The following is a 44,177-nucleotide window of genomic DNA, read 5'->3' as shown; positions in this document are numbered from 1 at the left end:
GAATGTATTTCCATGACTTCCGTTTTTCTTACTCGCCGCACAATGTTGAGCGGTGGTACGCTTCTGGGTTTCAGCGCTCTGCTTGCGGCCTGCGGTCAGAAGGCGGCTAATGAGGCGGGCGCCTCGGCATCATCGACCGCTACGCCAAGTGAAACCGCCTCAGCCACCGGCGGTGAGTCATCCTCCGCATCGGCTACCCCTTCTACTGTTCGAGGCTACTCTGGCGGCTCAAAGGCGCCTAACGGCGAGTACCGAAAGGCCGACAAATACGGCCCAGCCCAGAACGTACCGAAACCCAGCCTCCCCGAAGAAGGCTACAACGAAAAGTCTCTAGAAGGCCTACGTAAAACATTTGACGCATGGGTCCAGTGGGGAAACTACGGTATCCAGACTGGTGACTATGCAAAGGCACGAGAATTTATTTCGCCTAATTTCAGCTCCGAATTAGAAGCTTACGAAAGCGTCGAAAAACTATACAGGCGCGGCGGATGGGTTATCGACGGTATCGAAAAATTTACAGCTGATGGGTCGCCTTGGTCCGAAGACGGCGAAACATATTTCTGGAAAATGTATCGTAACTGGAATCAGGAAATCCACGTTGAACCAGACGGTAAATGGACTGCATGGGATAACGAAGATAAAACTAACGATACTCTCAAAGTCAAAATGAAACATGACGGCCAAAAGTGGTCAATTCTAGACTTCGAAGAATTCAACGTCTAAGCAGCATTCACCTTTTTACACACCACACCGATATGAGGAATACATTTCCACGACTTCCGTTTTTCTTACCCGCCGCGCAATGACATGCAGTATGTATGGCCCTCTATGCTGGATACCTACGAGAAGGATATTAAGTTCCTCAAGGATATCGAACGCCTTTATCAGCGCGGAGGCTGAGGTGGTGCGCTCCCCGGGCTGGGTCTGTATTCCTACTTTCTAATTTACTTTTCTGACAGAAAAGATTATAATAAGAAGTATTTATTTTCGGAGGTTTTTATGTCATTTCTATCAAAAAATTGGGCAGGGCTGTCAGTCTGTCTGATCATTTCTATCATCTCTTGGGTTTTAGGAGGATTTCTGCCTGTTGTGGGAGCACCTGTTTTCGCCATTTTTATCGGAATGATTCTCCATCCCTTTCTCACTTCCTATACACAACTGGATGCCGGTTTGACTTATAGCTCCAAAAAATTGCTTCAGTATGCTGTTATTTTGCTTGGGTTTGGACTCAGTATCTCACAAGTTTTCGCAGTTGGAAAATCTTCCCTTCCTGTCATCATTTCGACCATTTCTATCGCTTTAATTATTGCTTTCTTTTTCCAACGCTTTTTTAACCTTGATACAAAGCTAGCTACCTTGATTGGAGTTGGATCTTCTATCTGTGGCGGTTCTGCCATTGCAGCGACTGCTCCTGTTATTCACGCCAAGGAAAAAGAAGTAGCCCAAGCCATTTCTGTTATCTTTTTCTTCAATGTCTTGGCAGCTCTTATCTTTCCAACTCTAGGTTCTTGGCTCCATCTTTCCAACGAAGGTTTTGCTCTCTTTGCGGGTACTGCGGTCAACGATACTTCCTCTGTGACAGCTACTGCTAGTGCCTGGGATAGTCTTTACAATGCAAACACTCTTGAGCCTGCAACTATTGTCAAGCTGACACGCACTCTAGCTATTATCCCTATCGTTCTCTTCCTCTCCTATTGGCAAAGCCGTCAACAAGGCGACAACCAAGGAGTGAAGCTTAAAAAAATCTTCCCCGTTTTCATTCTCTACTTTATCCTAGCTTCTCTGCTAACTACTCTTCTCACATCTTTCGGTGTCAGCACTAGCTTCTTTTCACCTCTCAAACAACTCTCCATATTCTTCATCATCATGGCTATGAGTGCTATTGGTCTCAAAACCAACCTCATTGCTATGATTAAATCCAGTGGAAAATCCATTCTTCTTGGAGCCCTTTGCTGGATTGCTATCATCCTGACTAGTCTTGGCGTGCAATTACTCATCGGTATTTACTAAGAAAAAAGGGAGCCTAAAGGCTACCTCAGAACGTAGACAAATCAGATGGATTTTGGACTGTCGTTGGCTCGCTTTCTCAAGAGCAGCTGAAGGAAAAAGGGTTACTGAAATAACCCCATAACCATTGAGAAGCCACATGTGTATCAGCGCATGGTGACTTCCGTAAAATGGTGTCTATGGCTAAGAAAACTAAAGGTAAGAAGAGCGGCGCAGCAACCGCCGCCGTAGCACTGCTGACCGAGACGAACACCCCCTTCCAGATGCGTGAATACGAGCACGTTGAGGGCGTCACTTCCTTCGGTGAAGAGGCCGCGAAGAGCCTCGGCGCCTCCGAGGAGCAGGTGTTCAAGACCCTGCTGATTGTGCACGAGAAGGATTTCGCGGTCGCGATCGTTCCGGTGTCTGGCAAGCTGAACATTAAGGCTGCCGCGGCGGCCCTGGGATGGAAGAGCGCCTCCATGTGCGACCCGAAGGTCGCTGAGCGCCGCACAGGCTACGTGGTGGGCGGTATTTCTCCGCTGGGCCAGAAGACCCCCTCCCCCACCCTGCTCGATGAGTCTGCACAGCTTTTTGACACGATCATGGTCTCTGGTGGTAAGCGCGGCCTGGATGTTGAGCTCGCCCCGGACGACCTGCTGAAGCTCACCAACGGCAAGTACGCTGACATCCGCGCTTAGTCCGCGCTCAGCGGGAATAATCCGCCCGGCCGCGGCGTTACATATGCCGTAGGAGCCTGGGCATGAGAGCAAACTGAAGGAGTCATCATGGGCAATTCGCTACCCGGCGTGGGTGCTATCGCCAAGAACTGGCGTGAAGTGCTCAAGCCTGAAGAGTACGCTGTTCTGCGTGAGGGCGGCACCGAGCGCGCGTTCACGGGCGAGTACTGGAACACCCACACGGAGGGTGTGTATTCTTGCCGTGCTTGCGGTACGGAGCTGTTCCGTTCCGATCAGAAGTTCGATTCGCATTGTGGTTGGCCGTCGTTTTTCGCGCCGCTGGCTGAGGATCGTGTGCGTTACCTGGAGGATACGACGTTCGGTATGCGCCGTGTGGAGGTGCGTTGCGCCGCCTGCGATTCGCACCTGGGTCACGTGTTTGAGGGTGAGGGCTACCCGACTCCCACGGATTTGCGGTATTGCATTAATTCGGTGTGTCTGACGCTGGCCCCGGCTGGTGAAGCACAGCCTGGTGATACTCCGGTTGACGAGGCGCCAGCTGACGAGGCGGAATCCGCCGAATAAACCCCGGCAAGACCCCTCGCGGGCACGCCGGTGAACCCCTTATTGTGAGTCTCTCTAAATTCGAGGCTTTAAGCTCGGGCGGGTAGAATGGCGTAGTGCCTTCGCGGGCACGTCACCCCGCCCGGGCTCGTGTTTGCTCGGGCGTGCGCCTACCCGGGTATCTGGCGCATCGTATGGGCGCGTCGAATCAGACAGAGGAAAAGGATTGAGTGCATGAGTACCGCAGCTGAACAGAATGCCGCAGGCACCCCTCAGCTGACCCTTAACGGTATCGAAGTTCCGGATGTTGTTCCTCTGGAGGCCCCTTCCTCACCGATTCCGACTCTCATCACCACTGAGAGCGGTCTGCGTCGTGCCGCTGAGCAGTTGGCGGCGGCGTCCGGCCCGGTGGCTGTTGATACTGAGCGTGCTCAGGGCATCCGCTACGGTTCGCGTGCTTTTTTGGTGCAGCTTAAGCGTGAAGATCAGTTGTACCTGATTGACCCTGAGGCGTTTAAGGATTTGCGCATTATTAACGATGCTTTGGCGGATGCTGAGTGGGTTATTCACGCCGCAATTCAGGACTTCCCGAGCCTGGATATGCTCGGTATGCGCCCGAACCGTCTGTTTGATACGGAGCTTGGTGCGCGTCTTGCCGGTCTGGAGCGCGTGAACCTGGGTGCGACCGTTGAGGAGCTTCTCGGCTATAAGCTGGCGAAGAAGCACTCGAAGGAAGACTGGTCGCGCCGCCCCCTGCCGGAATCCTGGTTGAACTATGCTCTGCTGGACGTTGACGTGCTCATTGATTTGCGTGATGCGTTGGAGGATTTGCTCCGCCAGCAGGGTAAGCTGCAGTACGCTCTGGAGGAGTTTGAGTACCTGTGCAAGACCCCGGTGAAGGATCCGACGGATCAGCCGGAGCGTTGGCGTAAGACGAAGGGCCGCACGATGTTGCGTTCGGTCAAGCAGCTGACGGCGCTGCGTAACCTGTGGCTTGAGCGTGACTCGCTGGCACGTAAGAAGGACGTCGACGCGAAGCGTCTGCTACCTGATTCTGCGATTGTGGAGGCGGCACGCACCATGCCGCGTAACGTTCCCGCCATCATGGCGATCCCCGGTTTTCAGACGCGCAGTTTGCGTCGTGAGGGCCCGCGCTGGGTGCGTGCTATTGCCGCGGCGGCACGCGGTGAGAACGCCGTACCGTTCACTTTGCCGTCGACTGCCCCGCCGCCGTTGAAGGCCTGGGAGTCTAAGCGCCCCGAGAACTTGGCGCTGTTCACCGAGGTTCGTCAGGCAATTGATGAGCTCTCGGAGGAGCTGACCATTCCGGCGCAGAACCTGATCACGACCGATTATGTTCGCCGCCTCTGCTGGGAGCCGCCGGCTCGTTTTGACGAGCAGACCCTGCGGGATGCGCTCGCCGAGTACGGTGCGCGTTCGTGGCAGACGGGTCTGGTTGCCCCCGTGATTGCGCCGATTTTTGCCCGTCACCTGGGGTAGATTTCTCTAACGCTGAATAGATGTGTGTGCCGGTTGGGTGTGTTGCTGATGCGACCGCCCGACCGGCATTTTGTGTGCCTCGGGAGTTTGACACGGTAGTTTGTCCCGGTATTTTGCCTCAGCAGTTTGTCTCCGGTGCAAACGTGAACCAAGCTTAGCCTGCTCTCATTCGATTTTTGTCCCAAACCGGCATAGGGTGGAGAGAGTACACGAAAGGAACCACCATGCCCGCGCCCAACGGATGCTGCCGCTCTCAGAAGGCATGCGCCTCCCCCGCTGCATCTGCCGCAGTTGAATCTAATGCCGTCGACACCGCAGTCGATACCGCAGCAACTGAATCTTCTGCGCGCGTCTTTTCCCGCCGCGCAACCCTCATCACCGGTGCCGTCGCATCCGGTGCGTTGCTCGCCTCCTGCGCTGAAGGTGACTCCAACGTTACCGCACCCGAAGGCACCGTTGAGGTGGGTTCCGCCTCCGCAGTGGGCGTGGGCAAGGCTGCTAAGCTGACCCACGGCTCCACGACCGTAATCGTCTCCCAGCCGTCCGCGGGTGAGTACAAGGCGTTCAGCACCGTGTGCACCCACCAGGGCTGCCAGGTGCAGGTGCAGGATTCTAATCGCATCGTGTGCCCCTGCCACGGCTCCGAGTACGCTGTGGCTGACGGCTCGGTCGTGCACGGCCCCGCGGAGGAGGCGCTGACCAGCTACCCGGTGCAGGTGAAGGGCGGCAAGATTTTCGTTAGCGGCACCGGCAATTCCTAAAACAGGAGGCTCAGAACCTACGCACAGCAAAACCTCCATACGGCAAGACCTGCGCACAGCGAAGCCCCACCCATCAGTCGTGATGGGCGGGGCTTTGTGCTGTCTTATGGTGCCCGCGGCTACTGATGCTTGCTATTGCGGCGCGCTCAGGCGGCACATCTCAGGTACGACCGTTTAGCGGGTGTGGCGCGGCTTCTGGCCCTCTTCACGAGCGAACGGAACCTTATCGCCAGCCAGTTGCGCACGCAAATCCGCGATAATGGTTTCGGCGGTCAGGCCGACCTCTTCCAGAATCTGCTCGCGAGAAGCGTGCGGAATGAACTCCGCCGGAAGACCCAGCTCGCTCAGCGCGGTATCCACGCCAGCCGCACGCATTTCCTGGCGGATGCGCGAACCCACGCCGCCGGAACGCACGCCGTCCTCAATGGTCACCACAATGCGGTGATCACGAGCCAGCTCAACGACCGAAGACGGCACCGGCATCACCCAGCGCGGGTCAACCACGGTGGACTGGATGCCCTCGGCGGCAAGCACCTTGGAGGCTTCCAGAGCCACGCGAGCCATAGCGCCCACGGCAACGAACAGCACGTCACGCTGACCGGTCTCCGGGTGGGGTTCACCGGTGCGTGCCAGCACGTCCACGCCATCGCTGCGGCGCTCCAGGGCGGGAATGTCCTCGCCCACGGAGCCCTTCGGGTAGCGAATCACGGTCGGTGCGTCGTTAATAGCTACAGCCTCACGCAGCTCTTCGCGCAGGGTCGCGCCATCACGCGGAGCCGCCAGGTGCAGGCCCGGAATGAACTGCAGCATCGCCAAATCCCACATGCCGTGGTGGCTTGCACCGTCCGGGCCGGTAATGCCGGAGCGGTCCAGCACCACGGTCACGCCCGCCTTGTGCAGGGCAACGTCCATGAGCAGCTGGTCAAAGCCGCGGTTCAGGAAGGTTGCGTAGAGGGCAACCACCGGGTGCATGCCGCCGTACGCCAGGCCGGCGCTCATCGCCACGGCGTGCTGCTCAGCGATACCTACGTCAATAACGCGCTCGGGGTGGCGCTTCTGGAATTCGCGCAGACCCACGGGAATGAGCATCGCGCCGGTAATACCGACGACGTTCTCCTGCTCATCCGCAATATCTGCAATTTCGCGGCCAAAGACGCCGGTCCACGACTCAGAGGTGCTGGTCGAAACATCCTCACCGGTCAGCGGGTCAATCTGGCCCACCGCGTGGAACTGGTCGTCCTCATTAGCGCGGGCGGGTGCGTAGCCGTGGCCCTTCTCGGTAATGGCGTGCACAATCACCGGGCCGGCGTAGTTCTTTGCCGCGGTCAGTGCGTTCTCCACAGCCTGCTGGTCGTGGCCGTCAATGGGGCCCACGTATTTCATACCCAGGTCTTCAAAAATGCCCTTGGGTACGACGACGTCCTTAATGCCCGCCTTCATGCCGTGCAGGCCGCGGTACACCATCTGACCGACGGGGCCGCCACGCTGCAGACCGATGCGCACTGCATCCAGAGCGCTGTCGTAGCGGTGATCGAGGCGCACGCGATCCACCTGCTGCTGCACACCGTGCTTCAGCTCAGAGAGCTGGTTCGCGAAACCGCCAATGGTCGGCGCGTAGGAGCGGCCGTTATCGTTGACCACAATCACGACCTTGCGGGTGCGGTCGGCAGCAATATTGTTCACAGCCTCCCACGCCATGCCGCCGGTCAGCGCGCCGTCACCAATGAGGACCACGGTGTAGCGGTCATCTTCACCGTTGAGCTTGTGCGCGCGAGAAATACCGTCAGCCCACGAAATTGAGCTGGAGGCGTGCGAAGACGCAATAATGTCGTGCTCAGACTCGCCACGATCCGGGTAACCCGACAGGCCACCCTTCTGACGCAGAGTCTTAAACGCGTGACGACCAGTCACCAGCTTATGCACATAGGACTGGTGGCCGGTGTCGAAAAGAATGTTGTCCTTGGGAGATTCGAAGACACGGTGAATGCCGAGGGTCAGCTCCACAACGCCCAGGTTCGGACCCAGGTGACCGCCGGTCGCCGACACATTCGTCACGATGAACTGGCGAATTTCCTTAGAGAGCTCCTCCAGCTGCTCGTAGCTGAGGTTCTGCAGGTCCGCCGGGGACTGAATACCCGGGAGCAACTTGGCAGTGGCACCATTACCAATGCTGTAGTCGGCGGTGGGTGCGCCACCGGCGGCGCTATTCGGGGTCTCCTCCTGCGGCAATGCGTTTTCAGCGGACATACACCCACACTCCTCAAGGTCGGGGCACGGCTCATTCCGTGCATTGGTTCTTCAATGATTCTACCGTTTAAGGTGCCAAAAAGCAGATTTATGCGCCCGCAGAGCAAGACGCACCGGGTTGAGCGAAAACGGCCTGAAATAACCCCTAGTGGGCAGGCTGGTGAACAGCCCAACCCGCCCAACACTGCGATTATTTGCTTCTTTGTTACAGCTACTAGCTGCGCGCTACTTGGTGCGGCGGCGGCGCGGACGAGGCTTCGCCGGGGCACGCTCAAACAGCGCCACAGACTCCACGTGATGCGTATTCGGGTACATATCGAACGCCCGAAGCTGCACCATGTCCCAACCCAGCTCACGCAAAATACCGGTGTCACGGCCCAGGGATGCCGGGTCGCACGCCACATACAGAATACGCTTGGGGTCCAGCGCATCCAGGCGTTCCAGGGTGGTTCGGTTCGCGCCCTCACGGGACGGGTCAAGGACCACCGCATCAATGGCGGGGATTTCACCAAACTCAAGGGCGGTCTTCAGATCCACCAGGTGGCGTGCCACGTCGCCGCGAATCACCTCAATGCGGGTGTCCGCAGAGTTCTCGGTGCGGGAGCAACCATCCGGCGCGAAGTTCGAGCGCGCATCCTTATGGGTCACCGGGGAGCCCTCAATGCTGACGACGGTACCGGTTGCGCCCACGGCGTCCGCGAGCGCGGCGGTGAACAGACCCGCGCCGGCGTACAGGTCGAGGGTGCATTCGCCTTCCTGCGGGCGGAGCATGGTGAGCATGGTTCCGACCATGGTGGAGGGGGCGGCGCGGTGAATCTGCCAGAAGCCGCCGGCGGACACCTGGTAGCTGAAGCGGCGGGAGCCGAAGGTGACTTCTTCGGTGACGGAACGCAGGCCCGCGCCGAGCAGCTGGTCGCCTTCGGGTACGCGGCGGTAGGGGCTGTGGGAGGAGCCGGGGCGGCGGCGCTTGGGCTTGCCGTTGGAGGTGGACTGCGGGGTGAAGAACAGTGAAATCTTGCGCTTGGCGAGCAGTCCCCAGGCGTCGGATGCCTGCTGTTCGATGTCTTTGGCGACCTCTTCGATGGAGAAGCGGGGGTCGACGATGAACTGCAGCAGGACCCTGCCGCGGGAGGAGACGGTCGCCTCGACTTCGCGCACGCCGCGCAGGTTCAGCTGTTCAAGCTGCAGGTTGCGCAGTTCGGGGGCAGCGAGGGGAAAGTCGATGACAGGTACGGGTTGGGAGGCGCGGTACGGGTGCATGCCGACGCGCCAGGTGACGGCGGGGTTCTTCTTGCCGCTGTTCTGCTCGCCGTTCTTCTCTTCGCTATCGTGCGCGCGGACCTTGGTCACAGTGTAGCGCACGCGGGTACGCCAGGACAGGCCCTCGTTGTTATCGCGCAGGGGCAGCTCTTCAACCATGAGGTTGGTCAGCAGGGGCGATTCGAGGGGCAGACCGCCCAGTCGGTTGATTTGGGTGCGGACGATATCAGTCTTGTAGCGTCGCTGCTCATCCAGGTTGATGTGGCCGTACTCCATGCCGCCGAGCAGTTCGGGTACGCCGGTGGCGGCGGCGCGTTCCTCTTCGGTGGCGAGCGCATCCGCCTGGATCCAGGGGTGGGGGCGGCGTGCCAGGGAGGGTACAGGTACGGAGATTACGTCTGCGAAGTAGAAGCGGCGCTTGGGGCCGATTGCGGTGATGCGTACTTCTGCCTGTTCGCCGACGATGCCGTGACGCACGAAGATGACGCCCTGTTCGGTGCGCGCTACGAAGGCGCCGCCGTGTGCGGGTGCCTCACAGGTGACGGTGAGGGTCTGCCCGACGCTGTATCCGTCTACGTTGTTGGAGGCGGCAGGCGTGGTAGCAGGGTGAGTCACAGCATTGTCTCCTAAAGAATCACTTAATGTGAATTATTTTACACCGGTTTGTACCTTTACTCCGATTCCGACGCCCCGCAAGGGGTGCCGAATAGGACGTAAAGGGCAAAGTCCAGGCGCTATGTGGGGGTGCTCAAGCACATCACAGGCCAATGACCGGGCTGGGCAATTAATGTGGGCGCTGGGCAATCATGCTGAGCGCTGGGCGATTATTACGGCTGGCGTTTCTTCTCGCGCGCCACAGCGTCCGCCTCGTGCAGGCGACCGCGGTACACCGCGTGGCGGTTGCTCTGAATCAGCTCGCGGCCACCACCGGCTGAACGAGTAATCTTCGGGGCGACAGCTTCCGTTGGGCCTTCTGCTTCTACCGTTGATTCTTCGCTTTGTAAACGCTGATCAAAAATCTCATCATACACCTCATCCTCGTGCATCGCCCAGGGCACGGTCGCCGTCATGACGCCAGGCTCGTGCAAAAGCGCCTGCTTGAGGCGGCGCACCGTGCGGCGGTGCAGAATACGCTGCCACCAGTGCTTCACCACAAACTCCGGGAGGTACACCACCAAAATATCGCGCGGTGACTTCTTGCGGCGGCGGCGAACATACGAAACGACAGCCTCCACCGTGTCACGGTACGGCGAATCAATCACCGACAGCGGCACCGGAATGCCCAGGGCATACCAGCGCTTCTTCACGACTTCCAGAGCGGCGCGGTCATTGTTGACCGTTAGCGCCTCAATCGTGGAGGGGCGGCCGGCACGCGCATACGAGAGGGCACGAACCGCCGGGCGGCGCACACGCTCCACGTACACGATGGCGTGCACACGCGAAGGCAGGGCCGCCACATCCGCAACGGATTCAGCGTTCAGGGGGATGTCCAGGGCGGCATCCACAGCATCGTAGTGGCGGCGAGTCACAACCATACCTCCAACCATCAGGGCAATCATTCCAAGGGAGAGCCACGCACCGGCGGCGAACTTCGTCACCACGACGATGACCAGCACCGCGGCGGTCACCATCACGCCCACCGCAGAGACCGCAATATCGCGCAGCAGGGCGCGGCGCGGCATCTGCGCCAGGGTAATGCGCAGCAGACGCATGCGGTAGCGCACCACCGCCAGCTGAACCAGCACCATCGACAGGCACATGCCCACGATGTACAGCTGAATCAGTGAGTACACGTCCGAGTTGAAAACGGTGGTGAGGAAAATTGAGAATGCCGACAGCGCCAGCACACCGTTCGCGTACAGGCCGCGCGAATCCACGCTGCGGAAGAACACCGGCAGGTACTGGTAGTCGGCCAGCGACGAAGCAATCACCGGGAAGCCCGTAAACGCCGTCAGCGAGGCAATAATCAGCACGCCCACCGTGGCGAATACCAGCAGCTGCGCGAAGAACGGCACGCCCTGATAAATTGCCAACGCCACCTGGTACAGCGCAGGTTTCTGGTGGAAGTACTCCCCCGGCGTGTGCCCGTCAATGAACAAGAAACGGGTCGTATCGTGCACCATGTGCACGCGGGTTGCCGCCGCAAAACCGAGCAGGCTCACCAGCAGGACCGAGGTGATCAGGCCCATCAGCATCATGGTGACCGCCGCGTTATATTTCTTCGGGCGGCGGAAATACTTCACCGAATTAGAAATCGTAGAAACACCCGAGAACGCCACCAAGCCGGCAGAGAAAGAACGCGCCAGAAGCAGCATCAGCGCCAGACCCTCCAGCGAATGGGTCTCGAGCTCGGGGGCAATCACGTAGGTCGCAGACTCAGCCAGTGGCAGAGTACCCGTGGCGGCACGAATCCAACCCACAATGAGGGTCGCTCCCAACAGTGCCAAGAAAACATACAGCGGCCAGTACGCAATCTTGCCCAGCAACTGCACGCCACGTAGCGCAAACAACGTCAGCGCAACAATGAGTAGCACCGCAATGTGCGTGCGCCAATCCTGAATCTGCGGATACAACGCCACCAAAAACGAGGACGCCGAAGACATAGACACCGCCACCGTGAGCATATAGTCCATCAGCGAGGATGCACCCATCACAATCGACGGCAGCGCACCCAGTTTGCGGTGCACCAGCTGAATATCGCCTTCAGAAGCAATCTGGTTGATGTTGTAGCGGTACGTGCCAATCACCAGCAGACCCACCATCGCCACACCCAAACCAATCCAGGGTGAAAAAGCGAGCGCAGATGCACCCGCAGCGGCAAGGGTCAGGATCATCTGGTCGGCTGCGTAGGCGACCGAAGAGATGCCGTCGGCACCGAAAAGAGGCAGGGCGTAGCGCTTCGGCAGCGCGACTGCCGAAAGATTTCGCGTGCTGACCGGCTGACCGGTCAGGGCGATGCGCATCCTATCCCAACGATTCCTCACGCTGTTAAGGCTATCGGTCGCGGCTTCAAAGCTCAATTTTATTCAGCCGAATAGTGGGCATTGCGAGCGGAATATCACGGGGCATCGGCGTGGAGGCTCACCCGCCCATTACACTGGTAGAGGTAGGCGGTAACGCCTTATCACCGTAAAACATCAACACTCGGAGGGATGTATGCCTCACTTCGTCATTATGGGTGCCGGACGCGTGGGCGTCATGTTGGCGCGCACTCTGGAAGCTTCGGGGCATACGGTCGCCGTCATTGACCAGGACGAACGTGCTTTCCAGCCGCTGCGTAAGGGCTTTGAGGGCCGCCTGGTTACCGGTGTTGGTTTTGATGAGGACACCCTCAAGCGTGCCGGTATTACCGAGGCGTACGCTTTTGCCGCGGTCTCTTCGGGCGATAACTCGAATATTATTGCCGCCCGTGTGGCGCGTGAAATGTTCAAGGTGAAGAACGTTGTGGCGCGTGTGTACGACCCGAACCGCGCCGAGTTCTTCCAGCGCATGGGTATTCCTACGGTGGCGTCGGTGCGTTGGTCCACCGACCAGGTGCTGCGCCGTCTGCTGCCCGAGCAGGCGCTCAAGGGCGACTTCCGTGAACCCTCGGGCCGCCTCATGCTCACCGAAATTCCGCTCGACGACGGCTGGGCTGGCCACGCGTTGACCAGCATCGAACGTGCCGCCGGGGTGCGCATCGCCTACATCACCCGCTTTGGTGAGGGCATGCTCCCCCGCCCCGATTCCGCCTACCAGCAGGGCGATAGCGTGCACGTGATGATGCGCACCGACGACGTTGCGGACGTAACCCGTATTCTCTCCCGCCCGCCGCGCGTCGAAGACGAAGAAATGGAAGCGGACTACGCTCCCGCATCCGGCCACCGCAAGCATCCCCACGCTCCGAAGAAGCCCGCCGAATCCGGCGTGACGATCACCCCCAAGCAGGAGCACAACGAAACCCCCGTTGTCGAGCACGAATTCCATCTCGGTGACACTCCCCCGGATCTGCCTGATCCTCTCGAACTCATCGGCCGCCATCGTGACTCCTCGAAAGGTGAGAAGTAAGTGAAGGTCCTCATTGTTGGTGCCGGTTCCGTGGGTGCCTCCATCGCTAAAGAACTCATGATGAACGGCCACGACGTGACCATCATCGACTCCAAACCCGAAGCCAAAAAGCGCGCCGACCTGCCCGGCGTGCGCTGGCATATCGGTGACGCCTGCGAGCTGTCCGTACTGCGTCAGGTGCACCCGAACAAGGCGGACGTGGTCGTTGCCGCAACTGGTGACGACAAGGCAAACCTGATGGTGTCCCTACTGGTGCGTAGTGAGTTTGGCGTGCCGCGCACCGTGGCGCGCGTGAACAACCCGCGTAACGAATGGCTCTTCGACGACTCCTGGGGCGTGGACGTTGCCGTGTCCACCCCGCGCCTAATGACCGCCCTCGTTGAGGAAGCTGTGGAAGTCGGCGACGTGGTGCGCCTGCTGACCCTGCAGGCAGGCGGTGCGACCCTCGCCGAGTACACCGTGCCCGACGACCACCCCGTCATCGGTTACCGTGTGGACCACGTGCAGTGGCCCGTCGATACGGTGCTCACCGCTATCCTGCGTGATGGCGCCCCGATTCCGCCCAGCGCCGACGTGGCGATTGAGGGCGGCGACGAGCTGTTCTTCATCACGACCATTGCCGGTGAGGATCAGATTCGCGCGCTGTTCGCGTAAGCGTTTATACGTAAGTTTTTGGGTAGGCGAAAGCCCCGGTTACGGGTACCGGGGCTTTCGCGTACTTCTATGAAGTTCTTCTACGTATGAAGTTGTGGGGTTAGCGGCTTTCTGAACCGTCAGCTTCGGTAGCGACAGATACGTCAGATTCTTCAGCATCTTCAGATTCCTCGCTCACCAGCGCCTCCTCCGGTGCCGACACACGCCACGCCAGCCACACGCCCAAAGCGTACAGCGGCAGACCCATCACCAAACGGGTAGCGCCCAGCGCCTCCACATTATTCGCAAAATACAGGGGCACCTGCACGGCAAGGCGCAGCATCATCAGCACGGTAATAATCCAGGTGGCCAGCATGTACTGGCGCAGACGCACCGGGTTCTGACGCCAGCTCAACGCCTCGCCACGAATGACCGCGAAAATCAGACCCATCAGCGGCCATCGCACCAGCATCGACAGCAGATACGCCAGAATGTACACGCCGTTCGTCCAGAAACCGACCACAAAGTAGTCACTCGCGTTACCGGTACGGTACGCCGCAAACGCACAGATTGCCACGCCCACCAGACCGGTCAGCGCGCTCACCAGCTTAGAGCCCTGCACCAGACGAATCAGCGTGAACACGCCCGCCGCAGCCAGCGCCGCAATCAGGGACAGGTTCAGTTCCTTCGTCACGGTGAACAGCACCAGGAACGCCACCGCGGGCAGGGAGGATTCCACCAGGCCGCGCCAGCCGCCGATAGCGTGCAGAATATCCACATCGCCGTTGGCGGTGCGGCGCATATTCGCGCCCATGGAGGCGCTCAGGCTCTGCGCAAACTGGTTCCCCTCCCGCGCAGGGTCAGTTGCGGGGTTAGCGTTCGGGTCGGGCTGGGTCGAAGACTGCTCAGCGCTCATATTTTCCCTTCTCAGCAAAGAATTGCGGCACAATCTCATAGCGCGGGTTGTAAATCACCGGCTGATGCGCCCTCACCGACACCACGCCGGAACAGCGCAACAGCGCACCGGCAAGCACGCCGGGCACCATCCGCTGCCCCTGCCACTTCAGCAGAATCCGGTCCCCCGGGTTGAACGGCGCATAGGGCGGGAACGACACCTCGTGCTGATCCTGCACCGCCACGGTCGCCAAAGACGCCGTGTTCAGGTGGTGTTGCTTCTCGGAATCCTCGGACTCCTCGTCGAAATCCTCACCGGGCGGCTCCACAATCGGCATGCCAATCAGCGCCAACGGGCTCGACCACTGCAGAGGCTTCGACTTCGCCACCACCAGCTCGGCACGGTACATCGGCTTATCCTGCAGCGCAGGCAACCACACCTGCTCCACGCGTCCGGCAAGGCGTACGCGAAAGCGCTCGGGGTACCCGGGAGCAAGAATCTGCTCCTCCGGCACCGCGAGCGCACTCGGGTAGTTCGAGAACTCAGGCATTAGCCAATCTCGGTAATCTCAGGGCCGCGGCGAGGCATCGGGCGCAGCTTGCTGTGCTCGTTCTCGGTCTCTTCTTCCACGGCGGGCTCTTCCTCAGCCACAACCAGGTCGGCGGGCAGAGTCATGGGCAGCAGTTCGCGCGGCGGGCGCGGGTCGTCGCCACGGTCCACCACGACGGTGCGGAAAACTTCCTCCACGGATGCGGCAGCCTTGTCGTCACCGAGCACAGCCGCGCCGGAAATCACACCGCGCAGGAACCAACGGGGGCCGTCCACGCCCACGAAGCGGGCGATGCGCTCGCCGGGCTGACCGTCCGGGGTGAAGGCGGGCAGGCGGGTCAGCATCTCGGCACCGAACACGCCGGCGTAGATTTCGACGTTGCCGCCCTGGGAGGCGACGGACTCGGTCAGGTCGTGACGGATGTCGTCCCAGATGCCGGTGGTGCGCGGTGCGGCGAATGCCTGCACCTGCAGGGTTGCGCCGTCGCGGGTGATGGTTGCGGCGATGACGGCACCGGTTGCGTCGTCGGTTTCGAGGCGCAGGTTCATGCCGTCGAGCAACTTGATGCGCAACGCGCCCAGGTCGACGTAGTCTTCGAGGTCTTCGGCGGTGACTTCTTCAATGTCGTGGGGGCCGTTGACGCGGTCGTACTTAATGACCTCGGGAGAGTTCTCCTCTTCCTTCAGCTCCTCAACCTCGACGTTGGTCTCTTCGACCTCTTCGGCGACAGCCTTGTCGATGGCGGCCTTTTCAGCCTCCTCGGCGCGCTTCTTCTTACCAAATCCGAACATGGTATTCCTACTTTCACCGCACGCAGGGTGCGGGGGGGGTTCTTCTCTTCTCTCGTGCCGTTTCGCGGTGAGAGCAGACTAGTGGATTCCGCTGGAGCCGAAGCCGCTGGAGCCGCGTTCGGTCTGATCCAGTTCGTCCACCACGGTAAAGGTTGCGTGCTCGTACTTCTGAATAATCAGCTGGGCGATGCGGTCGCCGCGCTGCACGTGGAAGGACTTGGTCTTGTCAGTGTTGAGCAGGGTGACCATCAGCTCGCCGCGGTAGCCGGAATCAACGGTGCCGGGCGCGTTCACAATGGTGATACCGTTCTTGGTCGCCAGGCCGGAGCGCGGGTGCACCAGGCCAACGTAGCCTTCGGGCAGGGCGATTGCCACGCCGGTGGGTACCAGGGCGCGTTCGCCCGGCTCCAGTTCGAAGTCGATGCGGGAGCGCAGGTCAGCGCCAGCGTCGCCGGGCTTTGCGTAAGCGGGTGCGGGCAGCTCGGGGTCGAGCAGCTTAATGTGGACGTTTACGGGGGTCATCATGGTCAATACTCTAACCTTTCGCGGGTGTCTGTGCCATTACCTCGCGCTGTGTTGAGGCTCTACTGCGGGGTGTTTGGGGTGCGTGTTCGCGTTCAGCACGTGCCGCGGCGTGCCGTGCTGGGTACGACGCGGCGCTGTTTGTGTGTGTGCGCGCGGCTTTCACATACTCAACGGGGCGGGTGCACTCGGCACTCGCCCCGTCATGAGGTGTATGTCGGGTGGGTGTTATCCCTTCCCTAAAGTTTTAGCCCTCGCACTCGATGCAGTAGGACAGGCCGCCCTCTTCGCGCGCAATCTGCGAGCGGTGGCGCACCAGGAAGCAGGATGCGCAGGTGAACTCGTCGTCCTGAGCGGGCAGAACAACAACGTTCAGCTCCTCGTTGGAGAGGTCAGCACCGGGCAGCTCGAAGCTTTCTGCTGCGCTGTTTTCGTCTTCGTCCACCGCACCGGACTGCATCTCGGAACGGCGGGCGTTCAGCTCCTCGTAGGACTCTTCGTTCTGCTCTTCGTCCTGCTTGCGAGGTGCATCGTAATCAGTTGCCAAACTTTCACGCTCCGTTGGTTCTGTGGCTGTGTGTTGGACTAGGCCACGCTGGTTTAATGAGTGCTCTAGGTGCCGCTGGTGTGTATTTAACCCCGACGGCATGCCAGGTATTGTTCACCATTGGCACCCTATTTGTCTAATCCTGGGTAGGCTTTGGACTGTTTAGGCGTCACATTCTAGCTTTTTCGGTGCGAAAAGTACATCTTTTTTTGGTGAAAATCCCGCCTCCGCTACTGATTTACCGCGCTTTCACGGTACCCTGGTAGGTAGTTTGCGTTCCGTGCAACACATTCACGAACGCGTCCGGTTCACCTATGGAGGTTCTCATGCTTGAACTGCGTCTGATTGGCGTTCACGATGACGGCGAAAATCTGGTGCTTGAGTCTGCTGACGGCACCCGCTTCTTGCTGCCGATTGACGCGAACCTGCGCACGAGCATCACCAAGGCTCGCCGTATTCAGCCCGCCCGCGGTCTGGGTGCTAAGGGCACCTACGGTCCGCGCGATATTCAGACCCGTTTCCGTCAGGGTGCCTCCGTTGAGGAAATCGCTGAAGAGTCCGGTTGGGAGCCGGAGCGCGTGCGCCGCTACGAGTGGCCGATCGTTGCTGAGCGTGCCCACATTATTCGTGCCGCTCAGAGCGTGAAGATTGGTCGCCGCAGCTCCGCTTCGGGTACCGCACAGATTCCCGTGACCCTGAGCGCCCGCATTGAGGAAGTCTCCGAGCGTTACGGTTTTGAGGATGCAACTCAGGACTGGACCACCCGCCAGCAGGAGAACGGCCAGTGGCGCGTTGAGGTTGATATTGCGCTGAAGGATTCGGTGCGTCAGAACCTGCCCGCGCAGGTCGTCTTCCCCGCACGTTGGGTGTACAACCCGGCGAACCAGGGCCTGTACGCATCGAATGAGGCGGCGTACTTCCTGATGGGCAATAGTGAGGATGCTGTTGCCGCCGCCGCGAAGAAGGCTCCCGTGGAGGTTCCTCCCGCCCGACTGCCGAAGGCACCCGAGCCCGCACCGGCACCCCTTACTTCCTCTGAGAGCGCCGATGAGCGTAAGCTCAAGGAGCTTTTGGAGCGCGCCCGCTCGGTGCGCCCGGCGCAGGTTGAGGAGCCCGAGGTGTTCGTACACCGCGAGCCCGCTGAGCCCGCTGAGCCTGCTGCGCCCGCTGCACCTGCTGCATCTACACCGGTAGCGCCTGCGGCACCTGCTGCACCCGAGCCCACCGCAGAAACCACCGTAGAGACCACCGACCCGCTGGCTGTGGATTCGGAAGCACCCGTTGAATCCGTTCCGGTCGAGTCCTTCGCCCTGCCGGCACCCGTCGAGGACGCACCCGCAACTGAGGTTGCTGAGGCGCCCGTTGCTGAGGCGCAGGCCGAGGACGCACCCGTTGCTGAGGCCCAGGCTGAGCCCGCCTCCGCGGCCGAGAAGCCCAAGTCTTCCTCGAAGAAGCAGCGCGTGAGCGTTCCCGCCTGGGACGACATCATCTTCGGCGGCCGCAAGTAAGCGAGCACCCTCGCGCCACCCAATCAAGGGCATCTAGACGAGGTCTTTAGTCGGGGGCTTTAGTCAAGGGCCTCTAGACATACGAAAACCGCTGGTTATTCACCCGAATAACCAGCGGTTTTCGTATATCCTCCAGCGTTTTAGAAAGTCTTGAGCATGCGCAACGGCACCAGACGCTCAGCGTCCGTCAGCGAACCGTGCTGACCAACCATGTGCAGGGCACGCTCCTGATAGTGGCGCATATCGTACAGCGCCCAGTCGTCGCGAGCGCACACCATCAAATCGCCGATGCGGCCGCGCGCCGCATCCGTGATGACCGGGCCGAAGTAGCCGGCGCGTATCAGTTCGCGAGAATCAATCACCCAGGCGCGCTCGCCCCAGTACTGCGCCCAACGCTGGGCGGTGGCGGTGCGTGCCGCCTCCGAGGTGTCTTCGAGGTACAGGTGCACGGCGCGCGGTTCACCGGCGGTCATTGCGATGTTGCGGGTCAGCTCCTCCACGCCAGAGTAGTCGATGCGCTGGTGCTCGGGCACGTTCACCATGCCGTGATCGGCGGTCACGAAGAGTGCCGCCCACGCCGGGGCGCGCTCCGCCAGACGCTTCAGCGCCGAGTTCAGTTCCTCCAGCTGCTGTAGCCATTCGTCGCTGCCCACGCCGTAGCGGTGGCCCGCCGCGTCAATCTCGCCCCAGTACAGGTACACGGTGGTGGGGGTGCGACTGGAGAGCGCCTCCAGGGCGTAGGTGACGCGGGCGTTGTAGCCGACGGCGTCCACGAAGTCGCCGCCGCGTAGCGCCGCCTCCGTCAGGCCGGTACCGCGGTACTTACCCAGCGAAATGGTGAGCACGCGGCGGTTCGTATGGTGGCGTTCCAGCACGGTCGGCAGCGGCTGCCAGGCGTGCGGGTCCACCGACTGATCCCAGCCGGACAGGTGGTTCATGACCGAGCCCACTCCCCCATTACCTGCCGGGTTACGCACCTCGTAGCCGGCAATGCCGTGCGCGCCGGGTGCCGTGCCGGTGCCCAGCGAGGTCAGGGAGGCGGCGGTCGTGGTGGGGAACGCGGCGTCCAGCGGGCCCAGGTTCAGGGTCTTACGCAGGGCGGGCGCGTAGCCGCCGTAGCTGTTGAGCAGCTGCTCGCCCAGGCCGTCCACCATGATCACGCAGGCGTGGCGGAACGACGCCGGATCAACGTCCTGCTCCGCGAGGCGGCCGGCAAGGTTCAGCGGGTCGGCAACAGAGTTGAACGCCGGGTCGGAATCTAGCGCGTGCGCGGGGCGCGCCAGGCTTCGCTGCGCCACCAGAGAGGAGGCGGACTCCAGCACATCGGCGATGCTATTGCTGCCGTAGGCGGGTGCCGCGGGCAGGGGCGCACCCAAAACATCGTGCAGGATGGTCTGTGCCGTCATAGGTTCCTCTCAAGTACAGGTTATGGAAATATTAGTGCCGCGCGGGCTCATACTGCTCGGGCTCATACTGCTCGGGCTCATACTGCGCGGGCTGCGCCAGTGGCGCAGCGAGCGCACAGGGCAAACGCACAGGGCGAGCGTTTATCGGCGCGTTACGTACAGACGCGCACGATGCAGAGCACGTGCAAAATCCTGGGCACGCTGAACCGACTCCGGGCCGTCAGCAGTCGCAGAAACACGCACCGCAATGTCCTCGCGGCGTGCATCGCCGGTGAAGCCGTGGTCGGCGTTGCACTGCGGGTCCTGGCAACCGGCAGGAGCCAATTCCATGTGCAGCGAACCGGTCCACGCAATCTGGAAGGAAATCTCAGTCGGGGCGGTGCTACCGGCGTTGTACGCCTGCGGCTGGCTGAAACCATAGCTGATGGTGACCGCGTTCAGGGCGCTCAGGTGCACCGCCTCCACGCTCACATGCGCCACGGTGCCCTGCGCGTCACCTTCAAGGTGCTGGTCGTCCAGGTGCGCAAAGATGACGTGCTCGCCGCAGAGCACCATCACGGTGATGTGGCGGTGAAAATCATCGCGGGAGAAGTGGGTTTCATGCTGTACGAAGTGCGCGTCCGGGTTCATGCCCGCCAGCGCGTCATCCACCACTTCCAGCACGAGGTCGGGGTAGAAACCGGCATGCTTAATGTCTGCGACCAATTGCTCGCGTTCGGGGGTGGTGGCGTACATCGTACCTCTTTCGTGCGGTGCCCTCATGAGGCGACGTCGGTCGGCGCACACGATGAGGGCGGTTAGGTATTACTCCCCTCTACCTTAGAGGGTTCCAGCCGGGCTGTGCTACTTGACCACGCTAATACAGGCTCATATGACGGTGTGCAATCCCCCGGTATGCTTCGGTTACTGCCCCGCAACCGCCTTGGCGCACCCCACAGATGACGCCGACCAACCAGCCCGTCTCATCCGCTACCACCCGCTAAAATAGGAGGAGCGAAAACACACCGACACGAGGAGATATATGGCTCGCCGATCCAAATCCGCCGTCAGCGACTACCCGGTGGATGTGGTAGAGAATATCGTCGACATCGACGTATCCGCCGAGATGGAAACCAGCTTCCTGGAATACTCCTACTCGGTGATTTATTCGCGCGCCCTCCCCGACGCCCGCGACGGCCTCAAGCCCGTGCAGCGCCGCATCCTCTACATGATGCAGCAGATGGGTCTGCGCCCCGATAAGGGCCACGTCAAGAGCGCCCGCGTGACCGGCGAGGTCATGGGTAAGCTCCACCCGCACGGCGACGCCGCCATCTACGACGCGATGGTGCGCCTCGCCCAGCCCTTCGCGCTGCGCCTGCCCCTCGTTGACGGTCACGGTAACTTCGGCTCCCTCGACGACGGCCCGGCAGCCGCCCGATACACCGAAGCACGCATGGCGCCCGCCGCGCAGGCACTCACCGCGGACCTCGAAGAAGACGTGGTTGACTTCGTACCGAACTACGACAACCAGTTCATGCAGCCCTCCGTGCTGCCCGCAGCGTTCCCTAATCTGCTCGTCAACGGCACCACCGGCATCGCGGTCGGCATGGCGACCAATATGGCGCCGCACAACCTGCGCGAGGTCATCGCCGGTACCCGCCACCTCATCGCCCACCCCGAGGCGACCCTCAAAGACATCATGAAGTTCATCCCCGGCCCCGACCTGCCCACCGGCGGCACCATCGTGGGTCTGGGAGGCATCCGTGACGCCTACGAAACCGGCCGCGGTACCTTCAAGACCCGCGCGAAGGTCTCCATCGAGCAGGTCAGCCCCCGCAAGCAGGGCATTGTCGTCACCGAACTGCCGTACATGGTCGGCCCCGAAAAGGTCATCGAAAAGATCAAGGACGGCGTCAACTCCAAGAAACTCACCGGCATCTCCGACGTGGTCGACCTGACCGACCGCACCAACGGTCTGCGCCTCGTCATCGAAATCAAGAACGGCTTCAACCCGGAGGCGGTGCTCGCCGCCCTCTACAAGCACACTCCGCTTGAGGATTCCTTCGGCATCAACAACGTGGCGCTTGTGGACGGTCAGCCGCAGACCCTCGGCCTGCTCGACCTGATGCGCGTGTACATTGACCACCGCCTGAACGTGGTCCGCCGCCGCACCGAATTCCGCCTAGGCAAGCGCACCGACCGCCTGCACCTGGTGGAGGGCCTGCTCGTGGCGATCCTCGACATTGACGAGGTCATCCAGATTATCCGTGAGTCTGACGAGACCGCTCAGGCACGTGAAAAGCTGAAGGTCGTCTTCGACCTGACCGACACCCAGGCGAACCACATTCTGGAACTGCGCCTGCGCCAGCTCACCAAGTACTCCCGCCTGGAACTCGAAGCAGAACGCGACACCTTGCAGCAGGAAATCGCGGAGCTGCAGCGTATCCTCGGCTCCGATGCGGCGCTGCGCGAACTGGTCTCCGAAGAGCTCGCAGAGGTCGCCGAACGTTACGGCACCGACCGCCGCACCCAGCTCAAAACCAAGGACGAGATGCAGGTCGCCATTGAGGCAGTCACCGCGCAGTCCAAGGCGAAGAAGAGCCTGGGCCTCGCCCTCGAAATCGCGGACGATCCCTGCTGGGTGCTGCTTTCGGCCTCCGGCATGATGGGACGCACCCCCGGCAAGCCCATCCGCGAGGCACTCGTGGATCCCGGCAAGCGTTTCAAGCACGACGTGTTCACCTCGATTGTGCCGACCACCGCGCGCGGCGAGATTGGTGCCGTGACCTCCGCAGGACGCATGGTGCGCCTGTCCGTCATGGACATTGCGGTGCTGGACGAGAACGGAGGTACCCCCTCCATGGCATCGGCGGTGAAGGCTGCCGAGCTGGTTCAGCTCGCCAAGGGTGAGAAGCTGGTCGCCCTCGTACCGCTAAACACGGTGCTGGCGCTGGCAACCGCGGGCGGCGTGATCAAGCGCCTCAACCCGGATTATCCGCTGAACCAGACCGAGTGGGACATCATGAAGCTCAAGGACGGCGACGAAATCGTAGCCGCCGCCCCCTGCCCCACCGATGATATGGTGCTCACCTTCGTCACTCGCGACGCGAAGCTGCTGACCTTCGACGCCGCCAAGGTACGCCCGCAGGGACGCACCGGCGGCGGTATCGCAGGCGTTAAGCTTGCTGACGGCGACCGTGTGATTGCCCTGGGCGTGACCGCACCCGGTGACGCGGCGGAGGTCGTGACCGTCACCAACGGCAAGGACGGCCTGGCGAGCGCCAAGGTCACCGCCCTGAGCGAGTACCCGCAGAAGGGCCGCGCAACCGGCGGTGTGCGTGCGCACCGTTTCCTCACCGGTGAGAGCCAGCTGGCTCTGGCGTGGGTGGGCGTGGGCCCGGCGAAGGCGGCGTCCACCGGTGGTGTGGCTCGTTCCCTGCCGACCGAGTACGGTGCTCGTGACGGTTCCGGTGTGATGCTCACTCAGAGCATCGGCATTGTGGGCCCGAACTATGCGGCTGTTTCTGCTGCGATGGCGGTTAGCCCGGAGGGTGAAAAGCTCTTCTAGGCGCGCCGTTCACGGCCTTTCGACCTCAGGTTGTTTGCAAAGCCTGGGGGAATCCGCGCAGATATAACGCGCAGAGCAATGTGCCCAGAAAATTTTGCACAAAGAAATGCCCCGGTACTTTCACGAAGTACCGGGGCATTTCTCGCAGTTTCTTGCGTTCAATCTCGCCCGCGATGGCTACGCTCAGCTGCGTTTAGAGGCGAACCACCTCATCGCAGCGGGCAATATCCTCAGGACGATGCGACACCAGAACCGTAGCCACGGAGCTGGAGCGGGTCGCCGCATCCAAGTCAGCCATCAGCGCGCGAGCAGACTCGGCGTCCAGGTGCGCGGTCGGCTCATCCAGCAGTAGCACCGGCGAGTTCACCAGCAGGGCACGAGCCACCGCCAGACGCTGACGCTGACCACCCGACAGGAACGAACCGCCAGCACCCACCGGGGTGCGCAGGCCCTGAGGCAGAGCGTCAAACCACTCGCCCAGACCCACACGGCGCAGAACCTCAATCAGCTCTTCCTCGCTCGGGCGATCCGAACGGTCACGAGCCAGCAGCAGGTTACCCTCGAGGGTCGACTCGAAGATGTGAGCCGCCTGCGGGCACCACGCCGCGTAGCCGCGCAGCTGCTCACCCTCCAGGACCTCACCGGAAGCCAGCACACGGCCGGACTCCAGCGGCAAGAAGCCCAGAACGGTCGCAAGCACCGTAGACTTACCGGAGCCGGAGGGACCGGTCACCGCAGTCCAGGAGCCCGCGCGGGCGTTCATGTTCAGGTCGGTGAAGACCGGGTGATCCATACCGGGCCAGCGGGCGGCGGCGTCCTGCAGACTCAGGGCGGGTTCGGTAACCTTCACACCGAGTTCCTGCGGGGTGCCGCAGCTGACCAGGGTGGGTTCACCGGGCTTCGGCGGGCGCGGGGTATCGCTCTTAGAACCAGCCGCAGATTCGGGACGGTCAAAGCGGTGGGCACGCTGACGGTCAGCCTCCAGCAGCTCCTCCATCTCAGCCTCCGCGCGGGCACGCAGACGCTCAGCACGACGCGGCAGAACGTGAGTGTCCACCTCAGCCTCGGTCGGCACGGAACGCTTCAGAGTCGAGGTGGCGACAATACCCTCCAGGGATACGTCGCGCACGCTCGGGGCAATCGTCGCCAGCAGGCGGCTGAACGCGGGCCAGGAGCGGACCGCCTCAACATGGCCCAGGGAGCTTTCCAGCATGCCGGTGCACAGCAGCACCACAATCGCGGCTTCGGGGGCACGCACGGTGCCGTCAACAGCCAGCGGGTACGCAATGATTGCGCTCGCCAGAGCCGCACCGAACCAGCTGAGGGTCACGAGGGCACGGCCCACGCCCTGAGCGGTCGAGCCCTTCTGCAGGGCGGACAGATTCTCAGCGTCCAGGGCGCCGTTAGCCTTCTCAGTGGTGGTTGCCACGCCGTTAGCGCGCAGGTCCTCAGCCGCCGAGAGCATGCCGGTACCCAGGCGCAGCATCTGCGCGGTGGAGCGGCGAGCCAGCGCCTCCGCGCGGGCATCGGCGCGGAGCACAATCCACGGAGCCACAAAAGTGCTGACCAGCACGGCAAGCAGAACCGGAATCAGAGCCTGCGGCAGGATGCACGCGGTCGTAATCAGCGCCGCGGTCATGACCAGCAGGTGCGCGGCAGGCGGAATAATAACGCGCGGCACGCCGTCACGCAGCTCATCGATACCGCCCACGAGGCGTTCGAGCAGCGCGTCACCACGCAGCAGGGCACGCACGCTGCTCACGCTCTGCCATGCACCAACCCAGGCGCGCAGACGCAGAATATTTGCGGCGGCAAGAACCTTCGAGTGGGTCATCAGACGCTCAGCGTAGCGGGCGCAGGCACGACCCAGGCCGAAGAAACGCACGCCCACAATGGCGACCATCAGGTACATCATTGCCGGGCCTTCGGCGGCGCGAACAATCAGCCAGCCGGACAGCGCGGTCAACGCCGCAGCCATCAGGGAAGTAATCGCAGCCATGATTACCGGACCGGTTGCGGCGCGAACACCAATACCGGTCAGTTCCTTCAGGGTGCGCAGGCTTGCGAACAGACCGGCAGGCGTAGCTTCCTTGACCTCGGCAGCTGCGGAGGCGCCCGCCAGGGCGGTGCTTTCAGCCTCGTACTCTGCCCTGTCCTTGAGCAGGTGCGCGGGGGCTTGCGCGGGAACCGCAACGCGGGCGGTGTTCGCCTCGGCGGTCCAGGTGTAGCCCTGGGCGGTCTGCACGGCACGAACGAGGGTGTCGCAGCCAGCGGCGAGTTCCTGCTCGTGGGTCACGATCAGCACGGTTGCGCCAAGTTCCGCCAGGCGGTGCAGGGCGCGGGTCACCAGGTATGCCGAGTAGGCGTCCAGGTGCGCGGTCGGCTCATCCACCAGGACGGTCAGCACGGTCTGCTCACCGCCGGCACGGTAGATAGCCTCGGCACGAGCCAGGGTACGTGCCACGGCGAGGCGGCGCGCCTGACCTGCACTAAGGGCACCAGGCTCAAGGGCAGTGAGCTTCTCCATGCCCAGCTGAGCCAGCGGGCCAACCAGCAACGCGGACTCGGCATCGGTGACGGACAACTTCTTGGAGTCCATCGCTTCACCGAGCAGAGTGGCTGCACGCTCACGCTCCGCCTCGGTGGCGCTCAGCGCATAGAGAGCCATTTCGGTCTGCACGGTGGGTGCGGTGAAGACCGGCGACTGCGGAATGACCAGGGTGGTTCCCAGACCGGTCACGCTACCGGTCAGGTGCACGGGCTCCTCCGAGCCGGTGGGCACCAGACCTTCACGCACGGCACCGGAGAACACGTTCAGCAGGGTGGACTTACCGCAACCGGACTCACCCATCACGCCGATAACCGCACCGCGCTCACCCTGGGCAGTTTCACCCTGAGTGGTGGCAACGCGACGGTCCAAGTTCAGGGACAGGTTAGTCAGCACCGCAGGACGCGCCGGGTAGCTCACCGACAGGTCCTCCACAGCGATGGTGGAAGGCTGAGCCTTCTGCACTGCCGTTTCCTGTGCAGCCGAGTCCGCAGCGGCGGCGGGCAGGGGCGCATCAATAATCTTCTGGGCGCTACGCAGGGCGGCAACGCCATCCTCAGATTGGTGGTAGGCGGCACCCACATCACGCAGCGGCTGGTAGCATTCGGGAGCCAGCAGCAGCACGAGAATTGCGGTGTCCAGGCCCAGGGTGCCGTTGACCAGGCGCACACCAATCAGCACAGCAATCAGCGCAACCGAAATGGTGGTGATGAGCTCCAGGGCAAGCGAAGACATGAAGGCGCTACGCAAAGTCTGCATGGTGCGTTCACGGTAACGCTGGCCGAGGGCGTTCATGGCGCGAGTCTGTGCACGTTCACGGCCCAGACCGATAATGACGGGCAGGCCGCGTACCAGCTCCAGAATATGGTCGGAGAGGCGGTGCAGTTCAGCCTGAGCTTCTGCGGTCTCGTCGCGGGTGTTCTTACCAATCAGAATCATGAACACCGGAATAAGCGGCAGGGTGCACGCCAGCACCATGGCGCTCATCCAGTCCAGGGACGCCACAACGACCCAGAGGATGAACGGCACAACCGCAGTGGAAACGAACGCGGTCAGGGTCTTGGTGTAGTAGTCGTCCAGGGCGTTCAGGCCGCGGGAAAGCAACACAGCGGTCGCGCCGGTACCTTCGGGGGTGTCTGCGCCACCGGTGGCGAGCACGCGCTTGAGCAGCGAGGAACGAATCTGAGACTTCGCCCCGGAGGCGGCACGCTGCGCGCTCACAGCCAGCAGGTAGTCGGTACCCGAGCGGACAAGCAGGGCAGCCACGGCGACCGCAATCAGGCCGGGGGTAATGGTGTCTGCGTCACCGAAGAGCCCACCGAGGCCGAGCAGCCAGCCACCGTGCGCCTCCAGCTGCGCCTGCGCGGAGCCCGAGAACTCAATGTAGGCGCGGTACACGTCCGGGGCGCTGGTCTCTTTGAGACGCGCGTGTTCGGCGGCGACCGCGGCAAACCCCGCGTGGGCTGCGCGGGCAATGATGACCGCGAGCGCCGCGCTGAAAAGCACGGTGGCCAGGGTGTGCACGGCGGTGATAACACCGAACGTGCTGAGGGTTTTACGGGCGTCAGGGCCCAGAGGCGGGCGGCGGTCAGCGCGGTCGTTGCGCTTTCCTTCGGTCACCTCTGGTGCCTCAGTGTTCTGATGTTTGTCAGCATGACGCGGTGTGTGCGTTCGACTCACGTGTTGTCCTTAGTCTTCTGCTGTTTTTACCTCCCATTATTTTAAGGTTTGGGCAAGCTAATACCTATTTGGCCGGTCATACTTCGGGGATTTGGCGGGTCTGGCGTTCCCCCGGCACGGGTTTAGCCGCGCATCGCATCGGCTGGGCTCTTGCGGGATGCCACCCACGCCGGGTACGCCGAAGACACCAGACCGGTAAGGGCGCCAACGCCCACGCCGAGCACCACGAATCCGGGTGAGAGAACCGCCTGCCAGCCCTGCACGAGCGAAAGAATAATCGTCGCAATCATGCCGGAGCAGGCGCCGATGGAGCCGCCGAGCACGCCGAGCATGACGCCTTCCATGAGGAAGATGCGGGCAATCAGCCATTTACTCGATCCGATGGCGCGGCGCAGCGCAATCTCTGCGGTGCGCGATTGCACGGACAGGTACATTGCGGTTGCCGCCGAGAGGGAGGCGAGCACCAGCAGAATACCGGAGAGCACACCCACGTACAGGCCCAGATCCGAGGCAATGGACGCGCGTAGGCTCTGCAGGTCGGAGGGGGTTTCCACGTTGATCTGGCTGGGTTCAGCGGGCTTGAGGGTCAGCGGAATTGCCTTGGCGACCGCTTTGCCGTAGCCCCGTTCGGTTTCGGTAATGTAGGTCACCTGGCCGCGTCCGGTGCGCTGAAGTGTGCCCGGGGAGACAATGACCGTATTCCTGAATTCGTAGCCGCTATTGCCGGGGTCGAAAAGGCCGACGACTGGCATCAGCTGACCATCCACCCAGATGCTCACACCGGGTGCCACCTGCGGCAGTCCGCCGAGCTTAATGCCGTACTCGACGGCGGGTAGCTCGCCGGGGCGGGGCTCGGTTGTGGCGTTATCTGCCGCCTTATCTTCGGGGATAATGCCGAGGGCGCGGGCAGCGGAGACCGACACAATAGCGCCGGAGAGCTGCTCGGAGCGTTCACGGTCGGCAACGTTCTGCTGGGTGAGGGTCGAGTTCATCTGTTCGAGCGCACGCAGGGTTTCGGGGTTCATGCGGGCACCGATTTGCTCGAGCCGGGTCTTCGAGGTGGAGCTGAGGCCAATCGCCGTTTTGGGTTCGTCCTCGTAGGGGCTGAACCGGGTGATTCGCACGTCGGCGGGTGCCACGCTGCTGACGAATCCGGTGTTCTTCACGTAGTCCAGCGCGCTAATGCGGTCGGCAACATTCTGCGCGGATTCGCCCTGCCGGTAGGTTCCGAGCATGTTCTGGTCATTGTCCCTGTCGCTGATGTAGAGCGTGGATTGTTCGGATCCGAGCAGGCGCTGGTTCACCTGGTAGCTGGCGGATTCGCTCATGCCGGAGGCGCTGATGAGTCCGCCCACGCCCAGTGCGAAGGACAGACCCAGCAGCAGGGTGCGTAGCGGTCGTGAGGTGAGCGCCGAGATTGCCTCGATGCTGTCGTCGGTGAGGAAGCTTCCGCGGCGATGCGTAGCGGGCTTCTCCCCCGGTGCGAGGCTGGTGGTAGCATCTACCGGGGCACCAACCGTGGCTTCTGCCGGGGTGTCCGTTGCAACCGGCACAGCCTCGGCAACCGGCACCTCAGCGACCGGCACCGTAGCCAAGTCGGCGCGGCTCTGCTCGTGCAACTGCCCATCCTCAATGCGAATCACACGGCGGGCGGCGGCGGCAACCTCCGGGTCGTGGGTAATAACCAGCACGGTACAGCCGGTCGCGTTAATGCGCTGCAAAATCTCAATGACCTTGGCGCTATTGTGGCTGTCCAGGTTGCCGGTGGGCTCGTCGGCAAGAATCAGCGGCGGGCGCGTGGCGAGGGCACGAGCAATGGCGCAGCGCTGCTTCTCGCCGCCGGAGAGGTAGCGGGTGCGGATGCTGGCGCGGTCGCTCAACCCCAGAAATTCTAGGGTTTCTTCGGTGCGTTGCAGGCGCTCGCCGTAGGGTACGCCCTGCACGCGCAGGCCCATGGAGGCATTGGTTGTGCTGGTTTCATCCAGCAGCATGTTTGAGGACTGGAAGATGAAGCCGAGGTGATCTCGGCGCATTTCGTCGCGTTCTCTGTCGCTGAGTCCTTCCGTGTTTTTGCCGAAGAGGCTGTAGGTTCCGCTGGTGGGCGTGTCGAGCAGACCAATGGCGTTGAGCAGGGTTGATTTACCGGAGCCCGACGGACCAATAATGGCGAGGAATTCGCCGCGTTCGACCACCAGGTCGAGGTGGTCGAGGACTGCTCGTTCGCTCCCCTCGAAGACACGGGTAATGCCGTGCATTTCGATAGCAGGCGCGGTACCGAGTCCGGCGGCAGGTGTAGCTGCGGACGCTACGTTGGGCGCAACTGTAGGCGCACGTCCTGGGCTTGTGTCGGGGGTTATCTTGCGGCGGCTCATGAGACAAGCACCTTCTGTCCCGCGCTGAGGTTAGCGTTAATGGCGGCGTATCCGCCGGCGGTGCGCAGGACCTCAACGTTGACTCGTTCGGTGGCGGGCGCGTCCTTGCTGGTCGAGGTGGAGCTTCCGCCCTTTTCAACGAGCACGTAGGTGCCCTGGGAGTCCTGGCGTACCGCGGTAGTCGGCACGGCGAGGGTGGTTGAGGTGTTGCCCTTGCTGGTGATGGAGGCGCTCTGCCCCGGAGTGAGCTTGCTCGGGTCGTCGGCGCTGAATCGCACGCTCTTCGCCGCACCCTTGGAGGGGTCGTTCTGCAGCTCACCAATGCTGGTGATGGTGCCCTCCACGCTGCCGGTAGAAGTGCGCAGGCTAACGCGGTCGCCGGCCTTGAGCTTATTGGCAACGGAGAGCTCAACGCTGGATTCCACGTAGGGTTCGCTGGTTTCTACACTCGCGATGGGGTTGCCGTCGTTAATGAGCTGGCCGACTGCCGCAACTGCGGTGACGGTGTGGCTTCCGCCGGGCAGAATCGCGTAGTTGTTACGGGCAATGCTGGTGACCCCTTCGCTGGGCACGCCGGTCAGGTGCGCGCGGTGCAGGCGCGTGACGGCGTCGAGGGTGTCCTCGGTGACGGTGCCGCTCTGAGCGGTGGCGTACCCGGCGGAGTTCAGTGCCTTCTGGAAGGCGAGCACGTCGTCGCCGTTATCGCCCAGGTTGAGGTCGCGGTACAGCGGCAGCGGCCCCTCCAGCACGAAGACGGGGTCGGCGCCAATGATGCCGATGAAGTCACCGGCCTTGAGCACGTTGCCGGGCTTCTGGTTCTGGTAGACGAGCACCGGCTCACCGTTGGTGCGCGCGCTAATCGGGGCGGTCTCCCCAGCCTTGGTGGTTCCGGCAATGGCGAGGCCCTCGCTGACGGTTCGTTCTTCAACCTTCGCCCAGACCGGGATCACGGTTTTTGCCTGCACGGCCGGGTCGGGGCCCGTGGCGGCGTAGCGGGTGCCCAGGTAGAAGGACAGCATGAGCGAACCGATGGCGAGGATTGCCAGCAGCAGGAGCACGCGGGGTCGGGCGATGCGCTCGCTGAAGCGGTGCCCGCTGTTTTGGTTCTGTGAGTGAGTGGTCATGGCGGTGTCTTTCTGAGCTGTTTTTGCGCTGTCTTTTGTGGTGCTGTCTTTCAGCGTCCCGGTTTACTGGTGCTCCATAACGTACTGCTTGAACTTCTCGTCACGCTCACGTTCTGCCTTGCGGTCCTGTTCAAGCTGTGACTGGTACTTGCGGATGAGCGGCATCTGGTACTGAGCTTCCAGGTCGTAGAGCTGCTTGCTCATGCCGACCTGCTGGTTACATTCGGCCTGGATGGTGGCGATGCGAATCTCTTCTTCGGAGGCGGGCTCGTTGAATCCGTTGTTCTTGCTCAGCTGCTCAGCCAGCGGGGTTTCCTCGGCGACGGAGCCTGCCGAGCGAGGGGTGAGGCCGCGGTCTGAGACGCACTGCTTCCACTTCTCTTCGAGCTCGCGGTGCAGTTTGCTACCGTAAACGGCGTTACCCGCCTCAGTAGAGATACGACTGGATGTGGACTGCCCTTCATTCTCGGGCCTCTTGCCTTCGGGCACCGCGGCCTCCAGGGTCTCGCGGGCCTTGGGGTAGCATTCGGTGCGAAGCTTGTCCTCGGGGCTCATGCTCTCCCCCGAGTTATAGGAGATGGGGGCGGCTGCGTTGTTGGGGTCTCGCTTCTGAAAACCGTACTTCTGGGCGTACTCGACGTTCCAGGGACCGTACTTTCGTCCCAAATCACCGCGGGGTGCGCTTTCAGAATAGGGAGCCTGGATGGTGTAGTTCTGCCCGTGTTCGGCGAAGCATTGCTTCATGGCAATCTGAAAGGCCGTGTATTCGTAGTTGGTGCGCTCGTAGTAGAGGTAATCGTCCAGGGGCATCTTCACGATGTCCTGTTCCGCGTCGAAGATGGCGTGGACGCTTTCGTCGCGTTCCAGCGGCGGGTTGAAGAGCGAGCAGGCGCTCAGGGGCATGATGCCGATACAGAACAGGGCACCCGTGGCGAGCAGGCGGCGGCGCGTGCCGGTGCGAGGGGTAGTTCCGGTGCGAGGAGCGGATGCAGTGGAGCTACGGTTGAGGGACTTCATCGTTGAACACCTTTCATAAGAGTGAGTTGCTCACCACATTACACTTTTTGCTCCTTGCCGCGCTCGAATTTCGGGGGGGGTGTGCACCAAAAATTTTTGCGCGCCCACTCATCTGCCGAGAGCTGCAGCCTCTGCGGGAATATCCTCTGTAGGAATAGTCCTCTGGGGGCATAGAAAAATCCCCCGAACTTCTCAGAAGAGAAATTAGGGGGATTCTTCAATCAGCTACATGCTACTTGGTCGGCAGTTCAGCCAGTTCGGTAGCGTCGTGAGCCTCGGGGATGTGATCCACGTGCAGACGCTTACGGAAGACCCAGTAGGTCCATGCCTGGTAGACGAACACGACCGGCAGACCAAGGCAGGTCACGAAGGTCATAACGCCCAGGGTGTACTCGGAGCTGGAGGCGTTCGCAATGGTGAGCGAGTATGCCGGGTCCAGAGTGGAGGGCAGAACGTTCGGGTACATTGCGGTGAAGATTGCCAGAGCGCCGAATGCGAGGAACACGGACAGACCAGCGAAAGCGCGACCCTCACGGCCACCCTTTGCGGAGATCCAAGCAATCAGAACAGCAACCACAGCCAGGATGGTGCACAGCCAGGAGATGCCGTTACCGGTGGTGAAGTCCAGAGTCAGAACCCATGCAACGATCGGCAGCAGCAGGACGGGAGCCCAGCGTACCAGGGTGTTGCGGGCACGGTCGCGGATATCACCGTCGGTCTTCAGGGCGATGAAGGCAAGACCCTGAACCAGGGCGAAGCCAACGAAGCCCAGACCGCCGAGCAGAACCGGCAGGGAGACCCATGCGAAGGCGCCGCCGACGCGGTCGCCGTTCTCGTTGATGGGCAGACCCATGGAGGTCAGACCGAGCAGAGCGCCGACGAGCAACGCGATGAAGAAGGAAGAAACAGACAGAGCGATGTTCCAGTTACGGATCCACTTCTCATCGTTCTTCTTACCGCGGTATTCAATGGCGACCACGCGCAGAATCAGGAAGACCAGCGCGAGGGTCAGGGGGATGTACAGAGCCGAGAAGAGGGCTGCATACCAGATGGGGAATGCAGCGAACAGAGCTGCACCACCGGTCACAAGCCACACCTCGTTACCGTCCCAGACGGGGCCGATGATGTTCAGCAGCAGACGGCGTTCCTTCTCGTTCTTGGTGAACTTGGAACCCATCAGCATACCGACACCCAGATCGAAACCGTCGAGAATCATGTACATGATGAGGAAGACGCCAATGGCGACAAACCAGAGGGTGGGCAGGCCAGGCTGACCGGCAAAGATATTGAAATCAAAGTTCATGGTGAATCAATCCTTACCCGCCTAGTAGGCGAACTCCAGCACATCGCGCTTGGACTTGTCGTTGGACTCGTCCTCGTGGGGCGACTGAACCAGCTCGGGCATTGCTGCCACAACACCGGCCTTGACGTACTTGATGAGCAGGTAAACCTCAACCACCATCAGCACGCCGTAGAGCAGGCCCAGGGTGAGCAGGGAGAAGAGGATTTCTTCACCGGAAACACCCGGGGAGATAGCTGCTGCGGTGAACAGGTGGATCGAGGGATCACCCTGAAGGTTCGGAGCCACAACGAAGGGCTGGCGGCCCATTTCGGTGAAGATCCAGCCGAGGGAGATAGCGAAGAAGGGAGCCATGATGGACCAGACAGCAACGTTCTTGAGCAGCTTGGACTCGGGAACGGTGCCAACGCCCTTCTTACGGGTTACCCACAGTGCGTAGAGGTAGAGGGGCAGTACGACTGCACCCAGACCAATCATGCCGCGGAAGCCCCAGTAGGAGACCTCGAGGGAGGGCAGGTAGTCAATCTTCTGACCTGCACGCTCGCCGTAGAGCGGGTTGTTGGGCAGGTTGGTGCCGAACTTAGCTTCGTACTCGGGCAGCAGGGTCTGAATACCCTTCACCGGGGTATCGAAGTTGTCGTGTGCCAGGAAGGACAGCACGCCGGGGACCTCGATGATGGGGGTGATCTTGTCGCAGCTCTGAGCGCCGAGCTCGCCGATGGTCAGAACAGAGAAGGCGGTACCGTCGTGGCACGCAGCTTCTGCGGCAGCCATCTTCATGGGCTGCTCGTGGATCATCATCTGTGCCTGCAGGTGGCCGGATGCACCAACACCTGCGAACGCGAGGAGACCAACGACTGCGCCCAGGCGCAGGGACTTGATCCAAACCTGGAAGTCCTTCTTGTCTCGTGCGCCCTTGTCGGACTCACCAACGACGACCTTGCCGTCAACGACCTTGTCGATGCCGTCCTTGCGGCGACGCCACAGCTTGTACCAGGCAATACCGACCAGGAAGCCACCGGCAACCTGGATGGATGCGGTGATGACGTGAGAGAAGGTCACCCATGCGAGGGGGTTCATCAGCACTGCGCCAATGTCGGTCATGCGGGGACGACCGTCAATCATTTCTGCACCGACGGGGTGCTGCATCCAGGAGTTTGCAACCAGAATGAAGAATGCAGAAATCCAGGAGCCGAGAACTGCCATGAACAGACAGAAGGCGTGGACTGCGGGCTTGAGGCGGTCCCAACCGAAGATCCACAGACCAAGGAAGGTCGACTCAACGAAGAAGGCGAAGAGGCCTTCCATTGCCAGCGGAGCGCCGAAGACGTCGCCGACGAAGCGGGAGTATTCACTCCACGCCATGCCGAACTGGAATTCCTGAACCAGACCGGTGGCCACACCCATAGCGAAGTTAATGAGGTACAGCTTGCCCCAGAACTTCGTCATGCGCTTGTATTCGTCCTTCTTGGTACGAACGTAGCAAATGTACAGGTAGGTCACCACAAGGCCCAGACCCAGAGTCAGCGGAACCATGAAGAAGTGGTAGACGGTGGTAATACCGAACTGCCACCTACCAAAATCAAGGGGATCCATTGATAGGTCCTTACTATGTGTGTACTTAATGTGCGTTTGTGCCAGATTTCGGGTAGTCCACCATCGATGGAGGGCATACGAGAGTTACTGACACAGTGTCTCTCATGCTTCTAAGGTACAGGGTTTTCCTAAGAAGCTGTGAGTAGGCTGTGCATAGTATGGACGTTTATTGTTTGACGTTTCGCTAAAGGTACCTTGGACGTTATCCCTCGATGCAAGGGTGGTGAGAGGAATGAGACACGATGGTGCCTTGCGGGGTTGAGAAGCAGTTTCGGAACCTTGGTGAAATATTGCAGTTTTTAATATTTTCTGCAAAATTTTGGTGACAGATTTCGTGATTGTGACAGGTGCTTCAAGTAGTGCTCAAAGCTTAAATTTGCCTGTTTCATGCGGAATTTACGCGGAATCTCCGAGAATTGCGTGACTATTCTCACACAAAATTCATGGATTGTGACACGCCAGCCACCACTGCCCCGCAAGGCACCGCAATGCCCCGCAAGGTACCGCACGCTACATATCGATGCTCTACATATCAATGCTCTCGGCATCCAGCTGATGAGCACCCGCAATAATGAATTCCTTACGCGGAGCCACCTCAGAACCCATCAACAAGGAGAACGCACGCTCGGCAGCCTCCGCATCCTCAATGCGAATACGGCGCAACATGCGATGACGCGGATCCATCGTCGTCTCAGCCAGCTGGTCAGCGTCCATCTCACCCAGACCCTTATAACGCTGAATGGGTTCCTTATAGGACACCCCCTGCTCCCGCAGAGAATCCAGAAGCTCGTGCAGCTGCTTCTCCGAGTAGGTGTACACCATCTCGTTCGGCTTGCCGCGGCGCACCACCTCCACACGATGCAGAGGCGGAACCGCAGCGTACACGCGACCCGCCTCAATCAGCGGACGCATGTAACGGTAGAACAGGGTCAGCAGCAGGGTACGGATGTGGGCGCCGTCCACGTCCGCATCGGTCATCATAATGACCTTGCCGTAGCGAGCAGAGTCCAGATCAAAGGTACGACCCGAGCCTGCACCGATGACCTGAATCAGCGCCGCACACTCAGCATTCGCAAGCACATCAGTCACCGAAGCACGCTGAGTGTTCAGGATCTTACCGCGAATCGGCAGCAGAGCCTGATACGAAGAAGAACGCGCCAGACGCGCAGTACCCAGCGCCGAGTCACCCTCCACAATGAACAGCTCAGAATGCTCCACATTGGTCGAACGGCAGTCCACCAGCTTAGTGGGCATGGACGAAGACTCCAGCGCGGTCTTACGGCGCTGAGTTTCCTTATGGATGCGCGCCGAGACGCGGGTCTTCATCTCAGAGACGACCTTCTCGCACAGAGCGGCCGCCTGAGCCTTCTCCGCACGGGCGGTCGACTCCAGGCGAGCCTTCAGCGCATCACCCACGACCTTCGACACGATCTGGCGAACCGCCGGGGTACCCAGAATCTCCTTGGTCTGACCCTCAAACTGCGGCTCGGCAAGACGCACGGTCAGCACGGCGGTCAAGCCGGCGAGCACGTCATCCTTCTCAATCTTGTCGTTACCCACCTTGTACTTGCGGGCATTATCGGCAAGGTGCTTGCGCATCACGCGCAGCAGGCCCTGCTCAAAACCGGTGGTGTGAGTACCGCCCTTGGGGGTGGCAATAATATTCACGAAGCTGCGGACCGTCGTCTCGTAGCCAATGCCCCAGCGCAGCGCAACGTCCACTTCGCAATCGCGCTCCACGTCGGTCAGCTGCGAGCGGCCGTCCTCACCCAGCACCGGCACGGTCTCGGTGAAAGATCCGCTGCCGCTAAAACGCCAGGTGTCGGTAATACGCTCATCGTGCGCCAGAAACTCGACGAACTCGCTAATGCCGCCGTCGTACTGGAAAACTTCCTCGTGGGGCTCCAACTCGCCGGGGGTGCCGGGCAGGCGGCGCTCATCGCGGATGCAAATACGCAGCCCCGGAATGAGGAACGCGGTCTGGCGCGCACGAGCAGCCAAGTCCTCATAGCTGAACTTAGCGTCGGGGGTGAAAATCTGCGGGTCAGCCCAATAGCGCACACGGGTGCCGGTCACGCCGCGCTTAGCGCGACCCACAATCTGCAGAGCATCAGTGCCCTCGGTTGCGGGAGTGAACGGATCTTCGGGCTTGGGGGTGCGGCCGGACTCAAAGAAGCCGGGAATGCCGTGGCGGAAGGACATCTGGTAGGTCTTCGAGCCACGATCCACCTGCACGTCCAGACGCGAAGACAGCGCGTTCACCACGGAAGCGCCCACACCGTGCAAACCACCGGAGGCGTTATAGGAGCCACCGCCAAACTTACCGCCGGCGTGCAGCTTAGTGAACACGACCTCCACACCGGACAGGCCGGTGCGCGGCTCAATGTCGGTGGGGATACCGCGGCCATCATCGCGTACCTCAACCGAACCGTCACGGTACAGAATGACCTGAATGGACTGGCCAAAACCGGCGAGCGCCTCATCCACCGAGTTATCGATAATCTCCCAGAGGCAGTGCATCAGGCCGCGGGAGTCGGTGGAGCCAATGTACATGCCCGGGCGTTTGCGTACAGCTTCCAGACCTTCCAGCACGGAGAGGTGACGGGCGGTGTAGTTCGAAGACGCCACGGGAATCCTTTCGGCAAATGATGGCTGTGTGCAAGTGATGACTGTGTGTTTAGCGCGGCAAGCTCGCGAAGGGGAGAAAGAAACGCCCCGGCTTGCACTCATAGTGCTCTAAGCTTCTATTCTATCGTGGCTTGTTGCCCGCTTCTGTCTGCATCGTCATTAGGTGCGGTCGAGAGACTGAAACAGCAGAAAAGCACCGGCTGCCACTCCCCTATGGAGTAGCAGCCGGTGCACGGGTATCTGAATTTTTAGGGTGGGCTTTTGAGGTATCCACTCTGGGCACCTCATAGCTGAGGTACTCCCCTAGTGCGCATCACCCGAGGCACGCGAGGAGCTCTCGTGACGGTTCGTGACCATAATATTGGATTTGAAGTAGAACTCTTCGGGGAGCTCATTCGTGACCGGGCCGTGCGGGAACTCGCTGAGCTTCGGCACGAAGTACCAGTCCATCAGCTCGCCGCTGCTCTGCTTAAGCACGCGACGTTCCCTCATGGCGTGGCGTACCTTGCGGCGCAGACGCGGGCTGTCTTTCAGGGTGCTGGTGAAGACCCACGGAGTCTCGTAGCCCTCGGTGACCATGCCGAAGGTGATGCGCAGGTTGCCGTTCATATCGGCGTCCATCGTGAAGTCGCCGTCTGCGATGTCGGTGAAAGCGAGCATCCAGCTGTGACGGCGTTCGTAGCTTTCGCGGGTGGTCTGCAGTGCCGCAATGATGCGGTGGTCGACCAGCAGCTCCACCTTACGTTCGGTGATTTCGCCCAGACGAGCGTAGGAGCCGAAGGCACGGTTCGCACCACTGCGGCGAGGCCACTTCGTCACCGCACCGTGCGGCACCTCCCCCGCAAAGGTGAAGGGGCCCGTCATGGTGCCGGGCAGACGCAGACGCTCAAACGGAGCAGTCGGCAGGAAGGTCGTCAGCAGCTGATCAGAGCTCACCGACTTACCCCAGCGTGCCATCTCAAAAACAGTCGGTTCGGGGCCCACCGGGTAGATGCGCGGCATCTTGCGCCCGAATTCGTCAAAACCGTCAATAAACTCACCGTTGGAGCTGTACCCGGGCATGGTCGCACCGAGCGGGCGAGTCCACGACCCCGAATACGGCTTGGTCAGGTGCGGGTTCTCCACCGGCAGGATGCTGGTGCGAGCGCCCAGGTAGGCGGGCATCCGCGAGAGGTTACGCCAGGCGAACTTTGCGGCAACCGCCTCGCGCCACCACATCGGGCGTTTGCCCGGGGTCTGCCCGCCCAGGCAGTGCATGAGTAGCCAGAATCCAGCCCAGCCGAGGCAACCTGCGGAAACCACCCAGAGAATAATCGTCAGCACGGTGTGCAGGGTTCCGGTCGCCCAGATGTTCGTGGCGATCAGGCCCATGAACGCCGCCCACGCCACCATGACGTACGGGCCGAGCGTAATCATCGGGTCGACCACCTTCACGGCGGCAATGACGCGGCGGTTCAGTCCGCGCCACACGTAGGAGTACGCCCAGCATCCGGCGGCAAGGGCGAGTGCCATCAGCAGAAGAAGGATGAGCATCGGTGTGTCTCTTTCGCTGCAGGTTTTTCTACCGTGGTCGGTGACAGCAAGCGTCGGGCAGATGCCCCGCTGAAAGGCTCTTCAATAGCAAAACTCGCCTGCCGAAGGTACCTTCAGCAGACGAGTTTCTTTGGTGTCACTAACCTTGAGGTAAAGCTTCTCACACTATTGTGCCTTTAATTGGTATCCCTGTGGGGGATTTTAGGGGGATGCACGAAAAAATCGTACCCAACCCCCGCGTTTTTACCCATCAGACCGGCACCGTGAGACCAGCGCTGCGAGACAGGCGCAACGAGACCGGCACAGCGAGTATGCTCTGGCGCCTCAGCGACGGTTTTAGACAGAGGTTTTAGACAGCGGTTTTAGGAGGTCAGCGCGGCAGCAATCTGAGGAATCAGCGCCTCAAAAGCACGCGCACGGTGGCTAATCGAGTTCTTAATCTCTGCGGGAATCTCAGCGCACGACTTGCCAGCGTACTGCCCCTCGTACAGGGCGTTCTCACCGTTCAGCTCCACGGGGCGCAGGATCGGGTCGTAGCCGAAGCCGCCCTCCCCCGCCGGTGCGGTCAGCAGCTCGCCGGGCAGCTCGCCGTACTCGACCGCCTCAAAACCGTTCGGGGAGGCAACCGACGCCGCGCAGCAGAACTTCGCGCCGCGGTGCTCGGCAGGAATATCGCTCAGCTGAGCCAGCAGCAGGTTCAGGTTCGCGGTGTCATCACCGTGGCTACCCGCCCAGCGCGCCGAGAAAATACCGGGAGCACCGTTGAGCACATCCACCGACAGGCCGGAATCGTCAGCAATAGCGACCAGGCCGGTTGCCTCGGCAACAGCGCGCGCCTTCAGCAGGGAGTTCTCAGCGAAGGTCACGCCGGTCTCGGGAACATCGGGGGCGTTCACGCTGGAGGCGTCAACCACCTGGGTATCAACGTCCAGGCCGTCAATGCGTCCGCGCAGAATTTCGCGCAGTTCCTTGAGCTTGCCCTTATTGTGGCTTGCCAGAACAATCTTTGCGTCTGCCATAGTTTCTCCTTGTCGACGGAACTAGTTACTGGGACGGGTTAGTGTGCCAGTGCTTCACGCTGAATCTGAGCCAGCTCTGCGGTGCCTTCCAGCGCCAGGTCGAGCAGGCTGTTGAGCTCGTCGCGGTCGAAAGGCGCGCCCTCGGCGGTGCCCTGAACCTCAACGAACTTGCCGCTGCCGGTGACGACCACGTTCATGTCGGTCTCGGCGCGAACGTCTTCGGTGTAGGGCAGGTCCAGCATGGGGGTACCGTCAATAATGCCCACCGAAATTGCGGATACCGAATCGATCAGCGGGTTCGCCTTAGAGGGCAGAATCTTCTGCTCTTTCGCCCAAGAAATAGCATCAGCCAGCGCCACGTACGCGCCGGTGATGGAGGCGGTGCGGGTGCCGCCGTCAGCCTGCAGAACGTCACAGTCGAGCACGATGGTGTTCTCGCCCAGCTCGTCCATGTTGATGACCGCACGCAGGGAGCGACCAATCAGGCGAGAAATCTCGTGGGTGCGGCCGCCCACGCGGCCCTTCAGCGACTCGCGCGAAGAACGGGTGTTGGTGGCGCGCGGTAGCATCGCGTACTCGGCGGTCACCCAGCCCTTACCTTCACCCTTGAGCCAGCGCGGCACACCCTCAGTGAAGGATGCGGTGCACAGCACGCGGGTGTTGCCGAACTCGATGAGGGCGGAACCCTCAGCGTTGCGGGACCAGCCGCGGGTAATGGTAATGGGGCGCAGTTCGTTGAGGGCGCGGCCGTCTTCACGGGTTGCAGTCATGTGTTCTCCTTGAATCTGTCTGCGGGATCTGTGTCTGTCTGTTGAATCTATGTCGAAAAATAGGCGAGGCTGAGCGCAGTTTGCACTAGTCCAGCTTGTTTTAGCCTAGCCTAGCTCGGGTTTAGCCTAGTCCAGCTCGGGTTTAGGGAGCGCAATCGCGGTCTTCAGCGGCGGATCGAGCACCTCCACCACGTTCAGGGTGGACGTGACCGGGTGAGCCTCCGTCGGGCGCGGGTAGATGCGGTAGCTTGCCGCCATTTCGGCAATGCCGACCGGGCCGGAGAAAGCACTGCGCGCCTCCGCGTAGGCGATGTCCGGGTCGTTCCACACGGGCAGGTGGGTCAGCAGCAGGTTACGCACGCCCGCCTCCGTAGCGGCTTCGCCGGCACGCTTGCCGGTCAGGTGAATACCGCGCAGGGCGTCGTCGCGGCCCTCCTGGTATGCCGCCTCGCAGAGGAACAGGTCAGCGCCGCGCGCAGCCTTGACCAGACCCTCGCACAGGTCGGTATCGCCCGAGTACGAGAACACGGTGTGGCCCTCGCGGTCGTTGCAGGTGATGCGCAGCGCGTACGGGTCCTTCGAGGGGTGAACCACGCGGAACGGCTCCACGCGGAAGGGACCAATCTGCACGGGCTTACCCTCAGTCCAGGTGTGATACTCAAACTCGGTGCTCATGCCCGGCTCCGGGTCCAGGCCGTGAGTCGCCGAAAGGTACTCGTTAATCGCGGCGGGACCGTACAGCGGAATGCGGCCCTTGGGCCAGCCGCGCGGATCCCACTTAACCGCCACGTGCAGACCGGACAGGTCGATGCAGTGGTCCGGGTGCAGGTGCGAAATCAGAATCGCGTCGATATCGCTCAGGTCGATATGGCGCTGGAGCATGCCGAGTGAGCCGTTGCCCATGTCCATGATGATGCGCCAGGTTCGACCCGCGAAGTCCGTGGCGGTGAGCATGTAGCAACTAGCCGGTGAGACGGGGCCGGGGAAGGAGCCCGTGCAACCGATAACGGTTAGACGCATGAGGTGTCGTCCTTAGGGGTGGTGCTAGAAAATTCGGTGTCCGCGGAGGTGCGTGCCGCCTCTGCAGGATCTGCCGATTCGTCGATGGTGATGTTGCGGTGTGCCGCAAGCATTTCGGGGGTGAGTGCCGCCAGCGAGCCGGTCGGATAGCGTTCCGCCACGGAGCTGGTGTGGCGCACGTTAGTGACCTCGGGGCCGAGGAAGCGGCGTGCCAGCTGCGAGAACGTCTCAGATTCGCCGGTGGCGAGGAACTCGTGGTGCGGATTTTCCTCGGGGACCGGGCTTTCAATGGCGAGGTTGAGCAGTTCGCGGTACACGTCCTTCGCGGTCTCATCCGCGGAGGACACCAGGGTGACGTCCTCACCCATAATGTAGGAAATCACGCCGGCCAGCAGCGGGTAGTGGGTACAGCCGAGCACGAGGGTGTCCACGCCGGCATCCTTGAGCGGCTGCAGGTACTCGCGGGCGGTCTCCAGCAGCTCGGGGCCGGAGGTAATGCCCTTCTCTACGAACTCCACGAAGCGCGGGCACGCCACCGAGTGCACCTCAAGGTTCGGGGTAATCGCGAAAGTGTCCTCGTAGGCGCGGGAGGTGACGGTCGCCTCCGTCGCAATCACGCCAATCTTGCGGTTGCGGGTTGCGGCGAGCGCACGGCGGGCAGCGGGCTGAATCACCTCAATGACGGGGATGCCGTACTGGCGGGTGTAGCGTTCGCGGGCGTCGCGGAGCACCGCTGCGGAGGCGGTGTTGCATGCGATGACGAGCATTTTCACGCCGGAGTCGACGAGTTCATCCATGATGCGTAGCGCGTTGGCGCGTACTTCTGCGATTTTGAGGGGGCCGTAGGGGCCGTGGGCGGTGTCGCCGACGTAGATGATGCGTTCGTGAGGCAGCTGGTCCATGATGGCGCGTGCCACGGTGAGTCCGCCAACGCCGGAGTCGAAGACGCCGATGGGTGCCGCGGCGGTGGGGCCTACGGGCGCGGGGCTTCCCCAGGGGGTGCGGGCACGGTAGGGATTGGTTGCATCAATGCTGTCACTCATGTGTCACCTACACTTCGTTATCGGTCGGGTACCACGTTCTATGCTAACTCGCTAAGGTTACCCTTTTAGTCCGTTGAGCGGTTAGATGAGTCGAGAACCACCATTATGTGGTTGTATATGACGATAGTTTGAGGGGGAATTTGAAAAATTCGTTCTATTCTTGCTCGTTTGCCCCGCCAAATACTCCGCCGGACTTTTCCTCTTCTTCGTCGTCCAGCCCGTCGAGCATGGCGAGCATGAGCGAGTCCTGAACCCAGGAGACAAAGTTGTACACCACAGCCATGTACTCTTCTTGGGTCTCGATCTCGGAAGGGTCGGTGAACGCCGCAATATCTTCTGCGGTGTCTTCGTCCACAATGTAGAGGCGGTCGGCGAGCACCAGGCGAATATCGCCGAGCGCGGCAGCCCAGGCGCGGGCGTGTTCTTCGTTCAGGCGCAGGTCGCTGGATTCAATGTCGAAGGCGAGCATGGCGAGGTTCGCGCGTTTGGTTTCGCGCAGGTCGCGTTCGGTGTAGCGGCGGTATTCGGTGGCGGCCTCGTCGTCGCTGCTTGCGGCGGGTAGCAGGCGTGCTACGGCACTGTCGGCGGGAATGGTGGGGTTTTCGGTGATGCCGACCAGCGCCTCCAACGGGTCGACGGTGCCGCCGTCGGCGGTGGTATCTGCCGGGCGCAGTAGCGCGCGCACGTCTTCGGCGAGTTCGCGAATCAGGTCACGTTCGGCGGGTTCGAAGGAGGCGGTGTAGCCTCCGGGGGTGCGGCGGAAGGGTCGCGCCATTAGTTTTCTACTTTCTCGAAGGTTGCCAGCAGGCCCCAGGCGTGCATTGCCTGGGTGTGTTTTTCGGCGTCTTCGCGGGAGCCGGTGAAGACGATTGCCTTGCCGTTGTTGTGCACCTGCAGCATGAGTTCTTCGGCGCGGGCACGGGAGTAGCCAAAGTGGCTACGGAAAACGTAGGACACGTAGGTCATGAGGTTGACGGGGTCGTTCCAGACGATGACGTTCCAGGGGATGTCTGCGGCGAGGATGTTCTCCAAGGCGGTGTCGAGGTCGGTGTCCTCGAGGGTTCCGGTGGAGAGGGTCACGGC

Annotated in this window: 33 protein-coding genes and 1 pseudogene (1 of these 34 only partly in view); 10 read left to right on the top strand and 24 right to left on the bottom strand. The window is 61.4% G+C overall.

The window, feature by feature from the left end; translation table 11 throughout:
* The 6 genes from HMPREF2749_RS04090 to HMPREF2749_RS04065 all read left to right on the top strand — a co-directional run.
* Positions 1–723, top strand: a 723-nt coding sequence (locus HMPREF2749_RS04090; protein ID WP_371325932.1) for a DUF6318 family protein, incomplete at its 5' end; no start/stop codon positions are given.
* Positions 724–999: 276 nt separating this feature from the next.
* Positions 1,000–2,010: a YeiH family protein gene (locus HMPREF2749_RS04085; RefSeq protein ID WP_070593503.1), complete on the top strand. Its 1,011-nt coding sequence runs from the start codon at positions 1,000–1,002 to the stop codon at positions 2,008–2,010.
* A gap of 176 nt (positions 2,011–2,186) precedes the next feature.
* Positions 2,187–2,687 (top strand): Cys-tRNA(Pro) deacylase, encoded by a 501-nt coding sequence (ybaK, locus tag HMPREF2749_RS04080; RefSeq protein ID WP_049340583.1) that lies wholly within the window; start codon positions 2,187–2,189, stop codon positions 2,685–2,687.
* Positions 2,688–2,774: 87 nt separating this feature from the next.
* Positions 2,775–3,251, top strand: coding sequence for a peptide-methionine (R)-S-oxide reductase MsrB (gene msrB / locus HMPREF2749_RS04075; protein ID WP_070593502.1), 477 nt, complete (start codon positions 2,775–2,777; stop codon positions 3,249–3,251).
* 213 nt (positions 3,252–3,464) lie between these two features.
* Positions 3,465–4,730, top strand: a complete 1,266-nt coding sequence (locus HMPREF2749_RS04070; protein ID WP_070593501.1) for an HRDC domain-containing protein — start codon at positions 3,465–3,467, stop codon at positions 4,728–4,730.
* Between the two features lie 224 nt (positions 4,731–4,954).
* Entirely contained in the window at positions 4,955–5,491 is a 537-nt protein-coding gene (locus HMPREF2749_RS04065) for a Rieske (2Fe-2S) protein (RefSeq protein WP_070593500.1), read from the top strand.
* Between the two features lie 174 nt (positions 5,492–5,665).
* On the opposite strand, the gene dxs is transcribed toward HMPREF2749_RS04065, so the two are convergent.
* The 3 genes from dxs to HMPREF2749_RS04050 form a co-directional block, all read right to left on the bottom strand.
* Positions 5,666–7,738: a 1-deoxy-D-xylulose-5-phosphate synthase gene (gene dxs, locus HMPREF2749_RS04060; protein ID WP_083301085.1), complete on the bottom strand. Its 2,073-nt coding sequence runs from the start codon at positions 7,736–7,738 to the stop codon at positions 5,666–5,668.
* A 225-nt stretch (positions 7,739–7,963) separates the two neighbouring features.
* Positions 7,964–9,613, bottom strand: coding sequence for a class I SAM-dependent RNA methyltransferase (locus HMPREF2749_RS04055; protein WP_070593499.1), 1,650 nt, complete (start codon positions 9,611–9,613; stop codon positions 7,964–7,966).
* Between the two features lie 212 nt (positions 9,614–9,825).
* Positions 9,826–11,961 (bottom strand): APC family permease, encoded by a 2,136-nt coding sequence (locus HMPREF2749_RS04050; RefSeq protein ID WP_070593498.1) that lies wholly within the window; start codon positions 11,959–11,961, stop codon positions 9,826–9,828.
* Between the two features lie 193 nt (positions 11,962–12,154).
* On the opposite strand from HMPREF2749_RS04050, the pseudogene HMPREF2749_RS04045 reads away from it, so the two are divergent.
* Both HMPREF2749_RS04045 and HMPREF2749_RS04040 read left to right on the top strand, forming a co-directional pair.
* Positions 12,155–12,820 (top strand): annotated as a pseudogene (locus HMPREF2749_RS04045) (TrkA family potassium uptake protein); the annotation flags it as partial.
* A 225-nt stretch (positions 12,821–13,045) separates the two neighbouring features.
* On the top strand, positions 13,046–13,699 hold the full coding sequence (locus HMPREF2749_RS04040) for a potassium channel family protein (RefSeq protein ID WP_070593496.1): 654 nt from the start codon (positions 13,046–13,048) through the stop codon (positions 13,697–13,699).
* Positions 13,700–13,799: 100 nt separating this feature from the next.
* Here HMPREF2749_RS04040 and HMPREF2749_RS04035 read toward each other — a convergent pair whose 3' ends face one another.
* From HMPREF2749_RS04035 to HMPREF2749_RS04015, 5 genes are all read right to left on the bottom strand, one after another.
* Positions 13,800–14,594, bottom strand: coding sequence for a DUF3159 domain-containing protein (locus tag HMPREF2749_RS04035; RefSeq protein WP_070593495.1), 795 nt, complete (start codon positions 14,592–14,594; stop codon positions 13,800–13,802).
* Entirely contained in the window at positions 14,584–15,123 is a 540-nt protein-coding gene (locus tag HMPREF2749_RS04030; protein ID WP_049340596.1) for a hypothetical protein, read from the bottom strand. Before HMPREF2749_RS04030 ends, HMPREF2749_RS04035 begins: the two co-directional genes overlap by 11 nt.
* The gene (locus HMPREF2749_RS04025; RefSeq protein WP_070593494.1) at positions 15,123–15,914 is read right to left on the bottom strand and encodes a DUF3710 domain-containing protein; all 792 of its coding nucleotides are present in this window, start codon (positions 15,912–15,914) and stop codon (positions 15,123–15,125) included. The genes HMPREF2749_RS04030 and HMPREF2749_RS04025 overlap by 1 nt, the downstream gene beginning before the upstream one ends.
* A 78-nt stretch (positions 15,915–15,992) precedes the next feature.
* Positions 15,993–16,439 carry a dUTP diphosphatase gene (gene dut / locus HMPREF2749_RS04020; RefSeq protein WP_049354821.1) on the bottom strand — a complete coding sequence of 149 codons (447 nt, stop codon included), beginning with the start codon at positions 16,437–16,439 and terminating at the stop codon, positions 15,993–15,995.
* Between the two features lie 244 nt (positions 16,440–16,683).
* Positions 16,684–16,983 (bottom strand): DUF4193 domain-containing protein, encoded by a 300-nt coding sequence (locus HMPREF2749_RS04015; protein WP_005506382.1) that lies wholly within the window; start codon positions 16,981–16,983, stop codon positions 16,684–16,686.
* A gap of 326 nt (positions 16,984–17,309) precedes the next feature.
* On the opposite strand from HMPREF2749_RS04015, the gene sepH reads away from it, so the two are divergent.
* Positions 17,310–18,491: a septation protein SepH gene (gene sepH, locus HMPREF2749_RS04010; RefSeq protein ID WP_210395320.1), complete on the top strand. Its 1,182-nt coding sequence runs from the start codon at positions 17,310–17,312 to the stop codon at positions 18,489–18,491.
* Between the two features lie 140 nt (positions 18,492–18,631).
* Here the strand turns inward: sepH and HMPREF2749_RS04005 are convergent, their stop codons facing one another.
* Both HMPREF2749_RS04005 and HMPREF2749_RS04000 read right to left on the bottom strand, forming a co-directional pair.
* The gene (locus HMPREF2749_RS04005; RefSeq protein ID WP_049352956.1) at positions 18,632–19,897 is read right to left on the bottom strand and encodes an alkaline phosphatase family protein; all 1,266 of its coding nucleotides are present in this window, start codon (positions 19,895–19,897) and stop codon (positions 18,632–18,634) included.
* Positions 19,898–20,038: 141 nt separating this feature from the next.
* Positions 20,039–20,632, bottom strand: a complete 594-nt coding sequence (locus HMPREF2749_RS04000; RefSeq protein ID WP_049352957.1) for a DUF5998 family protein — start codon at positions 20,630–20,632, stop codon at positions 20,039–20,041.
* A gap of 286 nt (positions 20,633–20,918) precedes the next feature.
* Between HMPREF2749_RS04000 and HMPREF2749_RS03995 the strand changes: the two genes are divergently transcribed.
* Positions 20,919–23,444, top strand: a complete 2,526-nt coding sequence (locus tag HMPREF2749_RS03995; protein ID WP_049352958.1) for a DNA gyrase/topoisomerase IV subunit A — start codon at positions 20,919–20,921, stop codon at positions 23,442–23,444.
* Positions 23,445–23,637: 193 nt separating this feature from the next.
* Here the strand turns inward: HMPREF2749_RS03995 and HMPREF2749_RS03990 are convergent, their stop codons facing one another.
* The 14 genes from HMPREF2749_RS03990 to clpS all read right to left on the bottom strand — a co-directional run.
* Positions 23,638–27,612, bottom strand: coding sequence for a thiol reductant ABC exporter subunit CydD/CydC (locus tag HMPREF2749_RS03990; protein WP_246823496.1), 3,975 nt, complete (start codon positions 27,610–27,612; stop codon positions 23,638–23,640).
* Positions 27,613–27,794: 182 nt separating this feature from the next.
* On the bottom strand, positions 27,795–30,044 hold the full coding sequence (locus HMPREF2749_RS03985; protein ID WP_049352960.1) for an ABC transporter ATP-binding protein/permease: 2,250 nt from the start codon (positions 30,042–30,044) through the stop codon (positions 27,795–27,797).
* Positions 30,041–31,168, bottom strand: coding sequence for an efflux RND transporter periplasmic adaptor subunit (locus HMPREF2749_RS03980; RefSeq protein WP_049352961.1), 1,128 nt, complete (start codon positions 31,166–31,168; stop codon positions 30,041–30,043). Before HMPREF2749_RS03980 ends, HMPREF2749_RS03985 begins: the two co-directional genes overlap by 4 nt.
* A gap of 63 nt (positions 31,169–31,231) precedes the next feature.
* Positions 31,232–32,185, bottom strand: a complete 954-nt coding sequence (locus tag HMPREF2749_RS03975) for a hypothetical protein (RefSeq protein ID WP_049340615.1) — start codon at positions 32,183–32,185, stop codon at positions 31,232–31,234.
* Between the two features lie 232 nt (positions 32,186–32,417).
* Positions 32,418–33,488, bottom strand: a complete 1,071-nt coding sequence (gene cydB / locus HMPREF2749_RS03970; protein WP_070593491.1) for a cytochrome d ubiquinol oxidase subunit II — start codon at positions 33,486–33,488, stop codon at positions 32,418–32,420.
* A 21-nt stretch (positions 33,489–33,509) separates the two neighbouring features.
* A complete protein-coding gene (locus HMPREF2749_RS03965; RefSeq protein ID WP_049357653.1) occupies positions 33,510–35,081 on the bottom strand; it encodes a cytochrome ubiquinol oxidase subunit I in 1,572 nt (523 codons plus the stop codon).
* Positions 35,082–35,606: 525 nt separating this feature from the next.
* Positions 35,607–37,709, bottom strand: coding sequence for a DNA gyrase/topoisomerase IV subunit B (locus tag HMPREF2749_RS03960; RefSeq protein ID WP_070593490.1), 2,103 nt, complete (start codon positions 37,707–37,709; stop codon positions 35,607–35,609).
* Between the two features lie 303 nt (positions 37,710–38,012).
* Positions 38,013–39,242 carry an RDD family protein gene (locus HMPREF2749_RS03955; RefSeq protein WP_070593489.1) on the bottom strand — a complete coding sequence of 410 codons (1,230 nt, stop codon included), beginning with the start codon at positions 39,240–39,242 and terminating at the stop codon, positions 38,013–38,015.
* 362 nt (positions 39,243–39,604) lie between these two features.
* Entirely contained in the window at positions 39,605–40,261 is a 657-nt protein-coding gene (locus tag HMPREF2749_RS03950; RefSeq protein WP_060823621.1) for a non-canonical purine NTP pyrophosphatase, read from the bottom strand.
* Between the two features lie 38 nt (positions 40,262–40,299).
* Entirely contained in the window at positions 40,300–41,031 is a 732-nt protein-coding gene (gene rph / locus HMPREF2749_RS03945; protein WP_049340627.1) for a ribonuclease PH, read from the bottom strand.
* A 126-nt stretch (positions 41,032–41,157) separates the two neighbouring features.
* Positions 41,158–42,051, bottom strand: coding sequence for an MBL fold metallo-hydrolase (locus HMPREF2749_RS03940; RefSeq protein WP_070593488.1), 894 nt, complete (start codon positions 42,049–42,051; stop codon positions 41,158–41,160).
* Positions 42,042–43,094, bottom strand: coding sequence for a glutamate racemase (murI, locus tag HMPREF2749_RS03935; RefSeq protein WP_070593487.1), 1,053 nt, complete (start codon positions 43,092–43,094; stop codon positions 42,042–42,044). Before murI ends, HMPREF2749_RS03940 begins: the two co-directional genes overlap by 10 nt.
* 154 nt (positions 43,095–43,248) lie before the next feature.
* On the bottom strand, positions 43,249–43,869 hold the full coding sequence (locus HMPREF2749_RS03930) for a DUF2017 domain-containing protein (protein ID WP_070593486.1): 621 nt from the start codon (positions 43,867–43,869) through the stop codon (positions 43,249–43,251).
* A protein-coding gene (gene clpS / locus HMPREF2749_RS03925) for an ATP-dependent Clp protease adapter ClpS (protein ID WP_070593485.1) crosses the window boundary here: on the bottom strand, positions 43,869–44,177 show its 3' portion. Its footprint extends 12 nt past the window's final position; the window shows 309 of its 321 coding nt (coding positions 13–321); its start codon lies beyond the right edge, outside the window; the stop codon is at positions 43,869–43,871. The genes HMPREF2749_RS03930 and clpS overlap by 1 nt, the downstream gene beginning before the upstream one ends.

The sequence above is a fragment of the Rothia sp. HMSC075F09 genome (assembly GCF_001810515.1).
Lineage (GTDB): Bacteria > Actinomycetota > Actinomycetes > Actinomycetales > Micrococcaceae > Rothia.
This window is presented reverse-complemented; position numbering and strand designations above follow the sequence as displayed.

Bases quoted from the DNA above. Each gene is read 5' to 3' on its own strand.
- HMPREF2749_RS04085 (WP_070593503.1), top strand. From the start codon at position 1,000: ATGTCATTTCTATCAAAAAATTGGGCAGGGCTGTCAGTCTGTCTGATC.
- ybaK (WP_049340583.1), top strand. From the start codon at position 2,187: ATGGCTAAGAAAACTAAAGGTAAGAAGAGCGGCGCAGCAACCGCCGCC.
- msrB (WP_070593502.1), top strand. From the start codon at position 2,775: ATGGGCAATTCGCTACCCGGCGTGGGTGCTATCGCCAAGAACTGGCGT.
- HMPREF2749_RS04070 (WP_070593501.1), top strand. From the start codon at position 3,465: ATGAGTACCGCAGCTGAACAGAATGCCGCAGGCACCCCTCAGCTGACC.
- HMPREF2749_RS04065 (WP_070593500.1), top strand. From the start codon at position 4,955: ATGCCCGCGCCCAACGGATGCTGCCGCTCTCAGAAGGCATGCGCCTCC.
- dxs (WP_083301085.1), bottom strand. From the start codon at position 7,738: ATGTCCGCTGAAAACGCATTGCCGCAGGAGGAGACCCCGAATAGCGCC.
- HMPREF2749_RS04050 (WP_070593498.1), bottom strand. From the start codon at position 11,961: ATGCGCATCGCCCTGACCGGTCAGCCGGTCAGCACGCGAAATCTTTCG.
- HMPREF2749_RS04035 (WP_070593495.1), bottom strand. From the start codon at position 14,594: ATGAGCGCTGAGCAGTCTTCGACCCAGCCCGACCCGAACGCTAACCCC.
- HMPREF2749_RS04030 (WP_049340596.1), bottom strand. From the start codon at position 15,123: ATGCCTGAGTTCTCGAACTACCCGAGTGCGCTCGCGGTGCCGGAGGAG.
- HMPREF2749_RS04025 (WP_070593494.1), bottom strand. From the start codon at position 15,914: ATGTTCGGATTTGGTAAGAAGAAGCGCGCCGAGGAGGCTGAAAAGGCC.
- dut (WP_049354821.1), bottom strand. From the start codon at position 16,439: ATGATGACCCCCGTAAACGTCCACATTAAGCTGCTCGACCCCGAGCTG.
- sepH (WP_210395320.1), top strand. From the start codon at position 17,310: ATGCTTGAACTGCGTCTGATTGGCGTTCACGATGACGGCGAAAATCTG.
- HMPREF2749_RS04005 (WP_049352956.1), bottom strand. From the start codon at position 19,897: ATGACGGCACAGACCATCCTGCACGATGTTTTGGGTGCGCCCCTGCCC.
- HMPREF2749_RS04000 (WP_049352957.1), bottom strand. From the start codon at position 20,632: ATGTACGCCACCACCCCCGAACGCGAGCAATTGGTCGCAGACATTAAG.
- HMPREF2749_RS03995 (WP_049352958.1), top strand. From the start codon at position 20,919: ATGGCTCGCCGATCCAAATCCGCCGTCAGCGACTACCCGGTGGATGTG.
- HMPREF2749_RS03985 (WP_049352960.1), bottom strand. From the start codon at position 30,044: ATGAGCCGCCGCAAGATAACCCCCGACACAAGCCCAGGACGTGCGCCT.
- HMPREF2749_RS03980 (WP_049352961.1), bottom strand. From the start codon at position 31,168: ATGACCACTCACTCACAGAACCAAAACAGCGGGCACCGCTTCAGCGAG.
- HMPREF2749_RS03975 (WP_049340615.1), bottom strand. From the start codon at position 32,185: ATGAAGTCCCTCAACCGTAGCTCCACTGCATCCGCTCCTCGCACCGGA.
- cydB (WP_070593491.1), bottom strand. From the start codon at position 33,488: ATGAACTTTGATTTCAATATCTTTGCCGGTCAGCCTGGCCTGCCCACC.
- HMPREF2749_RS03965 (WP_049357653.1), bottom strand. From the start codon at position 35,081: ATGGATCCCCTTGATTTTGGTAGGTGGCAGTTCGGTATTACCACCGTC.
- HMPREF2749_RS03955 (WP_070593489.1), bottom strand. From the start codon at position 39,242: ATGCTCATCCTTCTTCTGCTGATGGCACTCGCCCTTGCCGCCGGATGC.
- HMPREF2749_RS03950 (WP_060823621.1), bottom strand. From the start codon at position 40,261: ATGGCAGACGCAAAGATTGTTCTGGCAAGCCACAATAAGGGCAAGCTC.
- rph (WP_049340627.1), bottom strand. From the start codon at position 41,031: ATGACTGCAACCCGTGAAGACGGCCGCGCCCTCAACGAACTGCGCCCC.
- HMPREF2749_RS03940 (WP_070593488.1), bottom strand. From the start codon at position 42,051: ATGCGTCTAACCGTTATCGGTTGCACGGGCTCCTTCCCCGGCCCCGTC.
- murI (WP_070593487.1), bottom strand. From the start codon at position 43,094: ATGAGTGACAGCATTGATGCAACCAATCCCTACCGTGCCCGCACCCCC.
- HMPREF2749_RS03930 (WP_070593486.1), bottom strand. From the start codon at position 43,869: ATGGCGCGACCCTTCCGCCGCACCCCCGGAGGCTACACCGCCTCCTTC.